Origin of the sequence: Motilibacter deserti (assembly GCF_011250635.1) — a bacterium.
Classification (GTDB): domain Bacteria; phylum Actinomycetota; class Actinomycetes; order Motilibacterales; family Motilibacteraceae; genus Motilibacter_A; species Motilibacter_A deserti.
In genome coordinates, this window is record NZ_JAANNP010000002.1 from 419,387 (window position 1) to 475,499 (window position 56,113).

General features: G+C 74.9%; 60 protein-coding genes (2 of these 60 cut by a window edge). 50 read left to right on the forward strand and 10 right to left on the reverse strand.

Annotation, left to right across the window (positions count from 1 at the left end; genetic code table 11):
• A protein-coding gene (locus tag G9H71_RS06905) for an IclR family transcriptional regulator (protein WP_166279987.1) crosses the window boundary here: on the reverse strand, positions 1–22 show its beginning. The gene continues 689 nt to the left of window position 1, outside the view; the window shows 22 of its 711 coding nt (coding positions 1–22); its start codon is at positions 20–22; the stop codon falls past the left edge of the window.
• A gap of 80 nt (positions 23–102) precedes the next feature.
• Between G9H71_RS06905 and leuC the strand changes: the two genes are divergently transcribed.
• The 4 genes from leuC (at position 103) to G9H71_RS06925 (ending at position 3,913) form a co-directional block, all read left to right on the forward strand.
• Positions 103–1,527 (forward strand): 3-isopropylmalate dehydratase large subunit, encoded by a 1,425-nt coding sequence (gene leuC, locus G9H71_RS06910; protein ID WP_166279990.1) that lies wholly within the window; start codon positions 103–105, stop codon positions 1,525–1,527.
• 43 nt (positions 1,528–1,570) lie between these two features.
• Positions 1,571–2,170 carry a 3-isopropylmalate dehydratase small subunit gene (leuD, locus tag G9H71_RS06915; protein WP_166279993.1) on the forward strand — a complete coding sequence of 200 codons (600 nt, stop codon included), beginning with the start codon at positions 1,571–1,573 and terminating at the stop codon, positions 2,168–2,170.
• Positions 2,171–2,183: 13 nt separating this feature from the next.
• Positions 2,184–3,017, forward strand: a complete 834-nt coding sequence (locus G9H71_RS06920) for a class I SAM-dependent methyltransferase (protein WP_166279996.1) — start codon at positions 2,184–2,186, stop codon at positions 3,015–3,017.
• A 155-nt stretch (positions 3,018–3,172) separates the two neighbouring features.
• Positions 3,173–3,913, forward strand: coding sequence for an HU family DNA-binding protein (locus G9H71_RS06925; RefSeq protein WP_166279999.1), 741 nt, complete (start codon positions 3,173–3,175; stop codon positions 3,911–3,913).
• 61 nt (positions 3,914–3,974) lie between these two features.
• Here G9H71_RS06925 and G9H71_RS06930 read toward each other — a convergent pair whose 3' ends face one another.
• Entirely contained in the window at positions 3,975–4,199 is a 225-nt protein-coding gene (locus G9H71_RS06930) for a cold-shock protein (protein WP_166280002.1), read from the reverse strand.
• Between the two features lies 1 nt (position 4,200).
• On the reverse strand, positions 4,201–4,824 hold the full coding sequence (gene cofC, locus G9H71_RS06935) for a 2-phospho-L-lactate guanylyltransferase (protein WP_331272801.1): 624 nt from the start codon (positions 4,822–4,824) through the stop codon (positions 4,201–4,203).
• A gap of 181 nt (positions 4,825–5,005) precedes the next feature.
• Here cofC and G9H71_RS06940 point away from each other — a divergent pair, with 181 nt between their 5' ends.
• Both G9H71_RS06940 and G9H71_RS06945 read left to right on the forward strand, forming a co-directional pair.
• Positions 5,006–5,740: a lysophospholipid acyltransferase family protein gene (locus G9H71_RS06940; protein WP_166280008.1), complete on the forward strand. Its 735-nt coding sequence runs from the start codon at positions 5,006–5,008 to the stop codon at positions 5,738–5,740.
• Positions 5,737–6,735, forward strand: a complete 999-nt coding sequence (locus G9H71_RS06945) for an NAD(P)H-dependent glycerol-3-phosphate dehydrogenase (RefSeq protein WP_166280011.1) — start codon at positions 5,737–5,739, stop codon at positions 6,733–6,735. The genes G9H71_RS06940 and G9H71_RS06945 overlap by 4 nt, the downstream gene beginning before the upstream one ends.
• A gap of 29 nt (positions 6,736–6,764) precedes the next feature.
• On the opposite strand, the gene G9H71_RS06950 is transcribed toward G9H71_RS06945, so the two are convergent.
• Positions 6,765–7,874: a trans-sulfuration enzyme family protein gene (locus G9H71_RS06950; RefSeq protein WP_166280014.1), complete on the reverse strand. Its 1,110-nt coding sequence runs from the start codon at positions 7,872–7,874 to the stop codon at positions 6,765–6,767.
• Positions 7,875–7,924: 50 nt separating this feature from the next.
• Here G9H71_RS06950 and G9H71_RS06955 point away from each other — a divergent pair, with 50 nt between their 5' ends.
• Complete coding sequence (locus G9H71_RS06955; protein ID WP_166280017.1) at positions 7,925–9,085, forward strand: D-alanine--D-alanine ligase family protein; 1,161 nt, start codon at positions 7,925–7,927, stop codon at positions 9,083–9,085.
• On the opposite strand, the gene G9H71_RS06960 is transcribed toward G9H71_RS06955, so the two are convergent.
• Positions 9,082–9,576, reverse strand: coding sequence for a DUF3515 family protein (locus tag G9H71_RS06960; RefSeq protein ID WP_166280020.1), 495 nt, complete (start codon positions 9,574–9,576; stop codon positions 9,082–9,084). The genes G9H71_RS06955 and G9H71_RS06960 overlap by 4 nt on opposite strands.
• Positions 9,577–9,635: 59 nt before the next feature.
• On the reverse strand, positions 9,636–9,869 hold the full coding sequence (locus G9H71_RS06965; protein ID WP_166280023.1) for an Lrp/AsnC ligand binding domain-containing protein: 234 nt from the start codon (positions 9,867–9,869) through the stop codon (positions 9,636–9,638).
• A 68-nt stretch (positions 9,870–9,937) separates the two neighbouring features.
• On the opposite strand from G9H71_RS06965, the gene G9H71_RS06970 reads away from it, so the two are divergent.
• Entirely contained in the window at positions 9,938–10,924 is a 987-nt protein-coding gene (locus tag G9H71_RS06970) for a thiamine-phosphate kinase (RefSeq protein ID WP_166280026.1), read from the forward strand.
• A gap of 95 nt (positions 10,925–11,019) precedes the next feature.
• Here G9H71_RS06970 and rpmB read toward each other — a convergent pair whose 3' ends face one another.
• The gene (rpmB, locus tag G9H71_RS06975; protein WP_166280029.1) at positions 11,020–11,205 is read right to left on the reverse strand and encodes a 50S ribosomal protein L28; all 186 of its coding nucleotides are present in this window, start codon (positions 11,203–11,205) and stop codon (positions 11,020–11,022) included.
• A 187-nt stretch (positions 11,206–11,392) separates the two neighbouring features.
• Between rpmB and G9H71_RS06980 the strand changes: the two genes are divergently transcribed.
• From G9H71_RS06980 to whiG, 32 genes are all read left to right on the forward strand, one after another.
• Positions 11,393–13,081 (forward strand): DAK2 domain-containing protein, encoded by a 1,689-nt coding sequence (locus G9H71_RS06980; protein WP_166280032.1) that lies wholly within the window; start codon positions 11,393–11,395, stop codon positions 13,079–13,081.
• A 15-nt stretch (positions 13,082–13,096) separates the two neighbouring features.
• On the forward strand, positions 13,097–15,280 hold the full coding sequence (gene recG / locus G9H71_RS06985) for an ATP-dependent DNA helicase RecG (protein ID WP_166280035.1): 2,184 nt from the start codon (positions 13,097–13,099) through the stop codon (positions 15,278–15,280).
• The gene (gene rsmD / locus G9H71_RS06990) at positions 15,277–15,849 is read left to right on the forward strand and encodes a 16S rRNA (guanine(966)-N(2))-methyltransferase RsmD (protein ID WP_166280038.1); all 573 of its coding nucleotides are present in this window, start codon (positions 15,277–15,279) and stop codon (positions 15,847–15,849) included. The genes recG and rsmD overlap by 4 nt, the downstream gene beginning before the upstream one ends.
• Positions 15,850–15,971: 122 nt before the next feature.
• Positions 15,972–16,436 carry a GNAT family N-acetyltransferase gene (locus G9H71_RS06995; RefSeq protein ID WP_166280041.1) on the forward strand — a complete coding sequence of 155 codons (465 nt, stop codon included), beginning with the start codon at positions 15,972–15,974 and terminating at the stop codon, positions 16,434–16,436.
• Between the two features lie 8 nt (positions 16,437–16,444).
• On the forward strand, positions 16,445–16,936 hold the full coding sequence (coaD, locus tag G9H71_RS07000; RefSeq protein ID WP_166280574.1) for a pantetheine-phosphate adenylyltransferase: 492 nt from the start codon (positions 16,445–16,447) through the stop codon (positions 16,934–16,936).
• Positions 16,937–17,009: 73 nt separating this feature from the next.
• Entirely contained in the window at positions 17,010–17,774 is a 765-nt protein-coding gene (locus G9H71_RS23080) for an ATP synthase subunit B family protein (RefSeq protein WP_196791746.1), read from the forward strand.
• Between the two features lie 350 nt (positions 17,775–18,124).
• Positions 18,125–18,715 carry a YceD family protein gene (locus G9H71_RS07010; protein WP_166280576.1) on the forward strand — a complete coding sequence of 197 codons (591 nt, stop codon included), beginning with the start codon at positions 18,125–18,127 and terminating at the stop codon, positions 18,713–18,715.
• Positions 18,716–18,807: 92 nt separating this feature from the next.
• Entirely contained in the window at positions 18,808–18,981 is a 174-nt protein-coding gene (gene rpmF, locus G9H71_RS07015; RefSeq protein WP_166280044.1) for a 50S ribosomal protein L32, read from the forward strand.
• 29 nt (positions 18,982–19,010) lie between these two features.
• Positions 19,011–19,784 carry a ribonuclease III gene (gene rnc, locus G9H71_RS07020; protein WP_407939682.1) on the forward strand — a complete coding sequence of 258 codons (774 nt, stop codon included), beginning with the start codon at positions 19,011–19,013 and terminating at the stop codon, positions 19,782–19,784.
• 16 nt (positions 19,785–19,800) lie between these two features.
• Positions 19,801–20,679 carry a bifunctional DNA-formamidopyrimidine glycosylase/DNA-(apurinic or apyrimidinic site) lyase gene (gene mutM / locus G9H71_RS07025; RefSeq protein ID WP_166280050.1) on the forward strand — a complete coding sequence of 293 codons (879 nt, stop codon included), beginning with the start codon at positions 19,801–19,803 and terminating at the stop codon, positions 20,677–20,679.
• A gap of 275 nt (positions 20,680–20,954) precedes the next feature.
• Positions 20,955–21,176, forward strand: a complete 222-nt coding sequence (locus G9H71_RS07030) for a hypothetical protein (RefSeq protein ID WP_166280053.1) — start codon at positions 20,955–20,957, stop codon at positions 21,174–21,176.
• A gap of 193 nt (positions 21,177–21,369) precedes the next feature.
• The gene (gene smc, locus G9H71_RS07035) at positions 21,370–25,098 is read left to right on the forward strand and encodes a chromosome segregation protein SMC (protein ID WP_331272804.1); all 3,729 of its coding nucleotides are present in this window, start codon (positions 21,370–21,372) and stop codon (positions 25,096–25,098) included.
• Positions 25,099–25,303: 205 nt separating this feature from the next.
• Positions 25,304–25,564: a hypothetical protein gene (locus G9H71_RS07040; RefSeq protein WP_166280056.1), complete on the forward strand. Its 261-nt coding sequence runs from the start codon at positions 25,304–25,306 to the stop codon at positions 25,562–25,564.
• An 85-nt stretch (positions 25,565–25,649) separates the two neighbouring features.
• Positions 25,650–26,861, forward strand: a complete 1,212-nt coding sequence (ftsY, locus tag G9H71_RS07045) for a signal recognition particle-docking protein FtsY (protein WP_166280059.1) — start codon at positions 25,650–25,652, stop codon at positions 26,859–26,861.
• 173 nt (positions 26,862–27,034) lie between these two features.
• A complete protein-coding gene (locus G9H71_RS07050) occupies positions 27,035–28,357 on the forward strand; it encodes an ammonium transporter (protein WP_166280062.1) in 1,323 nt (440 codons plus the stop codon).
• Between the two features lie 3 nt (positions 28,358–28,360).
• The gene (locus tag G9H71_RS07055) at positions 28,361–28,699 is read left to right on the forward strand and encodes a P-II family nitrogen regulator (RefSeq protein ID WP_166280065.1); all 339 of its coding nucleotides are present in this window, start codon (positions 28,361–28,363) and stop codon (positions 28,697–28,699) included.
• A 1-nt stretch (position 28,700) separates the two neighbouring features.
• Positions 28,701–31,064, forward strand: coding sequence for a [protein-PII] uridylyltransferase (locus G9H71_RS07060; protein ID WP_166280068.1), 2,364 nt, complete (start codon positions 28,701–28,703; stop codon positions 31,062–31,064).
• Positions 31,065–31,191: 127 nt separating this feature from the next.
• Complete coding sequence (gene ffh, locus G9H71_RS07065) at positions 31,192–32,754, forward strand: signal recognition particle protein (RefSeq protein WP_166280071.1); 1,563 nt, start codon at positions 31,192–31,194, stop codon at positions 32,752–32,754.
• Positions 32,755–32,949: 195 nt separating this feature from the next.
• Positions 32,950–33,444 carry a 30S ribosomal protein S16 gene (gene rpsP / locus G9H71_RS07070; RefSeq protein WP_166280074.1) on the forward strand — a complete coding sequence of 165 codons (495 nt, stop codon included), beginning with the start codon at positions 32,950–32,952 and terminating at the stop codon, positions 33,442–33,444.
• A gap of 2 nt (positions 33,445–33,446) precedes the next feature.
• Entirely contained in the window at positions 33,447–33,689 is a 243-nt protein-coding gene (locus G9H71_RS07075; protein WP_166280077.1) for an RNA-binding protein, read from the forward strand.
• Positions 33,670–34,299 carry a ribosome maturation factor RimM gene (gene rimM, locus G9H71_RS07080; RefSeq protein WP_231134285.1) on the forward strand — a complete coding sequence of 210 codons (630 nt, stop codon included), beginning with the start codon at positions 33,670–33,672 and terminating at the stop codon, positions 34,297–34,299. Before G9H71_RS07075 ends, rimM begins: the two co-directional genes overlap by 20 nt.
• Before the next feature lie 2 nt (positions 34,300–34,301).
• Entirely contained in the window at positions 34,302–35,102 is an 801-nt protein-coding gene (trmD, locus tag G9H71_RS07085) for a tRNA (guanosine(37)-N1)-methyltransferase TrmD (protein WP_166280080.1), read from the forward strand.
• Positions 35,103–35,298: 196 nt separating this feature from the next.
• Positions 35,299–35,661 (forward strand): 50S ribosomal protein L19, encoded by a 363-nt coding sequence (gene rplS, locus G9H71_RS07090; RefSeq protein ID WP_166280083.1) that lies wholly within the window; start codon positions 35,299–35,301, stop codon positions 35,659–35,661.
• Between the two features lie 28 nt (positions 35,662–35,689).
• A complete protein-coding gene (gene lepB, locus G9H71_RS07095) occupies positions 35,690–36,607 on the forward strand; it encodes a signal peptidase I (protein WP_166280086.1) in 918 nt (305 codons plus the stop codon).
• Between the two features lie 10 nt (positions 36,608–36,617).
• Positions 36,618–37,133 (forward strand): NUDIX domain-containing protein, encoded by a 516-nt coding sequence (locus G9H71_RS07100; RefSeq protein WP_166280089.1) that lies wholly within the window; start codon positions 36,618–36,620, stop codon positions 37,131–37,133.
• Positions 37,134–37,166: 33 nt separating this feature from the next.
• A complete protein-coding gene (locus G9H71_RS07105) occupies positions 37,167–38,060 on the forward strand; it encodes a ribonuclease HII (protein WP_166280092.1) in 894 nt (297 codons plus the stop codon).
• Positions 38,061–38,095: 35 nt separating this feature from the next.
• Positions 38,096–38,410, forward strand: a complete 315-nt coding sequence (locus G9H71_RS07110; RefSeq protein WP_166280095.1) for a DUF2469 domain-containing protein — start codon at positions 38,096–38,098, stop codon at positions 38,408–38,410.
• A gap of 131 nt (positions 38,411–38,541) precedes the next feature.
• Complete coding sequence (locus tag G9H71_RS07115; RefSeq protein ID WP_166280098.1) at positions 38,542–38,994, forward strand: YraN family protein; 453 nt, start codon at positions 38,542–38,544, stop codon at positions 38,992–38,994.
• Positions 38,994–40,559, forward strand: coding sequence for a YifB family Mg chelatase-like AAA ATPase (locus G9H71_RS07120; protein WP_166280101.1), 1,566 nt, complete (start codon positions 38,994–38,996; stop codon positions 40,557–40,559). Before G9H71_RS07115 ends, G9H71_RS07120 begins: the two co-directional genes overlap by 1 nt.
• Before the next feature lie 131 nt (positions 40,560–40,690).
• Entirely contained in the window at positions 40,691–41,863 is a 1,173-nt protein-coding gene (gene dprA / locus G9H71_RS07125; protein WP_166280104.1) for a DNA-processing protein DprA, read from the forward strand.
• A gap of 97 nt (positions 41,864–41,960) precedes the next feature.
• Positions 41,961–42,896 (forward strand): tyrosine recombinase XerC, encoded by a 936-nt coding sequence (locus G9H71_RS07130; RefSeq protein ID WP_331272805.1) that lies wholly within the window; start codon positions 41,961–41,963, stop codon positions 42,894–42,896.
• Positions 42,897–42,968: 72 nt separating this feature from the next.
• Positions 42,969–43,760 carry an RNA polymerase sigma factor WhiG gene (gene whiG, locus G9H71_RS07135; RefSeq protein ID WP_407939683.1) on the forward strand — a complete coding sequence of 264 codons (792 nt, stop codon included), beginning with the start codon at positions 42,969–42,971 and terminating at the stop codon, positions 43,758–43,760.
• Between the two features lie 87 nt (positions 43,761–43,847).
• Here the strand turns inward: whiG and G9H71_RS07140 are convergent, their stop codons facing one another.
• On the reverse strand, positions 43,848–44,903 hold the full coding sequence (locus G9H71_RS07140) for a murein hydrolase activator EnvC family protein (RefSeq protein ID WP_231134287.1): 1,056 nt from the start codon (positions 44,901–44,903) through the stop codon (positions 43,848–43,850).
• 291 nt (positions 44,904–45,194) lie between these two features.
• Here G9H71_RS07140 and rpsB point away from each other — a divergent pair, with 291 nt between their 5' ends.
• The 7 genes from rpsB (at position 45,195) to G9H71_RS07175 (ending at position 51,535) form a co-directional block, all read left to right on the forward strand.
• A complete protein-coding gene (gene rpsB / locus G9H71_RS07145; RefSeq protein ID WP_166280107.1) occupies positions 45,195–46,094 on the forward strand; it encodes a 30S ribosomal protein S2 in 900 nt (299 codons plus the stop codon).
• A 149-nt stretch (positions 46,095–46,243) separates the two neighbouring features.
• Complete coding sequence (gene tsf, locus G9H71_RS07150; protein WP_166280110.1) at positions 46,244–47,062, forward strand: translation elongation factor Ts; 819 nt, start codon at positions 46,244–46,246, stop codon at positions 47,060–47,062.
• 116 nt (positions 47,063–47,178) lie between these two features.
• Entirely contained in the window at positions 47,179–47,901 is a 723-nt protein-coding gene (pyrH, locus tag G9H71_RS07155; protein WP_166280113.1) for a UMP kinase, read from the forward strand.
• A 134-nt stretch (positions 47,902–48,035) separates the two neighbouring features.
• Positions 48,036–48,593 (forward strand): ribosome recycling factor, encoded by a 558-nt coding sequence (gene frr, locus G9H71_RS07160; RefSeq protein WP_166280116.1) that lies wholly within the window; start codon positions 48,036–48,038, stop codon positions 48,591–48,593.
• Between the two features lie 63 nt (positions 48,594–48,656).
• The gene (locus G9H71_RS07165; protein WP_231134288.1) at positions 48,657–49,511 is read left to right on the forward strand and encodes a phosphatidate cytidylyltransferase; all 855 of its coding nucleotides are present in this window, start codon (positions 48,657–48,659) and stop codon (positions 49,509–49,511) included.
• Positions 49,495–50,829, forward strand: a complete 1,335-nt coding sequence (rlmN, locus tag G9H71_RS07170; protein ID WP_166280122.1) for a 23S rRNA (adenine(2503)-C(2))-methyltransferase RlmN — start codon at positions 49,495–49,497, stop codon at positions 50,827–50,829. The genes G9H71_RS07165 and rlmN overlap by 17 nt, the downstream gene beginning before the upstream one ends.
• 1 nt (position 50,830) lies before the next feature.
• Entirely contained in the window at positions 50,831–51,535 is a 705-nt protein-coding gene (locus tag G9H71_RS07175) for a hypothetical protein (protein WP_166280125.1), read from the forward strand.
• Here the strand turns inward: G9H71_RS07175 and G9H71_RS07180 are convergent.
• Together G9H71_RS07180 and G9H71_RS07185 are read right to left on the reverse strand one after the other, a co-directional pair.
• Complete coding sequence (locus G9H71_RS07180) at positions 51,487–51,948, reverse strand: PPOX class F420-dependent oxidoreductase (RefSeq protein ID WP_166280128.1); 462 nt, start codon at positions 51,946–51,948, stop codon at positions 51,487–51,489. The two genes, G9H71_RS07175 and G9H71_RS07180, sit on opposite strands and share 49 nt — an antisense overlap.
• Entirely contained in the window at positions 51,945–52,454 is a 510-nt protein-coding gene (locus G9H71_RS07185; protein WP_166280131.1) for a GNAT family N-acetyltransferase, read from the reverse strand. Before G9H71_RS07185 ends, G9H71_RS07180 begins: the two co-directional genes overlap by 4 nt.
• 69 nt (positions 52,455–52,523) lie before the next feature.
• Between G9H71_RS07185 and dxr the strand changes: the two genes are divergently transcribed.
• The 3 genes in view from dxr to ispG are tightly spaced (at most 13 nt apart) and all read left to right on the forward strand, a layout consistent with a single transcriptional unit that may run on beyond the window.
• Positions 52,524–53,771, forward strand: coding sequence for a 1-deoxy-D-xylulose-5-phosphate reductoisomerase (gene dxr / locus G9H71_RS07190; protein ID WP_166280134.1), 1,248 nt, complete (start codon positions 52,524–52,526; stop codon positions 53,769–53,771).
• A gap of 3 nt (positions 53,772–53,774) precedes the next feature.
• On the forward strand, positions 53,775–55,007 hold the full coding sequence (locus G9H71_RS07195) for a M50 family metallopeptidase (RefSeq protein ID WP_166280137.1): 1,233 nt from the start codon (positions 53,775–53,777) through the stop codon (positions 55,005–55,007).
• Positions 55,008–55,020: 13 nt separating this feature from the next.
• Positions 55,021–56,113 carry the 5' portion of a flavodoxin-dependent (E)-4-hydroxy-3-methylbut-2-enyl-diphosphate synthase gene (ispG, locus tag G9H71_RS07200; protein ID WP_331272807.1) on the forward strand. The gene runs 116 nt beyond the window's last position, so the window shows 1,093 of its 1,209 coding nt (coding positions 1–1,093); the start codon lies at positions 55,021–55,023; its stop codon lies beyond the right edge, outside the window.

Genomic DNA, 56,113 nt, shown 5'->3' on the forward strand with positions numbered 1-56,113 from the left:
CGACTCCGCTACTCTTGTCCATGTACCAAGACTGCCGTCTCAAGTCCTGAGATGGCAAGCCGTTGAAGAAGGAAAGCCGCAGCGAGTCGGAAGGGGCTGGCGATGGGGACGACCCTCGCGGAGAAGGTCTGGGAGTCGCACGTCGTGCGGCGTGCCGAAGGTGAGCCCGACCTGCTCTACATCGACCTGCACCTCGTGCACGAGGTGACGAGCCCGCAGGCGTTCGACGGGCTCCGGCTCGCCGGGCGCCCGGTCCGTCGGCCCGACCTCACGATCGCGACCGAGGACCACAACGTCCCCACGACCGGGCTCGGGCAGCCGATCGCGGACCCGGTGTCGCGCACGCAGGTCGAGACGCTGCGCCGCAACTGCGAGGAGTTCGGCGTCCGGCTGCACCCCATGGGTGACGCGAGCCAGGGCATCGTGCACGTCATCGGCCCGCAGCTGGGGCTGACCCAGCCCGGCATGACGGTCGTCTGCGGCGACTCCCACACGAGCACGCACGGCGCGTTCGGCGCGCTCGCGTTCGGCATCGGCACCAGCGAGGTCGAGCACGTCCTGGCGACCCAGACCCTGCCGCTCAAGCCGTTCAAGACCATGGCCATCACGGTCAAGGGCCAGCTCGCCCCCGGCGTCACGGCGAAGGACATCATCCTCGCGGTCATCGCGAAGATCGGCACCGGCGGCGGGCAGGGCCACGTGCTCGAGTACCGCGGCGAGGCCATCCGTGCGCTCTCCATGGAGGGCCGCATGACGATCTGCAACATGTCGATCGAGGCCGGCGCCCGCGCCGGGATGATCGCGCCGGACGAGACGACCTTCGCTTATCTGAAGGGCCGTCCGCACGCGCCGCAGGGCGCCGACTGGGACGCGGCGGTGGAGAACTGGAAGTCGCTCGTCACCGACGAGGACGCCGTCTTCGACCGCGAGGTGGTCATCGACGCCAGCGAGCTCTCGCCCTTCGTCACCTGGGGGACCAACCCCGGTCAGGGCCTGCCGCTCTCGGCGAACGTCCCGGACCCGAAGGACTTCGAGAACGAGCAGGACCGCGTCGCCGCCGAGCGCGCGCTGGAATACATGGGCCTGACCGCCGGCACGCCGCTGCGCGACATCCGCGTGGACACGGTCTTCCTCGGCTCGTGCACCAACGGCCGCATCGAGGACCTGCGCGCCGCGGCCGACGTCCTCAAGGGCCGCCGCGTCGCCGACAGCGTGCGGATGCTCGTCGTTCCGGGCTCCGTGCAGGTGCGGCTGCAGGCCGAGGCCGAGGGGCTCAACGAGGTCTTCACCGCCGCGGGAGCCGAGTGGCGCGGCGCGGGCTGCTCGATGTGCCTGGCGATGAACCCCGACAAGCTCGCTCCCGGAGAGCGCAGCGCGTCGACGAGCAACCGCAACTTCGAAGGGCGGCAGGGCGCAGGCGGGCGTACGCACCTGGTCTCGCCTCAGGTCGCCGCGGCCACGGCCGTCACCGGGCACCTCGCGGCGCCCACCGACCTGGCCGGCGAGCCGGCCCTCGTCAACGCCTGATCTTCAAAGCCTGAGCTTCGATTCCACCCTGGGAGTACGCACGATGCGCGCGTTCACGACCCACACCGGCACCGCGGTCCCGCTGCGCCGGAGCAACGTCGACACCGACCAGATCATCCCGGCCGTCTACCTCAAGCGGGTCACCCGCACCGGCTTCGAGGACGCCCTGTTCGCCGCGTGGCGGCAGGACCCGGGCTTCGTCCTCAACCAGCCCGAGCGGGCGGGCGCGACCATCCTGGTGGCCGGCCCCGACTTCGGAACCGGTAGCTCGCGCGAGCACGCCGTCTGGGCGCTCAACGACTACGGCTTCCGCGTCGTCATCTCCTCGCGGTTCGCCGACATCTTCCGCGGCAACTCTCTGAAGGCCGGGCTCCTGACGGCGCAGGTGGACCAGGACGTCGTCGAGCGGCTGTGGGAGATCGTCGAGGCCGACCCCGCGACCCCCGTCACGGTCGACCTCGTCGAGCGCACGGTCTCCGCGGGCGACCTCGTCGCGCCCTTCGACGTCGACGACTACGGCCGTTGGCGCCTGCTCGAAGGCCTCGACGACATCGACCTCACGCTGCGCCAGGCCGACGCCATCGACTCCTTCGAGTCGACTCGCCCGTCCTGGAAGCCGCGCACCCTGCCCGTGCTGTCCTGAGCGGGGCGCTGCCGTGAGCACCGAGGCGGCCGTCCGCTGGGACGGGGCGGCGTACTCCCTCGCGAACGCGCACCATCGCGCGTTCGACGAGGAGTTCCTGGCACCGCTGGGATTGCGGGCCGGCCTGCGTGTCCTCGACGTGGGGTGCGGGACCGGTGAGCTGCCCGAGCGCATCGCCGGGATCGTCGCGTCCGGCACGACCGGTACGCCCGTCACCGCGGTGCCCGCCGGCGAGGTCGTCGGCGTCGAGCCGGACCCGTCGAACTTCGCGGTGGCCGACCGTCGTGCACGTCCGGGCCTGCGCTTCGTGCAGGCCCGGGCGCAGGACCTCGCCGCGGCGGTGGGAGGTGGGCCGTCCTTCGACGTGGTCCTCAGCGTTGCGGCGCTGCACTGGATCCCGGGAGCGGACCACCCCCGCGTCCTCGCGCAGATGGCCTCGGTGCTGCGCCCGGACGGCCTGCTGCGACTGGACCTCGGTGGCTCGGGCCAGATCGAACGGCCCCGCGAGGTGCTCGACGCGCTCGCCCGTCGGCACGGCCTGCCGGAGGCCCCGTGGCACTTCCCGACGGCGGCGGATCATGCCGAACTGCTTGCGGGCGCGGGTTTTTCGCTCGACGGCGGATGGGCCCGGCTGCTGCGTCAGCGGAGGGCTTTCCCCGGAGCCGCCGACCTGCGGCTGTGGCTGCGCAGCCAGGTCCTGCCGGCCTATCTGCGCGGCGTCGACGATGCGGCAGCCGCGCAGTTCACGGCAGAAGCCGAGGCCCGGTGCCTGCAGGAGCTGCGCCGTGACGACGGCTCCTACGACCAGGACTACGTCCGTCTGGACGTGCTCGCCCGGCGCCACTAGCCCGTTTTGGTGCCTCTCGGGTGCTCCTCCGGGACGAAAAACCCGACGACACAAGGGGAAACGCCGTCACGGTCGTTGTGCACAGCGGTTTGGACCCCTACCGTCAGCGGGAAATCGGGCACGAAGCCTGATGTCGTCACCCCCGGAGGGGAGCTGTGAACAGAGCTCAGCTGATCGAAGAGCTGGCCGGCCGGTACGACGGCAACAAGCGCCAGGCTCAGCACGCGCTGGAGTCGGTACTTGACGTCATCCAGCGCCAGCTCGTCAAGGGCGAGAAGGTCGGCATCACCGGCTTCGGTGTCTTCGAGCGCGTCGAGCGCGCGGCGCGCACGGCTCGCAACCCCGCAACCGGTGCGAGCGTCAAGGTCAAGAAGACGACCGTTCCGAAGTTTCGTCCCGGCACCGAGCTGAAGGCCGTCGTCAGCGGGGCCAAGAAGCTGCCGAAGACGCCGGTCGCGACCTCGCCCCCGGCCGCCACCGGCCGTGGGCGGGCCGCCGCCACCGAGGCGGCCCCGGCCGCGCGCGGTGCCGCCAAGGCGACGGCGTCGCGGACGGCCACCGCCACAAAGGCGCCGGCCGCGAAGACGGCCAAGGCTGCGGCGACCAAGGCTCCGGCGCGGACCGCGGCGAAGTCGACGGCCACCAAGGCGACGGCGACGAAGGCGACGGCCACCAAGACCGCCGCTCGCGCGACGAAGTCGACGGCGACCAAGGCCTCCGCGGCCAAGGCGACGACGACGCGGGCCACCGCGACGAAGGCCACGGCCACCAAGGCAGTGGGCCGCAAGGCCGCCGCCGCCCCGGCCAAGAAGGCGCCGGCGCGCACGGCTACGAAGGCCGCAGCCGCCACGCCGGCCAAGAAGGCGCCAGCGAAGCGCACGGCCAAGAAGGCCTGAGCAGACGGGCCGGGCTCCCCGCGGGGGGGAGCCGGGCCGTTCTGCGTCAGCCCGGCCGAGCTCAGCCCTCGGGCGGCAGCGGAAGCGTGATCGCGGTCAGCACGAGAGCTCGTCGCCCCGACGCGTCGAGGCGCATCCGCACGCGCTGGCCCTCGCGGAGCAGGCGGAGGCCGGCGCGTTCGAGCGCGGACCGGTCGAACTGCACCCGGGCGCCGTCGTCGCGCAGCACTGCGCCGTCCCCGGTCTCGCGGTCGTAGGCCGCGACCGTCCCCTGCGCCTCGGTCACGTCACGCCGCCCGCGTCAGCAGCGCGCTCGTGCAGGGCCCCAGGCCGAGAGCCCGTGCCGAGGCCAGGTCGGCGACGGTGTCGACGTCCCGCCGCACGCTCGCCACATCGGCCAGCCCGAGCTCGACCGCGCCCGCGTGCAGGTGCCGCGCCCTCGAGCCCGGGCCGTACGCCGGGGCGAAGCGCTGCCGGTCGCGCGCGCAGTAGACCGTCGTGCCGATGCCGTCCGCGTCGGCCAGGAACGACAGGGGCACGCGCGAAGCGGCCTGCAGGACACGGTCGAGCTGGTCGGGCACGAGGGCGGGCAGGTCGGCGGTCACGGCCGCCAGCGGGCCGCCGGCGCCGTCGCCGCGCAGCCCGTCGGCGGCGGCGCGCAGCGCCGGGTTGAGCCCCTCGGGAGCCGACGCCGCGACGGACACGTCGAGGCCGGCGAGCGCGGCGCGTACCCGCTCGTCCGGGGTCACGACGACGACCCGGGCCACGGCCGGGCAGCTGCGGGCGGCCTCCACGGTGTCGAGCGCGAAGGCGAGCGCGAGCTCGGACCGGTCGGCGCCCGCGGGCGGCTCGAGCCTGGTCTTCGCCCGGTCCAGCGGCTTCACCGGGACGAGAAGGGTCCAGCGCTGCACGGGACGATCCTTCCATGAGGACGGGCCGGCGCCGTCCCCGCGCCGAGCCGGGCGGCGGGCCCGCGTGGACATCGCGCAGGATGGACGCGACACTTGTGCGCCGCCGAGGCGGCACCCATCGACGGCTGCATGACGGCAGTGGAACGACAACGCGGGACGACGGGCTCGTGGAGGAGGCGGAGTGGCGCGCGGCGGACCGGACTGGCAGGGCCCTGGCTACCGGGTGGCAGTCGTGACCCTGGTGCCCCTGCTGCGGGCGTTCACGCGTCGGGTGTGGCGCGGGCAGGAGAACCTCCCGCCGACCGGGGGAGTCCTGGTCGTCGCCAACCACGTCTCGGTGGCCGACCCGACGGCGGTCGCGTACTTCGTGCATGCCTCCGGGCGCCGGCCGCGCTTCCTCGCCAAGTCGACGCTGTTCACCACCCCGGTCGTCGGGTGGGTGCTCTCCACCGCCGCCCAGATCCCCGTGCAGCGCGACTCCCGCCACGCGGGCAAGGCCTTCGACGCCGCGCTCGAGGCCGTGGGCGCCGGTGAGTGCGTGATCATCTATCCCGAGGGCACCGTCACCAAGGACCCCGCCATGTGGCCGATGGCGTCGAAGACCGGCGCCGCGCGGCTCGCGCTGCAGACGAGCGTCCCGGTGCTGCCGCTCGCCCAGTGGGGCGCGCAGGACCTGCTGCCCCGCAACAGCAAACGCCCTCGGCTGTGGCCGCGCCCGACGCTGCAGATGGAGCTGGGGCCGCCGGTGCCGCTCGACGACCTGCGCGCCCTGCCGATGACGGCCGACGTGCTGCGCCAGGCGACCGACCGCATCCTCGACGCCCTCACCGAGCGGGTGGCCGCAATGCGCGGTGAGCCCGTGCCCGCCGAGCGTTTCGACCCGCGCAAGGCCGCCGCCGACGGGGCGGCCGGGTGAGCCACGTCGCGGTTCTCGGCAGCGGCTCCTGGGGCACCGCCTTCTCCCAGGTCCTGGCCGACGCCGGCACCGACGTCGTCCTGTGGGGCCGCCGGGCCGCGCTGTGCGAGGCGATCGACCGCACGCACGAGAACCCGGACTACCTGCCGGGAGTGCGCCTCCCAGAGCAGGTCCGCGCGACCTCGGACCCGCGTCGCGCCTTGGCCGGCGCGCAGGTCGTCGTGCTGGCGCTGCCCGCGCAGACGCTGGGCACGTCGCTCGGCCAGCTGCGCGAGCACCTGCCGGCATCGGCGGTCCTGCTCAGCCTCGCCAAGGGGGTCGAGCTCGGGACCTGCCGACGCATGAGCGAGGTCGTGCAGGACGTCACCGGCGCGGCGGCCGAGCAGGTCGCCGTGCTCACCGGGCCCAACCTCGCGGGCGAGATCGCGGCCCGGCAGCCGTCCGCCTCGGTCGTCGCCTGTGCCGACGAGCAGGTCGCGGCACGGTTGCAGGAAGCGTGCTTCACGCCTTACTTCCGCCCCTACACGAACACCGACGTCGTCGGCTGCGAGCTCGCCGGCGCGGTCAAGAACGTCATCGCGCTGGCGGTCGGGATGACCGCGGGCATGGGGCTCGGGGACAACGCGAAGGCGAGCCTTATCACCCGGGGCCTCGCCGAGACCAGCCGGCTCGGCCTCGAGCTGGGGGCCGACCCGATGACGTTCGCCGGCCTCGCCGGGCTCGGCGACCTCGTCGCGACGTGCTACTCGCCGCTCTCGCGCAACCGCGGGCTCGGCGAGCGCCTCGGCCGCGGGATGAGCGTGGACGAGGCCTCCGCGGCCACGGGCCAGACCGCCGAAGGGGTCAAGACCGCGGAGTCCGTCCTCGAGCTCGCCCGCCGGCACGGCGTCGAGATGCCGATCACCGAGCAGGTGGTCCGTGTCGTACGCGAGGGTGCCGCGCCGCGCGAGGCCGTCGGCGCGCTCATGCTGCGAAGCACGAAGGCCGAGCGGTGAATCGCGCTTTGCACATCAGCTTTCGCTGATCAGGCCTCCAGCGCCGCCGAGAGGTCGGCCCAGAGGTCCTCGACGTCCTCGACCCCGACCGACAGCCGCACGAGCCCCTCGGGGACGTCGAGCGACTCCCCGGAGTGGCGCCGCCTGCGCTCCAGCGTCGACTCGACGCCGCCGAGGCTCGTCGCCGGCGTCCACAGCTCGCACGCCGCGACCAGCCGCTCCGCGGCTGCGGCGCCGCCGCGCACGTCGATGCAGACGATCGAGCCGAAGCCCTGCATCTGCTCCGCCGCCCGCTTGTGGCCCGGGTCGCTCGCCAGCCCGGGATAGCGCACCCGGTCCAGTGCCGGGTGGCCCTCGAGCCGGACCGCCAGCTCGGCGGCGTTGGCCTGCCCGCGCTCGACGCGCAGGTGCAGCGTGCGCAGCCCGCGCAGCACGAGCCACGCCTCGGCCGTGCCGGGCACCGCGCCGTACGTCGTGCGCACCGCGCGGGCCGCGTCGACCCGGGCCTCGTCCCGGCTCACCAGCACGCCGAGCAGCGCGTCGCTGTGGCCGGAGAAGTACTTCGTGCCCGAGTGGACGACGACGTCGAAGCCGATGTCGAGCGGGCGCAGCACCAGCGGCGTCGTGAAGGTCGCGTCGGCGACCGTCGTCACGCCCGCGGCCCGCGCGGCGGCGACGACCGCGGGCAGGTCGGCCACGGCGAGCAGCGGGTTGGTCGGCGACTCGATCCAGAGCAGGTCGGCGCCGGGCAGCGCGGCGGTGACGGCGGCGGTGTCGGCCGGGTCGACGAGGCGGACCTCGCCGACGCGCCCGCGCGCCTGCATCGTGCGCAGCATGGCCAGCGTGCCGGAGTAGGAGCCGAGCGGGGCCACGACGGTGCCGCCGACGGGGACCGGGTCCAGCGCGGCCGACACCGCGGCCAGGCCCGAGCCGTACGCGACGGCGATGCCGCCCTCGAGCTGGCCGACCGCGTCCTCGAGCGCCTCCCAGGTGGGGTTGGTGAACCGGCCGTAGACCGCGCCGCCGCCCTGGACGTAGGTCGAGGCGAAGGACATGGGGACGTTCAACGGCTCGTCCGGCTCGTGCGGGGGACGGCCGGCCGAGACCGCGATGGTGGCGGGGGAAGGGATGCGCTTCACACCGCCAGCCTCCCAGAGCCGCACAGAGCCTGCCGGTAGGGTCGCCGCCCATGAGCAAGCTCCCGGTGCCCGCCGCCGGCCCGGGCCAGCAGCCGTCCGCGGACGGGCAGGGGCGCCCCCGGGTCGCCGTCGTCTTCGGCGGGCGCAGCTCCGAGCACGCGGTGTCCTGCGTCTCGGCCGGTTGCGTCCTGCGCGCGATCGACCGCCACGCCTGGGACGTCGTCCCCGTCGGCATCACCCGCGAAGGGCGCTGGGCGCTCGCGGCGGACGACCCCGAGCGGCTGCAGATCAGCGGCGGGCAGCTGCCCGAGGTGCCCGACACCGGAGCCGCCGTGGTCCTCGCGCCCGACCCGACGTCCGGCGGCCTCGTGGTGCAGGAGCAGGGCGACGTACCGGCCGTGCTGCGCTCGGTCGACGTCGTCCTGCCGCTCCTGCACGGGCCGTTCGGCGAGGACGGCACGCTGCAGGGCCTGCTCGAGCTGGCCGACGTGCGCTACGTCGGAAGCGGCGTCTTCGCGTCCGCCGCTGCCATGGACAAGGGCCACATGAAGGCGCTGCTCGCGGCCGCCGGGCTGGCGACGGGGGCGTACGTCGTCATCTCCCCGCGGGCCTGGGAGCACGACCCGGCCGCCGAGCGGGCGAAGGTGCGGGCGCTGGGGCTGCCCGTCTTCGTCAAGCCGTGCCGGGCCGGGTCGAGCGTCGGCATCACCAAGGTCACGTCGTGGGACGCGCTGGACGCGGCGGTCGAGGAGGCGCGGCGGCACGACCCGCGGGTCATCGTCGAGGCCGGCATCGTCGGCCGCGAGCTCGAGTGCGGGGTCCTGGAGGGCGAGGACGGCGGCCCGGCCGAGGCCAGCGTCGTCGCCGAGGTGCGGGTCGATTCCGAGCACGACTTCTACGACTTCGTCGCGAAGTACGTCGACGGCGGGGCGACGCTGGACGTGCCCGCCGACCTGCCCGCGGACGTCTCGGACGAGGTGCGCCGGCTGGCGGTGCAGGCCTTCGAGGCGCTGGGCTGCGAGGGGCTGGCCCGGGTGGACTTCTTCCTCGCCGACGACGGGCGCGTGCTCGTCAACGAGGTCAACACGATGCCCGGCTTCACCCCGGCCTCGGCGTTCCCGCAGGTCTGGGCGGCCACCGGGCTGGACTACCCGGCGCTGGTCGCGCGGCTGCTGCGGACCGCCGCCGCCCGGCCGGTGGGGCTGCGCTAGCCGCCGCGGATGATGCACTCGGCGCCGGTGCGCCCCAGGTGGCCGAGCGCGTCGCCGAGGTCGGCCAGCAGCTGGGCGTCGTAGTCGCCCGGGACCTTCACCTCGACAGCGGGGCGGCGCCCGTAGGTCACGAACAGCGTGGACGTGTCCCCGGGCACGCTGACCCAGTCGATCCCGTCGATGCCGTAGCAGTCCGCCTCGGTCGGCCCCGGCTCGCGCACCCCGCAGCGCAGGGTCACGGCGGGGTCGCCCCAGGCCGCGGTGAGCGTGCTCTGCGGCCGCGTCGTGCGCCGGTCGAGGCCGCCGACCTGGTCGGGGAGCAGGCGGGTGACGACCTCGCAGTCCGTGCGCTCCTGCGCCGTCACCGGGGGCGGCGTCAGCCCGGGGCCGAGGTGCGAGCGCACCACGGCGGTGACGCCCGTCGCGGCGAGCGCGAGGGCGGCGAGCCCCGCGGCCAGCGCCCCGGCCCGGAGCACGGCGGGGTGGCGCACGTCGCGGCCGGCCGGCGGGCCCTCCGGCTGCGCCGCTGGGTCGGCGGAAGGCTGCGCGGTCAGAGGTTGACCACCGAGCAGGTGAGCGTCCGGGTGATGCCCTCGACGCCCTGCACGCGGGCCACGACGAGCTTGCCCAGCTCGTCCACGTCGGCCGCCTGGGCCCGGACGATGACGTCGTAGGGGCCGATCACGTCCTCGGCGCTGACGACGCCGGCGATGTCGGCGATCTCCTTGGCCACGGCGGCCGAACGGCCGACCTCGGTCTGCACGAGGATGTAGGCGTGGACCACGGAGGCCTCCCGAGGAACGGAGCGGAGTGACCGAGCACGGAGATGACGGCGAGAGTACCGGTGGCCGGGTGGCGCCCCAACCGGACACGACGGTCGGCGGGCTGGGGGAGTTCGGGCTGATCCGGCAGATCACCGGTCGCTTCGCCGCCGGGCCCGGGGTGCTGGTCGGCCCGGGCGACGACTGCGCGGTCGTCGCCGCCCCCGACGGCCGGGTGGCCGTGACGACCGACGTCCTCGTGGAGGGCGTGCACTTCCGGCTCGACTGGTCCTCCGCCGTCGAGGTGGGGCGCAAGGCGGCGGCGCAGAGCCTCGCCGACGTCGCCGCCATGGGGGCCCGGCCGACCGCGATCGTGGTCGGGCTCGCGGCCCCGGCCACGCTGCCCGCGGACTGGGCGCTGGGCCTGTCGGACGGGCTCGCGGCCGAGTGCGCGGTCGCGGGGGCGTACGTCGTCGGCGGGGACGTCGTGCGCTCCGACCGGGTCGTCGTCAGCGTCACGGCCCTCGGCGACCTCGCCGGCCGCCGGCCCGTGCTGCGCTCCGGTGCCGTGCCCGGGGACTCGGTCGTGGTGAACGGGCCGCTGGGCCGGTCGGCCGCCGGGCTGGCCCTGCACCTCGCCGGGGACGCCGCGCTGCTCGAGCGCTTCGCGCCGCTCGCGGCCGCCCACCGCGTGCCCGCTCCGCCGTACGCCGCCGGCCCCGCGCTCGCCGACGCTGGGGGCACCTCCCTGGTCGACGTGAGCGATGGGCTGCTCCAGGACCTCGGGCACGTCGCGGAGGCGAGCGGCGCGGTGCTCGAGGTCGACGCGGGCGCGCTGGAGGCGTACGTGACTGAGCTGGCCGGCTGCGCGGACGCGCTGGGGGCGGACCCCTGGGAGTGGGTGCTGGGCGGCGGTGAGGAGCACTCGCTGGCCGGGACGGCGCCGGCCGGGGCGGGCCTCCCGCCCGGGACACGGGTCGTCGGACGCGTGGTCGCCGCCGACGGGCGCGCGCCGGGCGTCGTGCTGCGCGGGCGGGCGCTGCCCGCGCGCCTCGGCTGGGACCACTACGCCGGCTGACCGCGGCTGCCCCGGACTGGCGCTCGCGGCGCCCGGCATGCAGAAGGGCCGGCCTCCCCGAGGGGAGTCCGGCCCTTGCGGCTGTGGCGAAGCGCCTAGCGGACGACCTTGCCCGCCTTGATGCACGAGGTGCACACGTTCAGCTTCTTCGGGGTCTTGCCCACCAGCGCGCGCACCGTCTGGATGTTCGGGTTCCAGCGGCGGCGCGTCCGCCGGTGCGAGTGCGAGATGTTGTTGCCGAAGCCCGGGCCCTTGCCGCAGACGTCGCAGTTCGCTGCCACGGGAAACACTCCGTCAGGTCGCTCAGTGGGTCAGTGGTGTCGCCGGACGGGTCCGGGCAACCTGCACAGAGTAGCGGACGCGCCAGCAGGACGGAAAACCGTCGAGCGGGCGGGCGGCAGCTACCCTGCGGGCGGCAGGGGCCGGCATCCGGAGCCGTCCGGCCCGCCGGGTCGGGGAGGAGGTCGCATGGCCGAGGCAGATGCTCCGCAGGCCCTGCAGCTCGCGCCCCGGGGTGCGGGGGCTGCCCTCGCCGGCTTCGACGCCTCCGCCCTTCGCCGCTGGTGCCGCACCAGCCTCGACGCGCTGGGAGCAGCCCGCGAGGAGATCGACGCGCTGAACGTCTACCCGGTTCCCGACGGGGACACCGGGACGAACCTCTACCTGACGATGGAGGCGGCGCACGACGCGGTCGCGGCGCTGCCGGCCGACGCCCCGCTCGCCCAGACCGTGCGGGCGCTCGCCCGCGGCGCGCTCGTCGGTGCCCGCGGCAACTCCGGGATCATCCTCAGCCAGCTGCTGCGCGGCGTCGCCGGCACGCTCGCCGTCGAGGCCGCGCTCGAGACCCGCGCCGCCGACGCCGACCTGCTCACCGAGGCGCTCTGCAAGGCCACGGACCTGTCGTACGCGGCGGTCGCCCACCCGGTCGAGGGGACGATGCTCACGGTCGCGCGGGCCGCCGCCGACGCGGCGCGCGCGGTGAGCGAGCGCGACCTCGGCGTGGTCGCCCGGGCCGCCGCCACGGCGGCCCGTGACGCGCTCGCCCGCACCCGGGACCAGCTCGAGGCGCTGCGCCGGGCCGGGGTCGTCGACGCGGGGGGCGCAGGCGTCTGCCTGCTGCTCGACGCCCTCGCCGCGACGGTCACCGGCGAGCCGCTGCAGCCCGCCCCGCTGCGCAGGGCCGGACGGCCCGGGCCCGCGCTGCCGGCCGCGACCGGCGCCCACGGCGGCGCGCGCGGGGCCTCCCCGGCGTATGAGGTCATGTACCTGCTCGACGCCGACGACGCCGCGGTGCCCGCGCTGCGCGAGCGGCTCGACGGGGTCGGGGAGTCCCTCGTCGTCGTCGGCGGCGAAGGGCTGTGGAGCGTGCACGTGCATACGGACGACGCCGGCGCCGCCGTGGAGGCCGGCATCCGGGCCGGGCGCCCGCACCAGATCCGGGTCACCGCGTTCGCCGCGTCGGAGTCGTTCGACGGCGAGGGTGCCGAGCACCTGCGCGTGCGGGCGGTCGTCGCGGTCGTCGAGGGCGACGCGCTCGCGGCGCTGCTGGCCGGTGAGGGCGCCACCGTCGTGCGCGTCGCGCCGGGCGCCCGGCCGGCCACCGAGCGGCTGCTCGACGCCGTGCGCGGCACGGGCTGCCGGGAGGCCGTGCTGCTGCCCGGCGGCGTCGAGGGGTTGGCGGTCGCCGAGGCCGCGGCCCGGCAGGCGCGCAAGGCGGGCCTGCGCGTCGCGGTCGTCCCCGTGCGCTCGCCGGTCCAGGCCGTCGCCGCGGTCGCCGTGCACGACGCGGGGCGCCGCTTCGAGGACGACGTCGTGTCGATGACGACCGCTGCCGGGCACATGCGCCACGGCGCGGTGACGGTCGCGACCGCCGAGGGGCTGACGAGCGCAGGCCCGTGCCGGCCCGGCGACGTGCTCGGGATCGTGGAGTCGGACTTCGCGGTGGTGGGGGCCGACCTGGGCGCCGTCGCGTGCGAGGTGGTCGACCGGCTGCTCGCCGGCGGCGGGGAGGCGGTCACGCTGCTGCTCGGCGAGGGTGGGGACGCCGCGCTCGCCGGCCGCGTGGAGGACCACCTGGCCGCGGCCCGTCCGGACGTCGACGTCGCCGTGCTGACCGGGGGCCTGCCGGGCGCGCCGCTGCTGGTCGGGGTGGAGTGAGGCTGGGGTGACCGCGTGCTCGACGACCCGCTGAAGTCCCTCGTCGGGGACCGCACCGCGGCCGTCCTGGAGAAGGGGCTCGGGCTGCACACGGTCGGGGAGCTGCTGCGGCACTACCCGCGGCGCTACGCCGAGCGCGGCCAGCTGACCGACCTCGCATCGCTCGAGATCGACGAGCACGCCACCGTGATGGCCCGCGTCGAGCGCGTCTCCTCCCGCCAGTTCTCCCGCGGCGGCCGGCGCGGCTCGCTGCTCGAGGTCGTGGTGACCGACGGCCGCGGCCGGCTCAAGCTGACCTTCTTCAACCAGCACTGGCGGGAGAAGGAGCTGCACGCGGGCCGCGTCGGGCTCTTCTCCGGCAAGGTCGGTGACTTCCGCGGCCAGCGCCAGCTCGCCCACCCCGACTACGTCCTCTTCGACGAGGAGGCGGGCGCCGACGACGTGGCCGCCTTCACCGATCAGCTGATCCCCGTCTACCCCGCCACCGCGCAGCTTCCCTCCTGGAAGATCGCGCAGTGCGTCCGCGTGGCGCTGGACTCGTTGCGTGACCCGGCCGACCCGCTGCCCGAGCACGTCCTCGCCGCGCAGGGGCTGCTCCCGCTCGGCGAGGCGCTCCGGCTGGTGCACCGCCCGCAGACCCGCGGCGACGTCACCCGCGCGCTGCAGCGGCTGCGCTGGGACGAGGCGTTCGTGCTGCAGGTGGCGCTCGCGCAGCGCCGGGCCGCCACCCGCGCGCTGCCCGCCGTGGCCCGCGTCGCGGCCCCCGACGGCGTGCTCGCCGCCTTCGACGCGCAGCTGCCGTTCGCGCTCACGGTGGGCCAGCAGGAGATCGGCGAGGAGATCCGCGCCGACCTCGCCCGGGCGTACCCGATGAACCGGCTGCTGCAGGGCGAGGTCGGCTCCGGCAAGACCATCGTCGCGCTGCGCGCCATGCTGGCCGTCGTCGACTCCGGCGGGCAGGCGGCGCTCCTCGCGCCCACGGAGGTGCTCGCCCAGCAGCACGCGCGCTCGATCCGGGCGATGCTCGGCCCGCTCGCGGAGGGCGGTCTGCTCGGCGGGGCCGAGCGCGGCACCCGGGTCGCGCTGCTCACCGGCTCCCAGCCGACGGCCGCCCGGCGCCAGGCGCTGCTCGAGGTTGCCAGCGGCGACGCCGGCATCGTCGTCGGGACCCACGCCCTGCTGCAGGAGCACGTGTCCTTCTTCGACCTCGGGCTCGTGGTGGTCGACGAGCAGCACCGGTTCGGCGTGGAGCAGCGCGACGCCCTGCGCGGCAAGGCCGACGCCCCGCCGCACGTCCTCGTCATGACCGCGACGCCGATCCCGCGCACGGTCGCGATGACCGTCTTCGGCGACCTGGAGGTGTCGACCCTGCGCGAGCTGCCGCGCGGCCGGTCCCCCATCTCCAGCCACGTCGTGCCGGTGGGGGAGAAGCCGCACTTCCTCGAGCGCGCCTGGTCCCGGCTGCGCGAGGAGGTCGCGGCCGGGCACCAGGCCTACGTCGTCTGCCCCCGCATCGGCGAAGGCCCCGCCGGCGAGAGCGAGGAGGAGCAGCCGACCGGCGACGAGCCCGACGACACCGGCCGCCGGCCCCCGCTCGCGGTGCTCGACGTGGCGCCGATGCTCGCCGACGGGCCGCTCGCGGGGCTGCGGATCGACGTCCTGCACGGGAAGCTCCCGCCCGAGGAGAAGGACGACGTGATGCGCCGCTTCGCCGCCGGCGAGGTCGACGTGCTCGTCGCGACGACCGTCGTCGAGGTCGGCGTCGACGTCCCGAACTCCACCGCGATGGTCGTCATGGACGCCGACCGCTTCGGCGTCTCGCAGCTGCACCAGCTGCGCGGCCGCGTCGGGCGAGGGGCGGCCGCCGGCATCTGCCTGCTGGTCACCGACGCCGAGGCCGGCACGCCCGCCCGGGAGCGGCTCGACGCCGTGGCGTCGACGCTGGACGGTTTCGAGCTCAGCCGGCTCGATTTGGAGCAGCGCCGCGAGGGCGACGTCCTCGGCACCTCGCAGTCGGGCAAGCGCTCGAGTCTGCGGGCGCTCGCCGTCGTCCGGGACGAGGACGTCATCCGCGCCGCCCGCGAGGAGGCGACCGCGGTCGTCGAGGCCGACCCCGACCTCGCCGCCCATCCCGCGCTGCGCTCGGCCGTCCGTGAGCTCGTCGACGCCGAGCGTGCGGACTACCTGGAGAAGGCGTGACCCGCGTCGTGGGCGGCGCCGCCGGAGGGCGCCGGCTCGCCGTGCCTCCCGCCGGGACCCGTCCGACCTCGGACCGCGCTCGCGAAGGGCTCTTCTCCACGTTGACCGCGCTGACCGGCGGCCTCGACGGCCTGCGCTTCGTCGACCTGTACGCCGGGTCCGGCGCCGTCGGCCTGGAGGCGCTGAGCCGGGGCGCCGCCCACGTGCTGCTCGTGGAGAAGGCAGAGCGCGCGCAGCGCGTGGTGCGCGCCAACGTCGCCACCCTCGGCCTGCCGGGCGCCGAGGTCGTGGGCGCCCCCGTCGAGCGGCTCGTGGACGCGCCTCCTGCGCCTCCGGCGGCGGCGCCCTACGACGTCGCCTTCCTCGACCCGCCCTACGCCGTCACCGACGTCGCGCTCGCCGGCGTGCTCGGCCGGATGGCCGACAACGGCTGGCTGGCACCGAGCGCCGTGGTGGCCGTCGAACGGGAGACCCGCGGCGGCCCCTTCGCCTGGCCCGGGCGGTTCACCGCCCGACGCGAACGCCGCTACGGCGAAGGCACGATCTGGTACGCGGAGTTCAGCGAATGAGCGTTCCCAGAACCGCCGTTCTCGTCCTGCTTGGAGCCGAGGACGCCGGGGAGCTGCTCACCCTGCAGCGGGCCGCGTTCGTCACCGAGGCGCAGGCGTAATCCAACCCCCACATCAACCCGTTGACCGAGCCGCTCGCGGCCGTGACCGCCGCGGTCGAGGACCCGGCCGTGGTCGTGTTCGGGCTGCGCGGGCCCGGCGGCCGGCTGCTCGCGGCCGCGCGGCTGCGGCTCGACGGTGCCGTCGCGCACCTCGGCCGGCTCGTCGTCGCGCCCGACCTGCAGGGGCAGGGGCTGGGCGGGGCGCTCCTCGCCGCGGCCGAGGACGTCGCGCCGCCCGCCGTCCGCGAGGTCCGGCTCTTCACCGGCGCGCGGAGCGAGGCGAACCTCCGGCTCTACCGGCGCCACGGCTACGTCGACGCGCCCGCCGGCACCGAGCCCGTCGCCCTGGACGGTGTCGTGTTCACGCACCTCGTGAAGGCGATCGGCCCTCGGCTGTGCGACGATTCCGCCGCCGGGGGCAGCGCCGGTCCGCCCGCGCCACGCGCGTCCGGAGCTGACCCGACGAGAGGCTGGAAGGAGCCGTGAGCCGGTCCGTGCGCCGATGCGTGTGCCCGGGGTCCTTCGACCCCGTGACCAACGGGCACCTCGACGTCATCGAACGGGCTTCGCGGCTCTACGACGAGGTCACCGTCGGGGTCCTCGTCAACGCGAGCAAGAAGGGGCTGTTCGAGCTCGACGAGCGGATCGAGATGCTCCGCGAGGTCGTCGCCCGCCTCGGCAACGTCCAGGTGACCTCCTTCCACGGCCTGCTCGTCGACTTCTGCCGCGAGCGTGACATCCCCGTCGTCGTGAAGGGCCTGCGCGCGGTGAGCGACTTCGACTACGAGCTGCAGATGGCCCAGATGAACCACCGCCTGTCCGGGCTCGAGACGGTCTTCGTCGCCACCAACCCCGAGTACTCCTACCTCTCCTCCAGCCTGGTCAAGGAGGTCGCCACCTACGGTGGTGACGTGTCCGGGCTCGTGCCCGACCTGGTCCTGCAGCGGCTCGGGGGACGGCTGCAGGCCGGCGGACGGCGGCCCTGACCCGCCTGCGCCGCCCAGGCCCTCGCGGGCCGCAACAGTGCCGACCGTCGGCGCGCCGACGAAAGGAGAGCCCGTGGACGTGACGAGCAAGCTCGACGAGCTCACCGGCCTGGTGTCCGAGGCGCGCTCGATGCCGATGTCCGCGTCCTGCATCGTCAACCGCGGCGAGGTCCTGGCGCTGCTCGACGAGATGCGCGAGCTGCTGCCGGAGGAGCTGCACCACGCCGAGGCCGTCCTCGAGGACCGCGACGCGGTCGTCGACGACGGCCGGCGCCAGGCCGCCCAGGTGCTCGAGGAGGCGTACGCCGAGCGCGAGCGGCTGGTGGGCCAGGAGGAGGTCGTCGCCGAGGCGCACCGGCAGGCCCGCGCGATCGTCGCCGAGGCCGAGGAGCTGGCCGCGCGGATGCGCCGCGAGACCGACGACTACGTCGATGCCAAGCTGGCCAACTTCGAGGTCGTGCTCACGAAGACGCTCGCGGCCGTGAGCCGGGGGCGCGACAAGCTGCGCGGGCGCTCGGACCTCGCCGACATCGCCGAGCGCGGCCGCGACGCGGCGCGCCCGGGGGAGGCGGGCGAGGCGTACGACGAGCGGCGCCCGGGGGAGCGGCCGTACGCGGAGGAGCCGTACGCCGAGCAGCCCTACCCCGAGCAGCCGTACGACGAGCAGCCGTACGACGAGCAGGGCGGCGCGGCCCGCACGGACGTCCCCGAGGGGCCGTACGCCGAGCAGCCCTACGACGAGCAGCCCTACGACGAGAGCGCGGGCGACGAGCAGCCGCGGCCGGGCGACGACGAGGGCGGCCAGCGGCGGCTCGGGTACGGGCCGCCGCGCTGGTAGCCGGGCGCCGGCGGGTCGGCACGGGACAGCGGGTCGTTCGGGGCCGCCGGGTCGCAGCGCGCTGAGCGGCCGGCAGGGGTCGGGCATGTCGGCGGCCTGCCGGCCGAGTCCGCGCAGGCCCGGCCGTCCCGTCCCGGTCCGGTAGGCTTGTCCATCGGCCTGCCGCACTGCCCTGCCGTGCGGCGCGCCGCTGCGACACCGGGCTGGGGCGCACCCCCAGCCGCAAAACCGAGACATCCGCTCACTCCGCCGGAAGAGACGTGACCCGCTCCCAGCCCACCGCGCCCCGCCTCGACGCGCGCGGCCCGTTCGTGCTCGACACGCGCGAGCTCGGCCGCCGTCCCGGGTCGATGCGCCGTGTCACGCGCACCGTCGCCGCGCCGGAGGGGCTCGGCATCGACGTGCTGAGCGTGCCCGTCGGGTCCGAGCTCGAGCTCGACCTCCGGCTCGAGGCGGTCATGGAGGGCGTCCTCGTCTCCGGGTCCGCGCACGCCGCCCTCGCCGGCGAGTGCGTGCGCTGCCTCGAGCCGCTCGAGCAGGACATCGAGGTGGACGTCCAGGAGCTGTTCGCCTACCCCGAGTCCTCCTCCGCCGAGGCCGACGAGGACGAAGTGCGGCTGCTCGAGGGCGACCTGCTCGACGTCGAGCCGGTCGTGCGCGACGCGATCGTGCTCGCCCTGCCGCTGCAGCCGGTGTGCTCGGAGGACTGCCCTGGGCTGTGCTCGGAGTGCGGGGCCCGCCTCGCCGACGAGCCGGGCCACGGCCACGACGTCGTCGACGCGCGCTGGGCCGCGCTCGGCGGGCTGCTCGACGCCGACGGCTCGGAGCAGGACGGCCCGGAGCAGGACGTCCCGAGCGGCCCGAGCGGCAGGGACGTCCCGGCCGGCTCCGGCACCCCAGACCAGGACGGCTCGCACGGCGGGCCGGCCGAACGGCGCTAGCGCCGACCGCACCACCTCCACCGATCGGCAATAATGCTGGTCGGCGACCACGCAAGTGGCAAGCCCCGTACCGCAGGACCGAGGAGTAGATCGTGGCCGTCCCGAAGCGCCGGATGTCGCGCAGCAACACCCGTTCCCGGCGCGCGCAGTGGAAGGCGGCGCCGATCACGCTCGCCACGTGCGACCGCTGCCGCTCGCCGCACCTGCCGCACACGGCGTGCCCGACCTGCGGCACGTACGCCCGTCGGCCCGTCCTCGACGTCTGAGCCGCTCTCCCGTGTCGGCACCGAGGCCGGTGCCGGACCCCTCGGCGCTCGCCCAGCGCCTCGGTGTCGCCTACGACCCCGAGGTGCTGGAGCGGGCGCTGACGCACCGGTCCTACGCCTACGAGAACGGCGGGCTGCCGACCAACGAGCGGCTCGAGTTCCTCGGCGACGCGGTGCTGGGGCTCGTCGTCACCGACACGCTCTACCGCGCGCACCCCGACCTGCCTGAGGGGCAGCTGGCCAAGCTGCGCGCCGCGGTCGTCAACATGCGCGCGCTCGCCGACGTCGGCCGCCGGCTGGACGTCGGCCCGCACCTGCGCCTCGGCCGCGGTGAGGAGGCCACCGGCGGGCGCGACAAGTCCTCGATCCTGGCCGACACCGTCGAGGCGCTCATCGGCGCGGCCTACATCTGCTGCGGGCTGGACGAGGCGACCGCCCTCGTGCACCGCCTCGTGGACCCGCTCATCGAGCAGGCCGCCGTGCTCGGCGCGGGCCTGGACTGGAAGACCTCCCTGCAGGAGCTGTCCGCCAGCCAGGGGCTGGGGGCGCCGGAGTACGTCATCACCGACACCGGGCCCGACCACTCCAAGACCTTCCGCGCCGTCGTCCGGCTCGCGGGGCAGGAGCGCGGCGAGGGGATCGGCCGCAGCAAGAAGGAGGCCGAGCAGGAGGCCGCCGCGGCCGCCTGGGCCGCGCTGCGTACGCCGTCCGCGCCCCACGGCTCGAACGGCGGCCCAGTCGGCGGCCCCGTCGGCGGCTCCCTCGGGACGGCCTCCGACGCCCCGGCTGCGCCCGCGTCCTGACGCCGCTCCCGCCCGCATGCCCGAGCTGCCCGAGGTCGAGGTCGTACGCCGCGGCCTTGCCGCCCACGTCGCCGGCCGGACCGTGCGCGAGGCCGCGGTGCTGCACCCGCGGGCCGTGCGCCGGCACGCGGCCGGGCCGCAGGACTTCGCCGACCGCCTCGTCGGGGCGCGGCTCGCCGAGCCGCAGCGGCGCGGGAAGTTCCTCTGGGTGCCGCTCGAGCGCCCCGACGACGGGCCGCCGGCCGACGAGGCCCTGGTCGCCCACCTCGGGATGAGCGGGCAGCTGCTCGTCCAGCCCGAGGACGCTCCCGCCGAGACCCACCTGCGGGCGCGCGTGCGGTTCGCCGACGGCGGCCCCGAGCTGCGCTTCGTCGACCAACGGACTTTCGGCGGGCTCGCCGTCGACCCGCTCACCGCCGACGCCGTGCCCGCCCCGGTCGCCCACATCGCCCGCGACCCGCTGGACCCCGCCTTCGACGACGCCGCGTTCGTCGCGGGGCTGCGCCGCCGGCGTACGGGCCTCAAGCGGGCCCTGCTGGACCAGACGCTGGTCTCCGGCATCGGCAACATCTACGCCGACGAGGCGCTCTGGGCCGCCCGCCTGCACTACGCCCGTCCGACCGAGACGACCACGCGCCGAGAGGCCGCCACCCTGCTGGCCGCCGTCCGGGACGTCATGGCCGCCGCGCTCGAGCAGGGCGGGACGTCGTTCGACGCGCTCTACGTCAACGTCAACGGCGAGAGCGGCTACTTCGACCGCTCGCTGCACGCCTACGGCCAGGCCGGCCGCGCCTGCGCCCGGTGCGGGACGTTGATCCGGCGCGACGCCTTCATGGGCCGGTCGTCCTTCAGCTGCCCCGCGTGCCAGCGCGTCCCGCGCCGGCCGCACTGGTGACGCCGGGCGGCACGCCGCGACGCGGCCCCGGCATGCCCCGTCCCCGCGCGTCGCGGCTCCGTCGCGTGGGCCGGGCCGGCGGGCGGGGCTTGCTTCCTCGACCCCGTGAGTGAAAATCGTCACGCAAGCGTGACCTCCCGTTGACTGGGGTAGGAGGCGGTGAGACGCTTGAAGCCCGCCCAGAAGCGCGCGAGCTCGTTCGCGCGCCTGGAGCCGGACGCGAGGATCTGTCGAAGATTCGTGCGGACCATCTGTGCGAAGCGTGGAGGACCGGTATGGCGAAGGCGCTCTTCGGGCACGTGGGCGGCCCCGACGCCCGCATCCTCGGCGAGGTGCGCCAGCTGCGCGAGCGCGTACGCGACCTCGAGTCGCAGGTGCTCCGGCTGCAGAACGAGAAGGACGCCCTGGCCGAGATGATCGAGCAGGGTGCACTGCTGGCACCCTCGACGGGGCTCGAGTCCCTCGAGTCGGCGGAGAAGGAGCCGGCACTGGCCTAGCGCCTGTCGTACGCCCCGAGCCGGTCGCGCGTCGCGCGGCTGGCTCGTTGCGTTTCCCGGGCTGTTCGTTCTGCCGGACCGTTCGGTCTGGTCGAGAGCCCGTCCACAGCCGGGGCGCGCTGCGCGCTCCCGGGCGCCTGCGTCGGCTAGCGTCGTTGCCGCTCGACCACGGCTCTGCGAGGAGGCTCGCCCGGTGCATCTCAAGAGCCTGACGCTGAAGGGCTTCAAGTCCTTCGCGTCGGCCACCACCCTGCGCTTCGAGCCGGGCATCACCGCGGTCGTCGGGCCGAACGGGTCCGGCAAGTCCAACGTGGTGGACGCGCTCGCGTGGGTGATGGGGGAGCAGGGGGCCAAGAGCCTGCGCGGCGGGAAGATGGAGGACGTCATCTTCGCCGGCACCTCCGGCCGCGCCCCGCTCGGCCGCGCCGAGGTCAGCCTGACGATCGACAACACCGACGGCGCGCTGCCGATCGACTACACCGAGGTCACCATCACGCGGACCCTGTTCCGCAACGGCGGGTCCGAGTACGCGATCAACGGCTCCGGCTGCCGCCTGCTGGACGTGCAGGAGCTGCTCTCGGACTCCGGGATCGGCCGCGAGATGCACGTCATCGTCGGGCAGGGGCAGCTGGACGCGGTCCTGTCCGCCACGCCCGAGGACCGCCGGGGGTTCATCGAGGAGGCCGCAGGCGTCCTCAAGCACCGCAAGCGCAAGGAGAAGGCCCTCCGCAAGCTCGACGCGATGCAGGCCAATCTGGCGCGTGTGCAGGACCTCACGGCCGAGCTGCGCCGGCAGCTCAAGCCGCTGGGCCGGCAGGCGGAGGCGGCGCGCCGGGCCCAGGTCGTGCAGGCCGACGCCCGGGACGCCCGGCTCCGGCTGCTCGCCGACGACCTCGTGCAGGCGACGGCCCGGCTCGAGGCGGACGTCGCCGACGAGGAGGCGCTGGCCGAGCGGCGGGCGCAGGCCGAGCTCGCCCTGCAGCAGGCCCGGAGCCAGGAGGCCGAGCTCGAGGCTGCCATCGAGGCCGAGGCGCCGCAGCTCGCGCGGGTGCAGGAGGCGTGGTACGCGCTGTCCGCCGTCCGCGAGCGGCTGCGCGGCACCGCCGGGCTGGCCGCCGAGCGGCTGCGTCACCTCGCCGCCGAGCAGGACGAGCGCCCGGGGGAGGGCCGGGACCCCGATGAGATGGAGCGTCAGGCCGCCAGGGTGCGGGCCGACGAGAGCGAGCTGGCGGCCCGCGCTCAGCAGGAGGCCCAGCGGCTGGCCGAGGTCGTGAGCGGGCTGCGCGCGGCCGAGCAGGCGCTCGCCGCCGAGGAGAAGGCGCTGGCGGCGGCCGTCCGTGCCCGGGCCGACCGCCGCGAGGGGCTCGCCCGGCTCGCCGGCCAGCTCGCCGCGGCCCGGAGCAAGCTCGAGGCGGCCGAGGCGGAGACGGGGCGGCTGACAGCGGCGCGTGACGAGGCCGGCGCGCGCGCCGAGCAGGCGCGGGCGAGGTTCGCCGAGGTCGAGACCCAGGTCGCGGGGCTCGACGAGGGCGAGGAGGGGCTCGACGCCGCGCACGAGGAAGCCGAGGCGGTGCTCGTGGCGGCCGCCGAGCGGGTCGAGGCCCTGGTCGCCCAGGAGCGCGAGGCCGAGCGGGAGCGGTCGGCGCTCGCGGCCCGGCTGGAGGCGCTCTCGCTGAGCCTGGCCGCCAAGGACGGGGCCGTCGCGCTGCTCGGCGCGGACGGGGCGGCGCCGGCGGAGGGAGTGCTCGGGACCGCTGCCGCGATGATCGAGGTACGCCCCGGCTACGAGGCGGCGATCGCCGCCGCGCTCGGGGCGGCCGCCGAGGCCGTCGTCGTCGAGGGGCTCGCCGGGGCCATCGGGGCGGTCGAGCGGCTGCGCGCCGACGACAGCGGCCGGGCAGGCCTGCTGGTGGCGGACACCGCGCCCGCCGACGGGACGGGCGGGCCGGCCCCGGTCGCAGCGGTGGACGCGGCAAGGCCCCTGGGCTCAGCGCCGGTGGGCGCGGCAGCGCTCGTGGACGTGCCGGAGCGGTTGCGCGGTGCTGTCGGCGCGCTCCTCGCCGACGTCGTGGTGGTCGACTCGCCGGCCGCCGCGGCCGCCGTCGTCGCCGAGCATCCGAGGGCCACCGCCGTGACGCGAGACGGCGACGTCTTCCGCGTCGGGCTGGTCACCGGCGGCTCGGCTGGTGCGCCGAGCCAGCTCGAGGTGCAGGCGGCGGTCGACGAGGCGGCCCGGCGGCTCGCCGAGGTGACGCACGACGGGGAGCGCCTGCGGTTCGCGTTGAGCGCGGCCCGCCAGGAGCGCTCCGCCGCCCAGGAGCAGGTCGACGCCGCCCTCGCTCGCCTGCACGAGTCCGACGCCCGGATGGCGGCCGTCGCCGAGGAGCTCGGCCAGCTCGGGAGCGCGGCCCGCGCCGCGGCGGCGGAGGCCGAGCGCCTCGGGCGCCAGCTGCAGGCGGCGCAGGAGCGGCTCGGCCCGGCCCGCGAGACCGTCGACCAGCTCGCCGAGCGCCTCGCCGCGGCCGAGTCCGCGCCCGACGAGGGCGAGCCGAGCCCGGAGGAGCGCGACCGCCTCCGTGAGCAGTGCGCGCTCGCGCGCCGCTCGGAGATGGAGGCCCGGCTCGCGGTGCGTACCGCCGAGGAGCGGGTCAAGGCGCTGTCCGGCCGGGCCGACGCGCTGGAGCGGGGCGCGCGCCAGGAGCGGCAGGCCCGCGCCCGTGCGGCCGCGCGCCGCGAGCAGCGCGAGCGCGAGGCGGTCGTCGCGACGGCCGTCCTCACCGGGGCCGAGACCGTCCTGGCGCACGTGGACGCCTCGATCGAGCAGGTGTCGTCCGAGCGGAACGCCGCTGAGCGGGCCCGCGCCGCGCGGGCGGAGGAGCTGAGCCGCGCCCGCGCCGCCGCCCGCGCCCTCGCGAAGGAGTTCGAGGACCTGGTCGACACGGCGCACCGCGACGAGGTGGCCCGGGCCGAGCAGCGGCTACGGGTCGAGCAGATGCGCCAGCGGGCGGTCGACGAGCTCGGGGTCGAGCCTGACGTGCTCGTCGAGGAGTTCGGCCCGCACAACCCCGTCCCGCCGTCGCCGCCGGCTCCGGACGACCCGGAGCCCGAGGAGGAGCCGCAGCCCCGGGCGTACGTCCGGGCCGAGCAGGAGAAGCGCCTGCGCGCGGCCGAGCGCGGGCTGGCCCAGCTCGGCAAGGTCAACCCCCTGGCCCTGGAGGAGTTCGCCGCGCTCGAGGAGCGGCACCGCTTCCTCGTGACGCAGCTGGAGGACCTCAAGGCGACGCGGCGCGACCTGCTCGAGATCGTCCGCGAGGTCGACGACCGCGTGCAGGCGGTGTTCGCCGAGGCCTACGCCGACACCGCGCGCGAGTTCGAGGGTGTGTTCTCCCGGCTCTTCCCCGGCGGCGAGGGCCGGCTCGTGCTGACGGACCCCGACGACATGCTGACGACCGGGATCGAGGTCGAGGCACGGCCTCCCGGGAAGAAGGTCAAGCGGCTCTCGCTGCTGTCCGGCGGGGAGCGCTCGTTGACCGCCGTCGCGCTGCTCGTGGCCATCTTCAAGGCCCGCCCGAGCCCGTTCTACGTGATGGACGAGGTCGAGGCCGCGCTCGACGACACCAACCTCGGCCGGCTGCTCGTCATCCTCGAGGAGCTGCGGGCGGCGAGCCAGCTGATCATCATCACGCACCAGAAGCGGACGATGGAGATCGCCGACGCGCTGTACGGCGTCACGATGCGGGGTGACGGCGTGACCACGGTCATCAGCCAGCGGCTGCGCGACGAGCCGGTGCGCCGAGGCGGCAGCGGCGGCAGCGGCGGGAGCGGCTCCAGGGGCGGCAGCGGGAGCGGCGGGAGCGCCGAGCAGGGGCGCGCAGAGGAGGGCCGCAGCGGGGACGAGGCTGTCGAGACCGTGCCGGCGTGACGTGCCGGGCGCAGGCCCGCGTGCCCTGGGCCGCCGTTGCACGCGCGGCCGCGAAACCTCGGGCCGCCGTGGCGAGGCTCACGCCGAGCGGCCGGAACGCCGGCGCGGCCCCGGCGCGTCGCTTCACGCAGAGGCGCCGCCGACCCTTCTCATGGAACGGGCGGCGCGCTCGCCCGGCCCGCACCCCGCTAGCGATCGAGGAACGATGTTCGCCTTCGTCCTGACCATGGCCGTCTCGGTGGTGCTCGGCGTCGCCGTCATCGGCTTCGTCGCCTATCCGCACCGTGGCCGCCGGGTGCCCGGCCCGGAGCCCGTCTCCGACGCGCTCGCCAAGGTCGGCTCCCGGCTCGCCGACGTCCTCGACCCCGAGGAGGAGCAGCCTCCCGGGCGCGACGGCCTCGTCGGTGCCTCCCACGCGACCGGGACGGCGCCGGGCACCGCGTCCCCGGGCGGCCGCGCCTCCTGACCCAGCGCGCGCAGGGGCAGAGCAGGGAGCCTCGCGAGGGGGAGGCCCGCCCCGTACCCCGATCTCCGTCTGAGAGGCTCCTGCCGTGGAATGGGTAGTCGCCGCCGTCGTCATCGCCGTCCTGGCCCTCGTGGCCGTCGTCGGGCTGGTGGTGCCCCGGCGCCGCCGGGAGATCCCGCCGGCGCCTCCGCGCCCCGGCGTCGACTACGCGCCCGGGGTGGGCGACGACGTCACCCTCCCGCGCGACACCCCGACCCGCACGGTCGAGGACGTCCCGCTGCCGCCGACCGTCGAGCTCGCGCCGACGCCCGAGGCGCCCGTCGTCCTGCCGCCGGAGCCGGTGGCGCCGCCGGCGCCCGAGATCGAGCGCCCGGCCCCCGTCGCGGGCCGGCTGGCCCGGCTGCGCGACCGGCTCTCCCGCTCCCAGACCAGCCTCGGGCGCGGCCTGCTGGCCCTGCTCTCCCGCGACACCCTCGACGAGGAGACGTGGGAGGAGGTCGAGGACACCCTGCTCACGGCCGACGTCGGCGTCGGGCCCACGCAGGAGCTGGTCGAGCGGCTGCGCACGCGCGTGCGCGTGCTGGGCACCCGGACGGCCGAGGACATGCGCCTCATGCTGCGCGAGGAGCTCGTCGAGCTGATCGGGCCGGGCATGGACCGGTCGCTCAAGACGGCTCGGCACCCCGACGGACGGCCGGCGGTCGTCCTCGTCGTCGGCGTCAACGGCACTGGCAAGACCACGACCGTCGGCAAGCTCGCCCGCGTCCTCGTCAGCGAGGAGCGCGACGTCGTGCTGGGCGCGGCCGACACGTTCCGCGCCGCGGCGGCCGACCAGCTGACGACGTGGGGCGAGCGCGTCGGGGTGCCGACCGTACGCGGTGCCGAGGGCGCGGACCCGGCCAGCGTGGCGTTCGACGCGCTCAAGCAGGGCACCGAGCTCGAGGCCGACGTCGTGCTGGTCGACACGGCCGGGCGGCTGCAGAACAAGGTCGGCCTCATGGACGAGCTGGGCAAGGTCAAGCGCGTCCTCGAGCGGCAGGGCCCGGTCGACGAGGTCCTGCTCGTGCTGGACGCCACGACCGGGCAGAACGGCCTGATCCAGGCCCGCGTCTTCTCCGAGGCCGTCGCCGTCTCCGGCATCGTGCTCACGAAGCTCGACGGCACGGCCAAGGGCGGCATCGTCGTGGCCGTGCAGCGCGAGCTGGGGGTGCCGGTCAAGCTCGTCGGGCTCGGCGAGGGCCCGGACGACCTGGCGCCGTTCGAGCCCGAGGCGTTCGTCGACGCGCTGCTCGCCTGAGCGCGCACGAGCCGCGAGAAAGCCGGTTCCCGACGGTTTGGCGAACCCGCTTCACGCAACGGAAACGTCCACAGCCGTGATGTCACAGGGCCGAAACGAGCGACGTCGCTCGCGTTAAAGGACGCCCAGCAGTCTCTCCCTCGTCAACGTTCCGACGACAGGGGAGCCTGTCTATGCCTCCGACTGGCGATACGGCCTGGGTGCTCACCAGCGCTTCGCTCGTTCTCTTGATGACCCCCGGACTCGCTCTGTTCTACGGCGGCATGGTCCGGAGCAAGACCGTCCTGAACATGATGATGATGAGCTTCGGCGCGCTCGGGCTCATCGGCGTCCTGTGGGTGCTCTACGGCTACTCGATGGCGTTCGGCAACGACGTCGGCGGCGGCCTGCTGGGTGACCCGTTCGAGTACCTCGGCCTCAAGGGCCTCATGACCTCGCCTGAGGACGCGCTGCCGAACACGGCGTTCGTCGGCTTCCAGGCGGTCTTCGCGATCATCACCGTCGCGCTCATCTCCGGCGCCATCGCCGACCGCGCGAAGTTCGGCTCGTGGATGGTCTTCGCCGGGATCTGGGCGACCATCGTCTACTTCCCGGTGGCGCACTGGGTCTTCGCGTTCGACAACGAGGACGCGGGCGTGGTCGGCGGCTGGATCGCCAACAAGCTCGAGGCCCTCGACTTCGCCGGCGGCACCGCGGTCCACATCAACGCCGGTGCGGCGGGCCTCGCCCTCGCGCTCGTGCTGGGCAAGCGCCGCAGCTGGCCGAAGGAGCGGATGCGCCCGCACAACCTTCCGCTGGTCATGCTCGGTGCCGGCCTGCTGTGGTTCGGCTGGTTCGGCTTCAACGCCGGGTCCGCCCTCGGCGCCAACAACCTGGCCGCCGTGGCGTGGATCAACACCCTCGCCGCCACCTGTGCGGCCATCTGCGGCTGGCTGCTCACCGAGAAGATCCGCGACGGCCACGCCACGTCGCTGGGCGCCGCGTCCGGTGTCGTCGCCGGCCTCGTCGCCATCACCCCGGCCTGCGCCGTCCTCAGCCCGGTCGGCTCGCTGATCCTCGGCTTCATCGCCGGTGGCGCCTGCGCCCTGGCCGTCGGCCTGAAGTACCGCTTCGGCTACGACGACTCGCTCGACGTCGTCGGCGTTCACCTCGTGGGCGGCCTCATCGGCACCATCGCCATCGGCTTCCTGGCGACCGACACGGCTCCCGGCTTCGAGGGCGGCGAGAGCCTCTTCTTCGGCGGCAGCGTGGACCAGCTCGGCAAGCAGGTCGTGGGCGCCGTCGCGGTGCTCGCGTACTCCTTCGTCATCACCTACGTCCTCGGGCTCATCATCCAGAAGACGATCGGCTTCCGTGTCTCCGAGGAGGACGAGGTCGCCGGCGTCGACATCACGACGCACGCCGAGTCCGCGTACGACATCGCCAGCTCGATCGGCGGCTCCGGCTCGGCCGGCAGCCTGGCCAAGCAGAGCACCCCCCAGCACGAGAGGGTCTGACACATGAAGCTCGTGACAGCGATCCTCAAGCCGTTCAAGCTCGACGACGTGAAGTCGGCGCTGGAGACCTTCGGCGTCCACGGCCTGACGGTCTCCGAGGCCAACGGCTACGGCCGGCAGAAGGGCCACACCGAGGTCTACCGCGGTGCCGAGTACACCGTCGACCTCGTCCCGAAGGTGCGCGTCGAGGTCCTCGTCGACGACGCCGACGCGGACGACGTCGTGGAGGTCATCGTGAAGAGCGCGCAGACCGGTCGCATCGGCGACGGCAAGGTCTGGGTCGTCCCGGTGGACGCGGTCGTCCGGGTCCGCACCGGGGAGCGCGGCGCCGAGGCGCTCTGAGGTGGCCGCGAGCAGCGCGCGATCCACGGGGGCACCGGTACCGACGCCTCGCACGCCTGCGGAGCTGACGACCGCGCGACGCGCGCTGCTCTCCCGGCCCGGGCCGCCCTCCGCGGCCCGGCGCCGGGCGCTCAGCGACCTGACCGACAGCTGGCTCCAGTGGTTGTACGCCGAAGCCGTCCCCGCGACCGAGGGCGTCGCCCTCGTCGCGGTGGGCGGCTTCGGCCGGGCCTCCCTGTCTCCCTACAGCGACCTCGACCTCGTCCTGCTCCACGACGGGCACCGCGGCGACGACGAGGTGGCCAGGGTCGCCGAGGCCCTCTGGTACCCCATCTGGGACGCCGGCCTCCGCCTCGACTACTCCGTCCGCACCCCCGGCGAGGCCCGGCGGGTGGCGGCGGAGGACCTCTCGGTCCTGCTCGGCCTGCTCGACCTGCGCGTCGTCATCGGGGACGCGGCGCTCGCCACCCGGCTGCGGACCGCCGTCCTCGACGACTGGCGCGGCAGCGCCCGCAGCCGCCTGGGAGACCTGCTCGAGGCCTGCCGGGAGCGGTGGCGGCGCTCCGGCGAAGCGGCGTTCCTGCTCGAGCCCGAGCTCAAGGAGGGCCGCGGCGGGCTGCGCGACGTCGTCGCCCTCCGCGCAGTGGCCGCTTCCTGGGTCGCGGACCGGCCCCACGGCGACCTCGACGGCGCGACCGAGCGCCTGCTCGACGTCCGCGACGCCCTGCACACCGTCAGCGGCCGGGCGCTCGACCGTCTGCTCCTGCAGGAGCAGGACGCTGTCGCCAGCGCCCTCGGCCTCGCCGACGCCGACTCCGTCCTCCGGGTGGTCTCCGACGCCGCCCGCACCATCTCGTACGCCGGGGACACCACGTGGCGCCGGGTGGAGCAGCTGCTCGCCCCCCGCAAGCGCACCCCGCGCATCGGCACCCGCCGCCCGCCGCGGCCCCGCGCGCTCGCGCCGGGGCTCGCGGAGCACGAGGGCGAGCTCGTCCTCTCGCGCGACGGCGGCGTGGAGGCCGACCCTCTGCTCCCGCTGCGTGCGGCCGCGGTCGCCGCGCAGGCCGGGCTCCCGCTCTCGCCGGGCACCGCGGACCGGCTGGCCCGCGAGTGCCCCCCGCTGCCCGACCCCTGGCCCGCGGCCGCCCGGGACGCGCTCGTCGCCCTGCTCGGCGCCGGGCCGGGCGCCGTCCGGGTGTGGGAGGCGCTCGACCAGTCCGGCCTCGTCGTGCGGCTGCTGCCCGAGTGGGCCGCCGTGCGCAACCGGCCGCAGCGCACCGCCGTCCACCGCTGGACCGTGGACCGGCACAGCGTCGAGACCTGTGTGCAGGCCGCCGCGCTCGCCCGGCGGGTGTCCCGGCCGGACCTGCTGCTCGTCGCCGCGCTGCTGCACGACATCGGCAAGGGCCGGCGCCGCGGCGACCACGCGCGCGAGGGCGCGCGCATCGCCGAGCCCGTCGTCGCCCGGATGGGGTTCTCCCCGTCCGACGCGGCGACGATCACGATGCTCATCCGCGAGCACCTGCTGCTCGTCGAGACCGCGACCCGCCGCGACATCGACGACCCCACGACCGCGGCTCGCGTGGCCGAGACGCTCGGCTCGGTCGAGGCGCTCGACCTGCTCGCGACCCTGACCGAGGCCGACGCGCTCGCCGCCGGCCCGCAGGCCTGGACCGACTGGCGGGCCGGCCTCGTCGGCGAGCTCACCCGGCGGGCCCGCGCCCACATGCGCGGCGAGCCACCGCCCCCGGCGACCCCGATCACGGACGAGGAGCGCGAGCTGGTCGCCGCCGGCGAGCTCGCGGTGTCCGTACGCCCCGACGGCGGCGGCTGGGCCGTCACCGTCGTCGCGCCCGACCGGCGCGGCCTGCTCGCGACCGTGGCCGGCGTGCTTGCCGTGCACCGGCTCTCGGTGCGCTCGGCGACGCTGCGCACCGAGAACGGCGTCGCCGTCGACACCTGGTCCGTGGTGGCCGAGTTCGGCGACCCGCCCGCCCTCGACGCGCTGCGCGACGACATCGACCGCGCGCTCGAGCGCAGGCTGGACGTTGCCGGGCTGCTCGAGCGGCGCGAGGCGTCGCGGGCGCCGTCGCGCGGCCCCCGCGTACCTGCCCGGGTGGACATCGTCGACGACGCCTCGCACACCGCGACGGTGCTGGAGGTCCGCGCCTCGGACCGGCTCGGGCTGCTGCACAGGCTGGGCCGGGCGCTGTCCTTCGCCGGGGTCGACGTGCGCGCCGCGCGCGTGGCGACCCTCGGCGCGGAGGCTGTGGACGTGTTCTACGTGGTCGGCGACGACGGCGGGCCGCTCGCACCGGAGCGGGCGCGCGAGGTGGCGCGGGTGCTGCGGGACGTCGCGGGCTGAGGCGAGAGCGGGGGACCGGGCGCTCGCGCGGCTACGCTGAACGCGGGCCGGCGCCGCTCGCACGGTGGGGCGGGCCCGGCTTCGGCTTCTGGGCGACCTCGAATCGAGAAGGCAGGACCTCGCTCCCGTGTTCAACACCCTTCAGGACCGGCTGTCCGCGACGTTCAAGGGCCTGCGCGGCAAGGGCCGGCTGAGCGACTCCGACATCGACGCGGCCGCCCGGGAGCTGCGCGTCGCGCTGCTCGAGGCCGACGTCGCGCTGCCCGTCGTCCGCGAGTTCGTCGCGGCGGTCCGCGAGCGGGCCAAGAGCCCCGAGGTCCAGCAGTCGGTCAACCCGGCCCAGCGCGTCCTCGACATCGTCAACGAGGAGCTCATCGCGATCCTCGGCGGCGAGGCCCGCCGGATCCGGCTGGCCAAGACGCCGCCGACGGTGATCATGCTCGCCGGCCTGCAGGGCGCGGGCAAGACGACGCTCGCCGGCAAGCTCGCCCGCTGGCTGCGCGGCCAGGGCCACCAGCCGCTGCTCGTCGCCTGCGACCTGCAGCGCCCCAACGCCGTCAACCAGCTGCAGATCGTCGCCGAGCGCGCCGGCTCGGCCTTCTTCGGCCCGGAGCCGGGCAACGGCGTCGGCGACCCGGTCGACGTCGCGCGGCGCGCCGTGGCGTACGCCCGGGAGAAGCAGCACGACGTCGTCGTCGTCGACACCGCCGGCCGCCTCGGCATCGACGCCGAGCTCATGCAGCAGGCCGCGGACATCCGCGACGCCGTCAAGCCGGACGAGACGCTCTTCGTCGTCGACGCGATGATCGGTCAGGACGCGGTCGTGACCGCGCAGGCCTTCCTCGACGGCGTCGGCTTCGACGGCGTGGTGCTCACCAAGCTCGACGGTGACGCCCGCGGTGGTGCGGCCCTCTCCGTCGCCAAGGTCACCGGGCGCCAGGTGATGTTCGCCAGCAACGGCGAGAAGCTCGACGACTTCGACGTCTTCCACCCGGACCGCATGGCCTCGCGGATCCTCGACCTCGGCGACCTGCAGACCCTGCTCGAGGGCGCGGCGAAGGTCTTCGACCAGCAGCAGCAGGAGGACCTGACCAACAAGTTCCTGTCGGGTCAGGACTTCACGCTCGAGGACTTCCTCGGGCAGATGCAGCAGCTGCGCAAGATGGGCTCGATGTCGAAGATCTTCGGGATGCTCCCGGGCATGGGGCAGTTCCGCGAGCAGATCGAGTCGATCGACGAGCGCGAGCTCGACCGCACGCAGGCGATGATCCAGTCGATGACGCCGGCCGAGCGGCGCGACCCCAAGATCCTCAACGGGTCCCGGCGCGCCCGCATCGCCCGCGGCTCGGGCAGCTCGGTCTCGGCCGTCAACGACCTCATCCAGCGCTTCACCGAGGCGCAGAAGATGATGCGCTCGATGGCGTCCGGCGGCATGCCGGGGATGCCGGGGATGCCGGGGTTCGGGAAGAAGTCGCGCGGCAAGGCCCAGCAGCAGAAGAAGGGCAAGGGCGGCAAGCAGAGCCGCTCCGGCAACCCCGCCAAGCGCGCGCTCGAGGCCCAGCAGGCGGCCCAGCGCGCGGCGCAGGCCCCCGGGCTCGGGGCCGGGTCGCCGTTCGGCGGCGACGGGGCGGCGGCGCCCTTCGAGCTGCCGGCGGAGTTCAAGGGGCTGCTGCCTCCCGGCGGGCGCTGACCGTCCCCGCAGCCCGTCGCCCCGGCCGGGCTTGGGCTGCGCCGCGTACATCTGGCACAATCGACCGCTGGCACTGGTCCGCGCGCAGGCCCCTCTCGCCCGCGTCGGCCCACCGCACATGCAGGGCGCCCCGCCGTCGGTCCCCACCCGGGGTGTACGGCGCCCAACCCGCGTCCGACGAGGAGTCCTGCCCCCGTGGCTGTAAAGATCAAGCTGATGCGCATGGGCAAGATCCGTGCGCCGTACTACCGCATCGTCGTCGCCGACGCGCGCACCAAGCGCGACGGCCGCTTCATCGAGGCCATCGGCAAGTACCACCCGACCGAGGAGCCCTCGCTCATCGAGGTCGACAGCGAGCGTGCGCAGTACTGGCTCGGCGTCGGCGCGCAGCCGACCGAGCCCGTCGCGGCGATCCTGTCCAAGACCGGCGACTGGCAGAAGTTCAAGGGCCTGCCCTACGAGGAGGGCACGCTCAAGACCGCCGCTCCCCGCGTGGACAAGAAGGCCGTCTTCAACGAGGCCGCCAAGGCGACCGGTGGCGACACCGGCGGCGCCGCGACCACCCCGAAGGCGAAGAAGGCCAAGGACGAGGCTCCGCAGGCTGCGGACGCCGAGGTCGCCGGTGGCGGCGCCGCTGCGGGTGGCTCCGACGCCCCCGGTGAGGCGGTCGACCAGCCCGCCGAGGCCTGAGAGTGATCGAGGACGCCCTCGACCACCTGGTGCGCGGCATCGTCGACAACCCCGACGAGGTCCGCGTCGCCCGGCGGGAGGGCCGGCGCGGCCGGGTGCTCGAGGTGCGGGTGCACCCCGAGGACCTCGGCAAGGTGATCGGCCGCAACGGCCGGACCGCCACCGCGCTGCGCACCGTCGTGGGCGCGCTGTCCGGCGGCCGCTCCGTCCGCATCGACTTCCTCGATGTCGACGAGCGGCGCTGACCGCGTCGCAGCCTCGATGAGCGACACCGTCGAGCTGGTGGTCGGCCGTATCGGCCGGGCGCACGGCATCCGCGGCGACCTGATGGTCGAAGTACGCACCGACGACCCCGAGCTGCGCTTCGCAGCCGGGGCGTCGCTGCGTACGGACCCGGCCGCGCGCGGGCCGCTCGTCGTCGAGTCGGGGCGCGTCCACTCCGGCCGGCTGGTGCTGCACTTCGTCGGCGTGGACGACCGCACGCGCGCCGAGGAGCTGCGCAACACCCTGCTCCTCGTCGACGTCCCTCGCGACGAGGAGCCGGACGACCCGGACGAGTACTACGACCACCAGCTGATCGGCCTAGCCGCCGTGCTGCCTGGTGGCGAGACCGTGGGCGAGGTCACGGACGTGCTCCACCTGCCCGCGCAGGACGTCCTCGCCCTGCGCCGCCCCGACGGCCGCGAGGCGCTCGTCCCGTTCGTGACCGAGATCGTCCCCGAGGTCGACCTCGTGGCCGGGCGCGTCGTCGTCGACCCGCCGGCCGGGCTGCTGGACGACGTCCCCGAGGCCGACGAGGCCGACGGACCGGCCGGGCCGGACGGGGCCGACCCTGCCGCGACCGGCCCCGCCTAGCCGTGCGCATCGACGTCGTCACCGTCTTCCCGGACTACCTCGCCCCGCTGCAGCTGTCCCTGCTCGGCAAGGCGCAGGAGGCCGGGCGGCTCGAGGCCCACGTGCACGACCTGCGCGCCTTCACGACCGACCGGCACCGCAGCGTCGACGACACCCCCTACGGCGGTGGCGCGGGGATGGTCATGACCCCCGGCCCCTGGGGTGCCGCGCTCGACGCGGTGCTGGCGCAGGGCCCGGAGGGCGCACGCCCTCGGCTCGTGGTCCCGTCGCCGGCCGGGCGCGTCTTCACGCAGGACGTGGCCGCCGAGTACGCCGCAGACCCCTGGCTGGTCTTCGCCTGCGGGCGCTACGAGGGGATCGACGCGCGCGTGCTCGAGGACGCGCGCTCGCGCTACGACGTCGACGAGCTCTCCATCGGCGACTACGTGCTCTTCGGTGGCGAGGTAGCCGTCCTCGTGGTCGTCGAGGCCGTCGGGCGGCTGCTGCCGGGCGTCCTCGGCAACGCCGAGAGCCTTGCCGAGGAGTCGCACACCGGCGGCTTGCTCGAGGCCCCGACGTGGACCAAGCCGGCGCAGTGGCGCGGGCTGGGCGTGCCCGACGTCCTCGTCTCCGGCGACCACGCCCGTATCGCCCGCTGGCGCCGCGACGAGTCGCTGCGGCGTACCGCGTCGACACGTCCGGACCTGCTCGCCCGCCTCGACGTGGACGGGCTGGACCGCGCCGACCTGGCCGTCCTGGCCGCGCAGGGGTGGGAGCCGGCCGGGCCGAGGTTGGTCCGCAGCGCTGGGCGTGTGTCAAACTAGGTCGTCGCGCCACGAGGTCCGTCGGCCGCGCCCTGCCACAGGGGAGCGCTTGCCGGACGACGGACGGCGCCACCGGGCACGGCCGATCGACCCCGTCGACGGCCCGCCCACCGCGGAACCGACCGAGAGCTGCTGACACGCGGCCGCTCCACCGACGACACCGCAGGTGACCTGTGGCACCTGCAGGGAGACAGACATGCAAAAGCTGGACGTGCTCGACTCGGCCTCGCTGCGCACGGACGTGCCGGCGTTCGGACCCGGGGACACGCTCAAGGTCCACGTCCGCGTCGTCGAGGGCAACCGCTCTCGCGTGCAGGTCTTCCAGGGCGTCGTGATCCGCCGCCAGAACGGCGGCGTGCGCGAGACGTTCACCGTCCGCAAGGTCAGCTTCGGCACCGGCGTCGAGCGCACCTTCCCCGTGCACTCCCCGGTGATCGACAAGATCGAGGTCGTCACCCGTGGTGACGTCCGCCGCGCCAAGCTCTACTACCTGCGCGAGCTGCGCGGCAAGAAGGCCAAGATCAAGGAGAAGCGCGAGCCGGCCGGCTCGGGCCGCTGACTTCGCTGACGCAACGGGCCGCGGGCGCATGAGCACCACGGACTCGCGCGGGGGCGCTCCGGGCGAGGTCCCGGGGCCCCCGAACACGCCGGACGAGCTGGACAAGCCGCGGTCCGACGCGCCCCCGCCCGCGGGCGGGGGCGAGCCCCCGGCCGACGGGCCCGGCGGGGCCGGAGGCCCTGGCGACGCGCAGGGCCCCGACGGTCCGGCCGACCCCGCGCAGGACCCGGCTCCCCACCGGCGCCGGCGGCTCTCGGCGTGGGCGGAGATGCCCGTCCTCATCGGCATCGCGCTGATCCTGGCGATGCTCGTGAAGGCCTTCCTCGTCCAGGCCTTCTACATCCCCTCCGGCTCGATGGAGGAGACGCTGCGCGTCGGGGACCGCGTCCTGGTCGACAAGGTGTCCTACCGCTTCGGCGACATCGACCGCGGCGACATCGTCGTCTTCAACGGCGTGGACTCGTTCACACCCGAGGTCACCTACGACGAGCCGAGCAACCCGGTCTCCAAGGCGGTCCGGGCGGTCGGCAGTGCCATCGGCATCGCACCGCCGGACGAGCGCGACTTCATCAAGCGCGTCATCGGGCTCCCGGGCGACCGGGTGGCCTGCTGCGACTCCCAGCGCCGTGTGACGGTCAACGGGGTGCCGCTCGAGGAGGAGGACTACCTCTTCCCGGGCGACGACCCCTCGGACCAGCCGTTCGACGTCACCGTTCCCGAGGGCCGGCTGTGGGTCCTGGGCGACCACCGCAACGCCTCGGCCGACTCCCGCGCCCACCAGGGTGAGCCGGGCGGCGGGTTCGTCCCGATCGACAAGGTCATCGGCAAGGCGTTCGTGGTCGTATGGCCGTTCGGCCACTGGCGGACGCTCGGCACGCCCGAGACGTTCGAGCAGGCCGAGATCGACAACCGCGCGACCGGCCAGGGAGCCGACCTCGGCCGCTGACGGCGACGGAGTGGCGCGGTGGGAGCGGCCTGACGGCCTTCCGCCAGGCCAGTCGTGGCGCCGGTCGGCCAAAGGCCTGCTGGTCGCCGACGACGCCGTCCTCCTGCTGCACGTGTGCGACCCGACCGACCCCGAGCTCGGGGACTGGTGGGAGCTGCCCGGCGGCGGGCTCGAGGCCGGCGAGGACGAGCGTGACGCGGTCGTCCGTGAGGTCCGCGAGGAGACCGGGCTCGTGCTGAGCCGGTCGTCCGTGGGGCCGATCGCCTGGACCCGCTACGCCACCTTCCGCTGGCTGGGGCGCCGCCGGTGGCAGCGGGAGACCGTCCATCTGGTCATGCTGCCCGCCGACGCCCGGACCAGGCCCCTCGCCCCGACTCCCGAGGTCCCCGGCGCGTTGCTCGGGCTGGCCTGGCAGCCGCTCCTCGCTCTGCGCGCCCTGCGGACCTATCCCGGACGGCTCGCCGACCACGTTCCCGAGCTGCTCGCCGGGCGACACGTCGCCGAGGGCGTCGAACGGTGGAGCTGAGCACGGGGAGTCGCCCGGGTTAGCCTGCCTGCCATGCCCGCCAGCTCGCTCGTCCCGGCTCCGCGCGGCACCTCCGGACGGGGGGGAGGGCGCTCGCCGAAGCGCGTCGTCCGGGCGTCCACGCCCCCGAGCCTGCGGCTGGAGCGCTCGCTCTGGCGCGAGGGCGCCGGGCTGCTCGCGGCCATGGACGAGGTGGGCCGCGGTGCGCTCGCCGGCCCGGTCAGCGTGGGCGTGGTCCTGCTCTCGGCCGACTGCAAGCCGGGCCCGCAGGGGCTGCGCGACAGCAAGCTGCTCACCCACGAGGCGCGCACCGCCCTCGCCCCGCGCATCCGGCGCTGGGCGCCGGAAAGCGCAGTGGGACACGCCAGCGCGGCGGAGATCGACGCGTACGGCATCCTCGCCGCGCTGCGGCTGGCGGCCGAGCGGGCCGTCGCCGCCCTGCCGCGCCGTCCGGAGTGGGTGCTCCTCGACGGCAACCACAACTACCTGCGCCGGCCGTCGGCCCAGCTCTCGTTGGCCGACGCGCTGGAGGCCCCCGCGGGCCTCTATGCGCCGTCGGTGCCCGACGGTGGCTGGGCCTGCGAGGTTCCCGTCCGGACGGTCATCAAGGGCGACATGACCTGCTCGTCCATCGCTGCGGCGAGCATCCTCGCCAAGACCGAGCGCGACGCGATCATGGAGGAGCTGGCCCGCGAGCACCCGGCGTTCGGCTGGGAGCAGAATCGCGGCTACGCCACCCCCTGGCACACGGCCGCCGTCGCCGAGCACGGCGCGAGCGAGCAGCACCGCCGGTCCTGGCGGCTCCCGGGACGGGACGAGCCGGTCGAGGAGGAGATGCTCGACGAGTTCGACGAGGACGGCCCCGACGTGGCGTCGGACGAGGACGCGTCGGCGGTGGACAATGACCGGATCGTCGGGGCGGAGTGACGCCCCGTCCCCAAGCTGAGCGTGGGAGACCCGAAGTGAGCGCCGAGGACCTCGAGAAGTACGAGACCGAGATGGAGCTGCAGCTCTATCGGGAGTACCGCGACGTCGTCGGCCTCTTCACCTACGTCGTCGAGACCGAGCGCCGGTTCTACCTCACCAACTCCGTCGAGCTCACCCCGCGCAGCACCGAGGGCGGCGAGGTCTACTTCGAGGTGAGCATGGCCGACGCCTGGGTGTGGGACATGTACCGCCCGGCGCGGTTCGTGCGCAACGTGCGGGTGGTGACGTTCAAGGACGTCAACGTCGAGGAGCTGGCCAAGGCCGACCTCGAGCCGCCGTCGCCCAGCTGAGGCGTCGCTGAGGCCGCCGGTCCGCCCGCTGCGGCCCTGCGTCCACAGCCCCTGCTGCGTCCACAGATCGTCTCGCGCCGCCCGCCGGCCCCTGCTCGTGCGGCCACGCTCGTCGTGGAGGTGGTGCGGCGATGGGCGGCACGGGCAGGGCACGAGATGACACTGCGAGCGCGGCGTCCGGAGGGGCGGCGCGCGCGGAGGCGGGGGAGCGGCCGCCGCCGGGTGGCCACACGGCGCGCGGCGCGCTCGGGCGCTACGGCGAGGACGTCGCGGCGCGGTTCCTGACCGAGGCCGGGCTCGTCGTGCTCGAGCGCAACTGGCGCTGCGAGCTGGGCGAGGTGGACATCGTGGCGCGCGACGGGGACGCGCTCGTCGTCTGCGAGGTGAAGACCCGGCGCTCGGCCTCGTTCGGCACGCCGCAGGAGGCGGTGACGGCGGCCAAGCAGGCGCGGTTGCGCCGGCTGGCGGCCCGCTGGCTCGCCGAGCGGGGGGTGCACCCGCCGCAGGTGCGGATCGACGTGGTGGCGGTGACGCGGGCGGCTCGGGGGCCCGCTCGCGTCGAGCACCTGCGCGGGGTGGCCTGATGGCGCTCGCGACGGCCCGCTCGATCGCCTTGGTGGGGGTGGAGGGCTCGGTCGTCGAGGTCGAGGCGCACGTGGCCGCGGGGCTCCCGGCGTTCGTGCTGGTGGGGCTGCCCGACGCGGCGTTGTCCGAGGCGCGCGATCGGGTGCGGGCGGCGGTGATGAACAGCGGTGAGCGCTGGCCGGCGTCGCGTGTCACGGTCGGGCTCTCGCCGGCGAGCCTGCCGAAGCGGGGGTCGGGTTTCGACCTGGCGATCGCGGTGGCCGTCCTGTTGGCGGGCGCCGCACCGGAGGACGAGCCCGTCCTGGACGCGCGGGTGCTCGACCACACCGCGCTGCTCGGAGAGCTGGGGCTTGACGGGCGGCTGCGCCCGGTCCGCGGCGTGCTGCCGGCCGTGGCAGCGGCAGCCAGGGCGGGCATCCGGCGGGTGGTCGTGCCCGAGCCGAACGCCGCCGAGGCCGCGCTGGTGCCCGGAGTGGAGGTGCTCGGGCTGCGCTCGCTGCGCCAGCTGGCGGCGTTGATGCGCGGGGTGGAGGTGCCGGAGGAGGAGCCGGTGCAGGCTGCCGCGCCGGCCGACCGGGCGTTGCCGGCCGCGGTCGAGAAGGACATGGCCGACGTGGTGGGCCAGGAGGAAGCCCGGCAGGCGGTCGAGGTCGCGGCCGCGGGTGGGCACGCGCTCTTCCTCGTCGGTGCGCCGGGGACCGGCAAGACGATGCTCGCCGAGCGGCTGCCCGGGCTGCTCCCGCCGCTCGAGCGCGAGGACGCGCTCGAGGTCACCGCCGTGCACTCGCTCGCGGGCGTGCTCGACCCTGCCGTCCCGCTCGTGACCCGACCGCCGTTCCAGGCCCCGCACCACAGCGCCACCACCGCGGCGACCGTCGGGGGCGGCAGCGGGGTGCCCCGGCCTGGAGCGGTGTCCCTCGCTCACCGCGGCGTCCTCTTCCTGGACGAAGCGCCGGAGTTCTCCCCGGCGGTCCTCGACGCCCTCCGCCAGCCGCTCGAGTCCGGCGTCGTGGTCCTGTCGCGGGCAGGAGGGACGGCCCGCTACCCCGCGCGCACCACCCTCGTGCTCGCCGCCAACCCGTGCCCGTGCGGGCGGGCGGTCGGCAAGGGTCTGGACTGCACCTGTACGCCGCTGGCGCGCCGCCGCTACCTGTCGCGGCTGTCCGGCCCGCTGCTCGACCGCGTCGATCTCCGGGTGGAGGTGCTGCCGCCGGTCGGAGCACAGCGGCTCGGCGCCCTCGAGCCCGGCACGGCCGAGCCGACGGCGGTCGTCGCCGCGCGGGTCGCGGAAGCACGCGCGCGGGCGGCGCAGCGCTTCCGCGGCCTGCCGTGGCGCACGAACGCCGAGGTGCCCGGCCGCGAGCTGCGCAGTCAGTGGCGGTTGCGCGACGCCCGGGCCGTCGAGGAAGCGGTGCTGCGCGGAGTCCTCACGCTGCGCGGCGCGGACCGGGCGCTGCGGGTCAGCTGGACGCTCGCCGACCTCGCCGGCCGCGGTCGGCCCGACGCCTCCGATGTGGCGCTCGCGGTAGGGCTGCGGCTGTCGGCGGCAGGGGCAGCGGCGTGAACGGCCGTCAGGAGGGGCTGCCCCTCCCGCCCGTGTCCGGCGGCCGCGGCCCGGGGCGCGACGCGCCGGACGGCAGGCCCGCGGGTGCTCCTCCGGACGCCCGGACGAGCTCCGACCCACCGGGGGCTCGCGTGGCTCCGGGGTCAGGCGGCGGGAGCCGCACGCAGACCGCGGACGCCGACCGCCGGGCGCTGGTCGCGCTCGGGCGGGTGGTGGAGCCGCCGGCCACGGCGCTCGTCCCGCTCGTCGACGCGCTCGGAGCCGCGCAGGTGCTCGACCGGCTGCGCGCGGACCGGCTCGACGGGGTGACCGAACGGCAGGCGCGCGCCTACCGCGCCCGGCTCGGCCTGGTCGACGTGGACCGCGACCTCGCCATGGCAGCGCGGGCCGGCGCTCGGCTCGTGGCGCCGGGCGACGCCGAGTGGCCCGACTCCCTGGACGACCTCGGCGCCCGGCGTCCGCTCGCCCTGTGGGTACGCGGCGCGCGCGACGGCGGGCTCGCCGAGACGGTGGAGCGCTCGGTGGCCGTGGTCGGCGCGCGGGCGGCCACCGCGTACGGGCTGCACGTGGCGGGGACGCTGAGCGGGCAGGTCGCGGCGCGCGGGTGGACGGTCGTCTCGGGCGGCGCCTTCGGAATCGACGCGGCCGCGCACCGCGGTGCCCTGTCCGTCGGCGGCATGACCGTCGCCGTGCTCGCCTGCGGCGTCGACGTCGCCTACCCGCGGGCGCACGAGGCGCTGCTCAGCCGCATCGCGGCCGACGGGGTGCTCATCAGCGAGGTGCCGCCCGGCACCGGCGTGACCCGCGGGCGGTTCCTCGAGCGCAACAGGCTGCTCGCCGCCCTGAGCCAGGGGACCGTCGTCGTCGAGGCCGCGCTGCGCAGCGGCGCGCGCAGCACCGCCGAACGCGCACGGGAGCTCTGCCGGGAGGTGATGGCGGTGCCCGGGCCGGTGACGAGCCCGATGTCGGCGGGGTGCCACGAGGAGGTGCGCGCCAGGCAGGCCGCGCTGGTGACCGACGGGGACGACGTGCTCGACATCGTCGGGCGGCTCGGTGCGGACAGCCGGCCGGAACGGCGGGCGCCGGCGGGGCCGCTCGACGGCCTGGACCCGGAGGACCTGCGGGTCTACGACGCCATGCCGCTGCTGAGCCCGGTGCCGGCCGGGCAGCTGGCGCAAGCCAGCTTGCTGCCGGTGGCCGACGTCCTGGCCCGGCTCGGGCGGATGGCCGTGCAGGGGGTGGTGGAGCCGGCGGAGGGTGGCTGGCGGCGCGCGGGACGGGAGCACCGCGGTCGGCGCGGGTGAGGCTGCGCGTCTCCTCTTGGTCGGCCGCCCGTCCGCGGCACGCCGGTGCGGCCGGAGGTGCTTGACCAGGCGCTTCGCGCTGGTCACCGTGTGCCACGTGATCGAGCCGGAGGACCCGCCGCTGCCCCCGGCGCTGGCGTCGGCTCGGGACGAGTTCGTCCGCCACCTCCGGGCCGAGCGGGGCTCGTCCGCGCACACCGTCCGGGCCTACGCCTCGGACATCGGCGGCCTGCTCGAGCACGCCCGGCGGATGGGCCGCGACGACCCGGCGGGCGTGGACCTCGCGGTGCTGCGCAGCTGGCTCGCGCTGCAGCGCTCGTCCGGCCGGGCGCGCGCGACGCTGGCGCGCCGGGCGGCGGCGGCGCGCACGTTCACGGCATGGGCGGCGCGGGCCGGGCTCGCGCCGACGGACGCGGGCGCGCTGCTCGCCACTCCGCGCGGCGGGCGGTCCCTGCCCGGGGTGCTGACCCAGGGGGAGGCCCGCTCGCTGCTCGATGCCGCGGCCGAAGCCGTCGCCGACACCGGGCCGCTCGGGCTGCGCGACCTCGCGATCCTCGAGGTGCTCTACGCGTCAGGGGTGCGTGTCGCGGAGCTGTGCGGGCTCGACATCGACGACATCGACCGCAGCCGGCGTGTGCTCCGCGTGGTCGGCAAGGGCGACAAGGAGCGGACCGTGCCGCTCGGCGTCCCGGCCCTGCGTGCCGTCGACGACTGGCTGTCGCGCGGGCGTCCGGACGTCCGCACCGACGCGAGCGGACCGGCGCTCTTCCTCGGCGCGCGCGGGGCGCGGATCGACGTGCGGACGGTCCGCCGGGTCGTCCACGCCATGCTCGCCAAGGTGCCCGGGGCGCCCGACCTGGGCCCGCACGGCCTGCGCCACTCGGCCGCCACCCATCTGCTGGACGGGGGAGCGGACCTCCGCAGCGTTCAGGAGTTGCTCGGCCACGCTACTCTCAGTACGACACAGCTATACACGCATGTCTCAGTGGAGAGACTCAAGGCGACGTACGAGCGCGCCCATCCGCGAGCGTGACCCGCGGCGGGGCGGAACCGGCGCACGCCGGGGAAGGAGGGGGTCTCCATCGTGGTCGACCAGTCGTCGCCCGTGGCCGAGAAGCCGGCCGCCGTCGACGAGTCCGCGGCGGCCGAGGAGGCCCTGCAGAAGCTGTGGGAGGACTACAAGGCCGGCGGTGACGTCCGGCTGCGCGAGCGCCTCATCCTCCACTACTCCCCGCTGGTGAAGTACGTCGCCGGCCGCGTCGGCGTCGGCCTGCCGCCGAACGTCGAGCAGGCCGACCTCGTGTCCTACGGGATCTTCGGCCTGATGGACGCGATCGACAAGTTCGACCTCGAGCGCGGCTTCAAGTTCGAGACCTACGCGATCAACCGCATCCGCGGCGCGATCATCGACGAGTTGCGCTCGCTCGACTGGATCCCGCGGTCGGTCCGCTACAAGGCTCGCGAGGTCGAGAAGTCCTACGCCGCCCTCGAGGCGCGGCTGCACCGGACGCCGACCGAGGCCGAGGTCGCCCAGGAGATGGGCATCAAGCTCGAAGAGCTGCACCAGATCTTCAGCCAGATGTCCTACGTCAACGTGGTCGCCCTCGACGAGCTGCTGGGCGGGGAGAAGGACAGCAGCCCCGAGCAGGTGCTGGAGGACCCGCGCGCCGAGGACCCGGTCGCGGCCTTCGAGGCCGAGGAGACCAAGCACCTGCTGGCCAAGGCGATCAACCTGCTCCCCGAGCGGGAGAAGATCGTCGTGACGCTCTACTACTACGAGGGCCTGACCCTGGCCGAGATCGGCCAGGTCCTCGGCGTGACCGAGAGCCGCATCTGCCAGATGCACACCAAGGCCGTGCTGCAGCTGCGCAGCAAGCTCGCCGAGAGCGACGACTGACCCGAATCGGCGAGCTCGCCGGGAGCGACGACTGAGCCGGGACGCTGCACCGGCGGACGCGCCTGGCACAGTTCGGCCCCTTCCGCCTCAGCGCCGCCGGCCCGCGAGCGCCACGCCGGCCAGCAGGACAACGGCCGCTCCGCCCGCCAGGGCACGGAGCGGCCGTTCGCTGTCCCCGCCGTCGGCGGGCGCTCGGCCACCCGCCCGCACCGCGAGAGGGCTGGCCGGAGCGGGAGCCACCGAGCCCGTGGCCCGTGGTTTCGGCGCGGGCCGGCCGGCCTCGGCTGCCGCATCGCTCGTCGCTCCCTTGGCTCCGCCTCTCGCTTGTACCCGTGGGCCCGCGGCCGCGCCGCCCGGTGCCGATGAGACCCGGCTGGCCGCCGCACCGCCCGGTGCCACGGTCGTGTCGCTCAACGCCTTCGTCGAACTGCCCGCTGCGCGGCCCGCAGCGGCCGTGCCGCCCGCCCCACGCGGTACCGGCAGCAGCCGCGCCGGGCCGAGCCGGGCGAGCAGCGAAAGCGGGTCGAGGTACGCCTCCCCGCGCCGCAGGCCCCAGTGCAGGCAGCTGCGCGTTGCGCAGTGCCCGGCATGCGCCGCGAGCTCGCCGAGGACGTCGCCCGCCTTGACCACGTCGCCCGAGGTGACGGTCGCCGTCACCGGCTCGTACGTAGTACGCAGCTCCCCGTGCGTCACGGTGACGACGCCGCGGCCCGCGACGCTGCCCGCGAAGGACACCACCCCCGCGCCCGCGGCACGAACGGGAGCGGCGACGGCCGAGAGCAGGTCCACCCCGCGATGCCCGGCGAGCCAGGGCTCCGGCGGCGGCTCGAAGGGCCGCACGACCTCCGGCACCCCGTCCAACGGCCAGCGCCACATCGGTGCCGCACCGGGCACCTCGACGCGTGCCCCCACCGGCGCCGCCATGAGCGGCGTCCAGACGACGGGCGCTGCCACGACGGGCGCTGCCACGACGGGCGCNNNNCCCACCGGTGCCACCGCCTCCACCTCCGGCGTCCCCGCGGCCGCCGCCGGCGCGAGCCGAACGGACGCCAAACCAAGGGACGCGAGGACGACCGCCGCGAGCCCGAGCCCCATCGCGCACGCCCGCCCGAGCCGTACCCCCACCGATCGTCCGAGCCCCATGACCCGAGCGTGGCCCGGAACGGGCCGGGACAGGGGCGTGGAGGCAAAGCTGTGGACGAGTGCGGGGTGGGGGAGCAGGTTGGGGATCCCGTAGACTTCTGCTAGCGGCCCGTTCGTGCGGGCCGACTTCGCACGCCCGCAACGTCGGGCCGCACCTCCTCGGTCTGTCCCCGGATTCTTTCGGGGACGGCACGGGCGCGGCCTCGCGGGCGTCAGGCGCGCCCGCGCAACCGCCCGGGCGCGAGAACCGAGGCGCGCGCCGACCAGGCGCGCAGAGGAGGCCGACCGGCCATGGCCGTCGTCAGCATGCGGCAGTTGCTCGACAGCGGTGTCCACTTCGGGCACCAGACCCGGCGCTGGAACCCGAAGATGAAGCGCTTCATCTTCACCGAGCGCAACGGCATCTACATCATCGATCTGCAGCAGTCGCTGTCCTACATCGACAACGCGTTCGAGTTCATCAAGCAGACGGTCGCCCACGGCGGCACGATCCTGTTCATCGGCACGAAGAAGCAGGCGCAGGAGGCGATCGCCGAGCAGGCGACCCGCGTCGGCATGCCCTACGTCAACCAGCGCTGGCTGGGCGGCATGCTCACCAACTTCTCGACCGTGCACAAGCGCCTCCAGCGCCTCAAGGAGCTCGAGCAGATCGACTTCGAGGACGTGCCGGGCAGCGGCATGACCAAGAAGGAGCTCCTGGTCCTCCAGCGCGAGAAGGAGAAGCTGGAGAAGACTCTCGGCGGTATCCGTGACATGGCCCGCACCCCGAGCGCGGTGTGGATCGTGGACACGAAGAAGGAGCACATCGCCGTCGGTGAGGCCCGCAAGCTGGGCATCCCGGTCGTCGCGATCCTCGACACCAACTGCGACCCCGACGAGGTCGACTACAAGATCCCGGGCAACGACGACGCGATCCGCTCCGTCACGCTGCTCACCCGTGTCGTCGCGGACGCCGTGGCCGAGGGCCTGATGGCTCGCGCCGGCGTGCGCACCGGCGAGGAGGCCGGCACGCCCGAGGGCGTCGCCGCCGACGAGCCGCTCGCCGAGTGGGAGCAGCAGCTCCTGGCCGGCGGCAACGCCGGCGCGGCCGGTGCCGCTCCCGACCAGCCGGTCGCCGACCAGCCGGTCGCCGAGCAGCCGGTCGCCGAGCAGCCGGCCACCGGCGAGGGCCCCGCGGGCGCGTCCGCCTGACCCGTCAGCACCCCAGCTGTCAGTACGCCGGGCGGGCCGCGCTCGCGGCTCCCCGGCGTCGCTGCGCCGGGCGCGCGCACCGCGTACGGCACCAGCACTCCGCCGATCCGGCACGAACCTCCCCACCCCCGATCCTCATAGGAGCAGGCATGGCCAGTTTCAGCGCAGCGGACGTCAAGCGGCTCCGCGAGCTGACCGGCGCCGGGATGATGGACTGCAAGAAGGCGCTCGAGGAGGCCGAGGGCGACTTCGACAAGGCGGTCGAGGTCCTGCGCGTCAAGATGGGCGCCAAGGTCGACAAGAAGGCCGGCGAGCGAACGACGTCCAACGGCATCGTCGCGGCGGCCGAGGGCGCGCTCGTCGAGCTGCGCTGCGAGACCGACTTCGTGGCGAAGAACGAGCAGTTCCAGCAGCTCGCGAACGACATCGTCGCCCACGTCGCCAAGACCGGCATCACCGACACCGAGGCGCTCCTCGCCGAGAAGCTCGCCGACGGCGCGACCATCGCCGAGAACCTCAAGTCGGCCTCCGCTGTCATCGGCGAGAAGATCGAGCTCGGCTCCGTGTCGTTCTTCGACGGCCAGGTCGCGGCCTACATGCACAAGCGCAGCAGCGACCTGCCCCCGCAGGTGGGCGTGCTCGTCGAGTTCGACGGCGCCGACATCGAGGCGGCCCGTGGCGCGGCCATGCAGATCGCCGCGATGCGCCCGCAGTTCGTCACCCGCGACGAGGTCCCGGCCGAGACGGTCGAGAACGAGCGCCGCATCGCCGAGGCGACGGCACGCGAGGAGGGCAAGCCCGAGGGCGCGCTCCCCAAGATCGTCGAGGGCCGGGTCAACGGCTTCTTCAAGGACGTCGTCCTGCTCGAGCAGGCGTCGGTCCAGGACAGCAAGAAGAGCGTCAAGCAGCTGCTCGACGAGAAGGGCGTGACCGTCAAGCGGTTCGCGCGCTTCGAGGTCGGCGCCTGACCTCCAGCGGGTAGCGCCACCGCAACCGCACGCTGCGTGGACCCCGGCTCCGGCCGGGGCCATGCAGCGTTCCGCTGTAGGACACCAGCACGATCGCTCGACAGAAGGGAAGACCCGTGGGACAGCTGAGGTACGACCGGGTGCTGCTGAAGCTGTCGGGCGAGGTGTTCGGCGGCGGGTCCTTCGGCGTCGACCCCGACGTCGTGCAGAACATCGCCAGCCAGATCGCCGACATCGTCCGGGCCGGCACACAGGTCGCGATCGTCGTCGGCGGCGGCAACTACTTCCGCGGCGGCGAGCTGTCCGAGCGCGGCATGGACCGCGCCCGCAGCGACTACATGGGCATGCTCGGCACGGTCATGAACTGCCTGGCCCTCCAGGACTTCCTGGAGAAGCAGGGCATCGACACCCGCGTGCAGACCGCCATCACGATGGGCCAGGTCGCCGAGCCCTACATCCCGCGCCGCGCCACCCGTCACCTGGAGAAGGGGCGCGTCGTCATCTTCGGCGCCGGCGTCGGCATGCCGTTCTTCTCCACCGACACCGCCTCCGCGCAGCGCGCGCTCGAGATCGGCGCGCAGGTGCTGCTGATGGCGAAGGCCGTGGACGGGGTCTACGACGACGACCCGCGCACCAACCCCGAGGCCAAGCGGTTCGAGCGGGTCTCCTACCAGGAGGTGCTGCGCCGCGGGCTCAAGGTGGCCGACGCGACGGCGTTCAGCCTCTGCATGGACAACCGGCTCCCGATCATCGTCTTCAACCTGCTCGAGGACGGCAACATCGCCCGGGCGGTCAACGGCGACACCATCGGCACCCTCGTCTCCAACGCCACCGACTAGCCGCTGCACGCCCGCTGGCGCGTGCCTGAGCCACGGGCACCCGGACGGGCGATAACCTTGCGTCCGGCCCGTGGATGCCCCGGGCCGCACCGCTCAACGTTCCTGCTCGTCCAGCCCCGCGAAGGGAGACTCCCGTGATCGACGACACCCTTCTCGAGGCCGAGGAGAAGATGGAGAAGGCGGTGAACGTCGCGAAGGAGGACTTCGCGACGATCCGCACCGGCCGCGCCAACCCGGCCCTGTTCAACAAGATCGTGGTCGACTACTACGGCACCGTCACGCCGGTCAACCAGCTGGCGTCCTTCCAGACGCCGGACCCGCGCCTGATCGTCGTCACGCCGTACGACAAGGGCTCCCTCGGCGCGATCGAGCGCGCGATCCGCGACTCCGACCTCGGGGTCAACCCCTCGAACGACGGGTCCGTCATCCGCGTGCCGCTGCCGCAGCTCACCGAGGAGCGCCGCCGCGACTTCATCAAGATCGCCCGCGGCAAGGCCGAGGACGCCCGGGTCTCGATCCGCAGCGTCCGCCGCCACGCCAAGGAGGCGCTGGACAAGCTGGCCAAGGACGGCGAGGCCGGCGAGGACGACGTCACGCGTGCCGAGAAGCAGCTCGAGGCGACGACGAAGCGCTACGTCGAGTCCGTCGATGACCTGCTCAAGCACAAAGAAGCAGAGCTGCTCGAGGTCTGACCCATGGTGGCGCCCAACGCCGCGCGTCCGGCAGGAGAGACGGTAGGAAGCGGGAGCGAGGCGTTGGCAGCGAATCGGCGGCGCAGGAAGGCCCCGAGCAAGCGCACCCCGCGCAATCTCGGGCGCAACCTGCCCGTAGCGATCGCCGTCAGCCTGGTCATGGGCGGGCTGCTGCTCGCCAGCCTCTACGTCCAGCCCAGCATCTTCGTCGGGCTCGCCGCTGTCGCCGCCCTGCTCGGGGTCTCCGAGCTGGTGCAGGCATTCGGCGCGCGCGGCATCACCATGCCGGGCATCCTGCTCGGGATCGCCGCGGTGGCGACCCTCGTGGCGGCGTACGCCGGGGGCGAGCCGGCGCTGCTCGCGGCCTTCACGCTCTCCGTGCTCGGCGTCGCCGCCTGGCGAGGGGTCAAGGGGCCCGAGGGCTTCGTCCGTGACGCGACCGCCGCCTTCTTCACCCTCGCCTACGTCCCGCTCCTCACCGGCTTCGCCCTGCTCTCGCTGCGCGCTGACGACGGCCCGGACCGGGTCGTCGTGTTCGTGCTGGCCGTGGTGGCCAACGACGTGGGCGGCTACGCCACCGGCGTCCTCTTCGGCCGGCACAAGCTGGCGCCCCGCGTCAGCCCGGGCAAGACCTGGGAGGGGCTGGCCGGCTCGCTGGTCGTCGCCGCCGCCGGGACGGCCGCGTCCGTCGCCTGGCTGCTCGACGGCCCGGTCTGGGCCGGGGCGCTGCTCGGAGTCGCCTGCTGCCTCACGGCGACCGCCGGCGACCTCGCCGAGTCGCTGATCAAGCGCGACCTCGGAATCAAGGACATGGGCACGTTGTTGCCCGGTCACGGTGGCGTGATGGACCGCCTGGACTCGCTGCTGCCCACCGCTCCCGTGGCCTACCTCCTGATTGAGTATGTCGTCCTCCGATAACGCCCCTCCCGCCGACGCTGCCGCCAGCGCCGCGCCCGCTGCTGCCCCGACGCCCCCGCCGACGCCCACGCCGACGCGGCCGCAGCCGCCCGGCCTGGTCCTCGCCGCACCTCGCCGCGGCAAGCCTCCTCGCCACCTGTCCGACCTGACCCCCGAGGAGCGGCGCGCCGCCGTCGTCGAGCTCGGCGAGCCGGCGTACCGCGCGAAGCAGCTGTCGACCCACTGGTTCGGCCGGCTGGTCGACGACCCCGCCGCGATGCCCGACCTGCCCAAGCCGGTGCGCACGAAGCTGGCCGAAGCGCTCCTGCCGCAGCTGCTGACGCCCGTGCGCGAGTGGGAGACCGACGGCGGGGCGACCCGCAAGCAGCTCTGGCGGCTGCACGACGGCGCCCTCGTCGAGGCCGTCCTCATGCGCTACGGCGCGCGGGTGACCGGTGAGGTGTCCGGCGGGCTCATCACCGGCCTGGGTGACGAGTCGGCCTACGACGAGGCCGGCGGCGACGACGCGGCCGGGGCCCGGCGCTCGCGCGTCACCATGTGCGTGAGCAGCCAGGCCGGCTGCGGCATGGCCTGCCCGTTCTGCGCGACGGGGCAGCAGGGGCTGACCCGCAACCTGTCGACCGCCGAGATCGTGGAGCAGGTGCTGGCCGGTGCCCGCGCGCTCGAGCGCGGCCACGTCGCCGGCGGGCCGGGCCGGGTCAGCAACGTGGTCTTCATGGGCATGGGCGAGCCGCTCGCCAACTACAACGCCGTGGTCGGGGCCGTCCGCCGGCTCACCGACCCCGCGCCCGACGGGCTCGGCATGTCCCGGCGCGGCATCACCGTGTCCACGGTGGGCTTGGCGCCCGCCATCCGCCGGCTCGCCGGCGAGGGGCTGCCGGTCACGCTCGCGGTCAGCCTGCACGCCCCCGACGACGAGCTGCGCGACACGCTGGTGCCGATCAACACCCGCTACAAGGTCGACGAGGTGCTCGACGCGGCGTGGCACTACGCCGACACGACCTCGCGTCGTGTATCCATCGAGTACGCGCTGATCCGCGACGTCAACGACCAGGCCTGGCGCGCCGACCTGCTGGGACGCAAGCTCAAGGGGCATCTGGTGCACGTCAACCTGATCCCGCTCAACCCGACGCCGGGGTCGAAGTGGACCGCGTCGCGCGAGCGCGACGAGCGCGCCTTCGTGCGCGCCCTCGAGCACCACGGCGTCCCCGTCACCGTCCGCGACACCCGCGGGCGCGAGATCGAGGGGGCCTGCGGGCAGCTCGCTGCGGCCGACGCGGCGGGCCCGGCGCCCGCAGCGGCCGGCACGGACGTCTGAGGTGCGCGCGCGACGTCGGGACCACCGCCGGCTGCGCCGGGCCGGCTGGCTGCGCCGGGGCTACGCCCGCCGCCAGGTCGACGAGCTGCTCGCGCACGTCGAGCGGCGGCTGAGCGCGGGGGACCCGGTCGCCGCGGCCGACGTCCGCCGTGCCGGCTTCGACCTCGTACGCCACGGCTACGAGATCGGGGCCGTCGACCGGCTGCTCGACCGGCTGGAGCGGCGCTGCGTCGAGCAGGCGTTCGCCGGCGAGCCGCTGTGGGCGCTCGAGGACGAGCTGCGCAGCGACGCGGTGCGGCTGCGTGAGGAGCTCTCCGGGCCGCCCGGGATGCGCTTCGCCCGGCTCGGCCGGCTGCACCGCGGCTACGCGCCCGCCGACGTCGACGCCCTGGTCGAGCGCGTGCTGCGCGCCCTCGACCCCTTCGCGGCGACGCCGGACGGCGACCAGGTCCAGGCCGACGACGTGCGCTTCACGGTCTTCTCCCGCGTCCGCGGCGGCTACGCCGAGACCGGCGTGGACGACGTGATGGACCGGGTCGTCGACCTGCTGCTGCGCCACGCCGTGCTGCGCGCCCAGATCGCCGCGGCCGAGGTCGTGCAGGCGCTCGGGCCGGAGGCCTTCGCCCAGCCGTCCTACCTTGACGAGGCGCCGCCGTCCTACTCCGAGCCCGACCCGCCGCTGTCGGCGGCCGGCGGGGCCGGCTGACCCGTCTGCCGCGGGGCCGGCGGCGTTGCCCGCCCGAGCACCCGGTCCACGGTCAGCTCGACCACCACGCGCTCGGGGTTGGGCCGCGGCTGCCGGTACCGCCGCGCGTACGCCGCCTCGGCCGCCGCGACCGACTCCGCGTCCGTCCGGACCGTGGCCACGCCCTCCAGCGAGAGCCAGCGCCCGCCGTCGACCTGGCAGAGCACCGCTCGCCGGCCCGCCGCGGCGTTCAGCGCCTTCACCGTGCCGCCGCCCGTGATGACACGGGCGACGCGGCGCCCGGCGTCCCAGGTGAAGCCCACAGGGACGACGTGCGGGCTGCCGTCGGCGCGCAGTGTGGTGAGCGTCGCGAGGTGGCGCTCGGCGAGGAACTCCAGGGCCGCCTCCGGCAGCTCGTCCGGCGCCCAGCTCACGCCGACACCGCCGAGCCGTCGCCGGCCAGCTGCTTGCCATAGCACCGGGTCATCGGGTGGCCGGCCCAGTAGCCGTACGGCGCGATCGGCGCCCACCCGTGCCGCTGGTAGAGCGCCATCGCCTCGGGCTGGCGCGTCCCGGTCTCCAGCCGCAGCGCCGACATGCCGCGGGCGCGGCCCTCGTCCTCGGCGGCGTCGAGCAGCGCGCGGGCCACGCCGCCGCGCCGGGCCTCGTCGGCGACGTACAGCCGCTTGAGCTCGCCGACGCCCTCCTCGAGCGGGCAGAGCGCGATGATGCCCACCCCGTGCCCGTCCCGCTCGGCCACCAGCCAGACGAGCGCGTGCACGTCCGGGCCGAGGTCGTCGTCCTCGGGGTAGCGGCGGCGCAGCTCGTCCTCGGCCGCGGCGACCAGCCGGCGTACGTCGGGGTCGCCGGCGTCGGTCGTCGACCGGATCGCGAGAGGCGGGGCCGGCAGGCCCGCGGGGGCCGGTGTCGTGCTTTCCACGTCCGCAGACGGTACGTGGCGACGCGGACGGCGGTGAGCACAGCTCGCGCGGGCTGGGACACTGGGCGGGTGAGCGACGGACAACCGCCTGCGGGAGAGCGCAGCCTCGTCATCCTCGGCTCGACCGGCTCGATCGGCACGCAGGCGCTGGACGTCGTGCGGGCGGACCCGCGGCAGCGGTTCCGGGTCGTGGGCCTGGCGGCGGGCGGCGGACGGGTGGAGCTGCTGGCCGCGCAGGCGCTCGAGCACCGTGTCGAGGTGGTCGCGCTGTCGAGGGCGACGGCGGCGCAGGACCTGCAGCTCGCGCTCTACGCGGAGGCGCAGCGCCGCGGCTGGAGCGCCGGGGACTACGCGCTGCCGAAGATCCTGACCGGCCCCGACGCCGCGGCGGAGGTGGCCGCGTGGCCGTGCGACGTCGTGCTCAACGGCATGACGGGCTCGGTCGGCCTCGGCCCCACCCTCGCCGCCCTGCGTGCCGGCCGCACGCTGGCGCTGGCCAACAAGGAGTCGCTGGTCGCGGGCGGGCCGCTCGTGCGGGCGGCGGCGCGGCCGGGGCAGATCGTGCCGGTGGACTCCGAGCACTCTGCGCTCGCGCAGTGCTTGCGCGGCGGCGGCCCGCAGGAGGTACGCCGCCTGGTCCTGACCGCGAGCGGCGGGCCGTTCCGGGGCCGGCGCCGGGACGAGCTGGCCGGGATCACGCCCGAGCAGGCGCTCGCCCACCCCACGTGGGACATGGGGCCGGTGGTGACGATCAACTCGGCGACGCTCATGAACAAGGGCCTGGAGGTCATCGAGGCGCACGAGCTGTTCGGCGTGCCCTACGAGCGCATCGACGTGGTCGTGCACCCGCAGTCGGTCGTGCACTCGATGGTCGAGTTCTTCGACGGCTCGACGCTCGCGCAGGCCAGCCCGCCGGACATGCGGCTGCCGATCGCGCTGGCGCTGGGCTGGCCGGACCGGGTCGAGGGCGCGGCGGCGGGGTGCGACTGGACCGCGGCGCGCAGCTGGGAGTTCCTCCCGCTGGACGAGGAGGCGTTCCCGGCGGTCGCGCTGGCCAAGGCGGCCGGGACGGCCGGCGGGACGGCCCCGGCCGTGCTCAACGCGGCCAACGAGGAGTGCGTCGCGGCGTTCCTCGCCGGGCGGCTGCCGTTCGCCGGCATCGTCGACACGGTCGCGGCCGTGCTCTCCGAACATCGACAGGGCGAGCACGAGCCCCTCGGGAACGCGCTGACCGAGGCCGATGTTGTCTCTGCGGAGTCGTGGGCGAGGGCCCGTGCGCGCGAGCTGCTGGGTGCGGCCGTGGAAGACGGAGGCTGACGGTTGTTCTGGCTGGGGTTCCTGCTGTTCGCGCTCGGCATCCTGTTCTCGGTGTGCCTGCACGAGGCCGGGCACATGCTGACCGCGAAGGCCTACGGCATGAAGGTCACGCAGTACTTCGCCGGCTTCGGCCCGAAGATCTGGTCCTTCCGGCGCGGTGAGACCGAGTACGGCGTCAAGGCCATCCCGGCGGGCGGATACGTCAAGATCGTCGGGATGACGCCGCTGGAGCCGGTGGCTCCGGAGGACGACGCGCGCGCTTTCTGGCGCGCCCCGCTGCGCAGGCGGACCGTCGTGCTCGCGGCCGGCTCGCTGACCCACTTCGGCCTGGCGATCGTGGTCGCCTACATCGCCGCGCTCACCACGGGCCTGCCCAACATGGCGTGGCAGGACTTCGACCCCGCGAAGGCCGCGCCGGTCGTCGAGGTCACCGACTGCGTGATCCCGGTGCCGAACCGCGGCGAGTGCGCGCCGGGGGACCCGGCGGGCGCCGCCAAGGCGGCCGGCCTGCAGGACGGTGACCGCATCCTCGCCGTCGGCAGCACGCCCGTCGCGTCGTACGGCGACCTCGTCAAGGTGCTGCAGGCCGCGCCCGCGGGCGCCACCGAGGTCCGCTACGAGCGGGCCGGCGCCGAGCAGACCGCGACCGTGGGGCTGGTGCCGGTGCAGCGCTACGCGCCCGACGCCACCGACGACAACCCGACGACCCGGCAGGTGTCGGCCATCGGCGTGAGCGTCGTGGAGCCCGCCAGGACGCTGCACTACGGCGCGCTCGGGGCCGTCGCCGGCACCGCGTCGTTCGGCAAGGAGCTCTTCACCGGGACGTTCGAGGCGATCGGCCGGTTCCCGTCCCGCATCGACGACCTCGTGACCGCGATCGGAGGTGGCGAGCGGTCGGCGGAGACCCCGGTGAGCGTGCTCGGCGCGAGCCGGATCGGCGGAGAGGCGTTCGAGCTCGGCGAGCCGATCGTCTTCCTCACGATCTTCATCTCGCTCAACGTCTTCATCGGCGTCTTCAACCTGTTCCCGCTGCTGCCCCTCGACGGCGGCCACATCGCCATAGCCTGGTACGAGCGGGCCCGAGCGATCGTCGCCCGCCGACGCGGCCGCCCCGACCCGGGCCGCGTGGACTACGAGAAGCTGCTGCCGTTGACGTACGCCGTCATGCTGGTGTTCGTCTCGGTGTCGCTGCTCGCCCTGACCGCCGACATCGTGAACCCGATCCGCCTCAGCTAGGGAGCATCCCGTCGTGACCGCCGTCCCCCTCAGCGCCCCGTCCAACGGCAAGCCGTCCCCTGGGGGAGCACCCGTCGCGCTCGGCCTGCCCGCCCTGCCGCCCAAGCCGCTCGCGGTGCGCCGCAAGTCGCGCAAGCTCCAGGTCGGCAAGGTCGCGGTCGGAGGCGACGCACCGGTCTCGGTGCAGTCGATGACGACCACGCTCACCTCCGACATCGGCGCGACGCTGCAGCAGATCGCCGAGCTCACCGCCAGCGGGTGCGAGATCGTCCGCGTCGCCGTCCCCAGCCAGGACGACGCCGACGCGCTGCCGGTCATCGCCCGCAAGTCCAACATCCCGGTGATCGCGGACATCCACTTCCAGCCGAAGTACGTCTTCGCCGCGATCGACGCCGGCTGCGCCGCGGTCCGGGTCAACCCGGGCAACATCAAGGCGTTCGACGACAAGGTGGGGGAGATCGCCAAGGCGGCGGGCGACGCCGGCATCCCGATCCGCATCGGGGTCAACGCCGGGTCGCTCGACAAGCGCCTGCTCGCGAAGTACGGCAAGGCGACCCCCGAGGCGCTGGTCGAGTCGGCGCTGTGGGAGTGCTCGCTCTTCGAGGAGCACGGCTTCCGCGACATCAAGATCTCGGTCAAGCACAACGACCCGGTCGTGATGATCAACGCCTACCGGCTGCTCGCCCAGCAGTGCGACTACCCGCTGCACCTCGGCGTGACCGAGGCCGGGCCCGCGTTCCAGGGCACCATCAAGTCGGCCGTCGCGTTCGGGGCGCTGCTCGCCGAGGGCATCGGCGACACGATCCGGGTCTCGCTGTCCGCCCCGCCGGCCGAGGAGGTCAAGGTCGGCATCTCGATCCTGGAGTCCCTCGGCCTGCGCCAGCGCGGCTTCGAGATCGTCTCCTGCCCCTCCTGCGGCCGCGCCCAGGTCGACGTCTACACCCTCGCCGAGCAGGTCACCGAAGCGCTTGAGGGCATCGACGTCCCCATGCGCGTCGCGGTCATGGGCTGCGTCGTCAACGGCCCCGGCGAGGCGCGCGAGGCCGACCTGGGCGTGGCGTCCGGCAACGGCAAGGGCCAGATCTTCGTCAAGGGCGAGGTCATCC

What these genes read in the sequence shown, in the direction of transcription:
- leuC (WP_166279990.1), top strand. Translation starts at nt 103, where the DNA reads ATGGGGACGACCCTCGCGGAGAAGGTCTGGGAGTCGCACGTCGTGCGG.
- leuD (WP_166279993.1), top strand. Translation starts at nt 1,571, where the DNA reads ATGCGCGCGTTCACGACCCACACCGGCACCGCGGTCCCGCTGCGCCGG.
- G9H71_RS06955 (WP_166280017.1), top strand. Translation starts at nt 7,925, where the DNA reads ATGAGCAAGCTCCCGGTGCCCGCCGCCGGCCCGGGCCAGCAGCCGTCC.
- G9H71_RS06980 (WP_166280032.1), top strand. Translation starts at nt 11,393, where the DNA reads ATGGCCGAGGCAGATGCTCCGCAGGCCCTGCAGCTCGCGCCCCGGGGT.
- G9H71_RS07010 (WP_166280576.1), top strand. Translation starts at nt 18,125, where the DNA reads ATGCGCCGTGTCACGCGCACCGTCGCCGCGCCGGAGGGGCTCGGCATC.
- mutM (WP_166280050.1), top strand. Translation starts at nt 19,801, where the DNA reads ATGCCCGAGCTGCCCGAGGTCGAGGTCGTACGCCGCGGCCTTGCCGCC.
- G9H71_RS07030 (WP_166280053.1), top strand. Translation starts at nt 20,955, where the DNA reads ATGGCGAAGGCGCTCTTCGGGCACGTGGGCGGCCCCGACGCCCGCATC.
- G9H71_RS07040 (WP_166280056.1), top strand. Translation starts at nt 25,304, where the DNA reads ATGTTCGCCTTCGTCCTGACCATGGCCGTCTCGGTGGTGCTCGGCGTC.
- G9H71_RS07050 (WP_166280062.1), top strand. Translation starts at nt 27,035, where the DNA reads ATGCCTCCGACTGGCGATACGGCCTGGGTGCTCACCAGCGCTTCGCTC.
- G9H71_RS07055 (WP_166280065.1), top strand. Translation starts at nt 28,361, where the DNA reads ATGAAGCTCGTGACAGCGATCCTCAAGCCGTTCAAGCTCGACGACGTG.
- rimM (WP_231134285.1), top strand. Translation starts at nt 33,670, where the DNA reads ATGTCGACGAGCGGCGCTGACCGCGTCGCAGCCTCGATGAGCGACACC.
- rplS (WP_166280083.1), top strand. Translation starts at nt 35,299, where the DNA reads ATGCAAAAGCTGGACGTGCTCGACTCGGCCTCGCTGCGCACGGACGTG.
- lepB (WP_166280086.1), top strand. Translation starts at nt 35,690, where the DNA reads ATGAGCACCACGGACTCGCGCGGGGGCGCTCCGGGCGAGGTCCCGGGG.
- G9H71_RS07105 (WP_166280092.1), top strand. Translation starts at nt 37,167, where the DNA reads ATGCCCGCCAGCTCGCTCGTCCCGGCTCCGCGCGGCACCTCCGGACGG.
- G9H71_RS07115 (WP_166280098.1), top strand. Translation starts at nt 38,542, where the DNA reads ATGGGCGGCACGGGCAGGGCACGAGATGACACTGCGAGCGCGGCGTCC.
- G9H71_RS07120 (WP_166280101.1), top strand. Translation starts at nt 38,994, where the DNA reads ATGGCGCTCGCGACGGCCCGCTCGATCGCCTTGGTGGGGGTGGAGGGC.
- rpsB (WP_166280107.1), top strand. Translation starts at nt 45,195, where the DNA reads ATGGCCGTCGTCAGCATGCGGCAGTTGCTCGACAGCGGTGTCCACTTC.
- tsf (WP_166280110.1), top strand. Translation starts at nt 46,244, where the DNA reads ATGGCCAGTTTCAGCGCAGCGGACGTCAAGCGGCTCCGCGAGCTGACC.
- rlmN (WP_166280122.1), top strand. Translation starts at nt 49,495, where the DNA reads ATGTCGTCCTCCGATAACGCCCCTCCCGCCGACGCTGCCGCCAGCGCC.